Below are 56,066 nucleotides of genomic sequence, written 5' to 3'. Positions count from 1 at the left end.
GATGCATGGCCGCGTAGCCGCTGCGCCGGTGCCGCTTACCTGCCGCGTACCTGCCGCGTTGGTGCCGAGTGGGTGCGGCTTCAGCGCCGCGCGGACGCCGCGTCAGTGCCGCGTGGATGCAGCCTCGGCGCCGCGTAGATGCTGCGTCCCCGCCGCGTCCCTGCCGCTTCGCCCGGAATCACGCGTATCGAGTCAACCGCAGTCAACCGCCGCCCCGCCTCATTACATCTGCAGCGTCACCACCACCGGGAAATGGTCCGAAGCCCACACTTTCCCCGCATGGTCGGTCAGCGTCTCGGCCGATCGCGCCGTGAAGCCCTTCACGAAGATCGCGTCGATGCGTTTGCCCGGCGTGCCGGTGAAGCCGTGGAAGGTCGCCTCGGGCCCCTCGCTCTTCGGTGCCGCCGCGCGCGCATCGGCCAGCGCACCCGCCAGCCGCTTCCACGCCGCGCTCTCGGGCGTGGTGTTGAAGTCGCCGGTCAGCACCGTCGGCAGGTCGGCGCCGGGCAGCTTGTCGAGCTGCGCGACGATCAGCGCCGCGCCCTTCTCGCGCGCGGCATCGTCCTCGTCGCGGTACGGGAAATGCGTGTTGAGCAGGCGGAAGCGGCGGCCCTTGTCCTCGCCTTCGCCGATTCGCTCGAAGATCGCCCAGGTCACGTTGCGCGGCAGCGGATGGCCCCAGCTGATGCTCCCGGGCACTTCGGGCGTGTCGGAAAGCCAGAACTGGCCGTGCTGCACCACGCGCAGCCGCCTGGTGTCGTAGAGCACGCCCATATGCTCGTCGTCGTGCCCGCCGCGCCGGTCGATCCCGAACCAGGCATAGCCGGGCAGCCGCGCGATCAGCTCGTCGCCCTGGCGCTGGAACATCTCCTGCGTGCCGATCACGTCGGGCGCCGTGCGGCGGATCGCTTCGGCCGCCAGATCGCGCCGCGCTTCCCACACATTGGCGCCGTCGCCCTCGGCCGGATAGCGCACGTTGAAGCTCATCACCTTGAGCGGCTGCGCGATCGCGGGCGCCAGCGTCGAGAAGGCGAGCAGCAGCCCGGCGATCAGCCGGACGAGCGTCGAGGGGCGGAGCGGATGCGGGGAGCGAAGCGATTCCATGGCGCATCTGGTAAATCGCTGCGCCGCGAAGTCGACCCCGATCGTCGTCCCGACGGAAAAATCCGGCAGGCGCCGGCCTTGGGCAGGGCCGGAGAATACTCCGGAATGGCGGCAATCGGTTCCTTGCTTGTTCTTGCCGGATTACATGGCTGCGCTCTCGAGACCGCGGCGATACCGGGCCCCGGCCTTCGCCGGGGAACCGGTTCGGATCGAATGAATCCCGTTCTAGCCTTGGTCGGGAGCCGGTTCGGGGGTTGGTGCGGGGGAAGGCTCCGGTTCGGGTTGGGGGGCGGGCGCTGGCGGAGGCGCCGGCGCGGCAGCCGGCTTGCGCCGGGCCATGCTCGCCGCGACTTTCCATGCACCGATCACCACGCCCGCCACCAGCAGCACGTTGGCGCTCAGCAGCAGCACCAGCATCAGGATGATCGCCGAAGTGCTCTCTTGGTCGAGCAGCCGGCGCAGCTCCTCGCCGTGGCGGCCGGTATAGACTGCCTGGCGATAGTCGCCGCGGAACGGGCGGACGAGCTCCTGCACGCGCGCAGATGGATTGAGCGGAATGACGATCCGGTCGATCCTCTCGCCCTCCGCGGCCGGCATGTTGGTGCTCAGCACATGGTTTTCCGCGACCACCCAATAGCTGATCGCCGAAATGCTGCCGATCAGCACCGTGCCGATCACCAGCGCCGCGGCCATGGTGCGCTTCATCTTCTGGATCGACGGGCCCAGCATCACCACCGAAAGCAGCACGGCAAGGCTGACGAAGAAGCTGAGCGCCTTGACGATCTGGGACAGGCTCGGCGGAATGTCGACCAGCCCGAAGAGCAGCGCGATCGCCGGGAACAGGCTGAGCAGCGCGGCCAGCCCCTTGATGAGCCTGCCGGTGGCGTCGAGCTGGGCATCTACTGCGGGCATGCGAGCCTCACGGGATCGGAGGAAGTATCGACGAAGGTCCGGCTGACGCGCGACGCCAGGCGCAGGCTCCCTCCGCATTCCGGAATGAACACATAAGAGTCACCAAGTAGGACCGCGACATGCTCGTCGATCTGCCACGGACCATAAGCGCCCGAGCTCTGGATGAATTGCCGCTTGGCCGCGTCGGTCGTCCCGGCAGACGCATAGAAGTCGGAGCGCAGATAATGGAATTGCGAGACGCCCGTTCCCTGCACCAGCACCCGCAGCTGCGATCTTTCCGGCTCGGGGGCCGGTTCCGGCGGGGGTGCGGTCTCGGGCACCCACTCGGGCGGCGGTTCCGCGCCGGTTTCGACCGGGGCCTCGACCGCGGAACGTGCGCAGCCAGATATCGCCACGGCAGCAGCCAGAACGACGCCTATCACTATTGGCTTTGATCTCGGCGACACCTCAACCCCCTTTTTGAAGTCCGCGCTGGAGACTTTAGATTATTTATCAGCGGAAAATACAACCATTGCCCGTTTCACCTCTTTGACTTGTCCCGCTTCGAGAAAAGGACGGAATTACAAGGAGCGGAGCCGGCCCGATGAACCCATCCCTTCGCCTACGCATTCCGGTCTCGAAAGGAGCGCAGCCATGTTCGTCGCCGCCTATTGGTGGAAGGTTCATCCCGGCAAGGAGGCGCAGTTCCGCGCCGCCTGGCGCCGCGGCACCGAGCTGATCCGCCAGCGCTACGGCTCACTCGGCTCGCGCCTCCACCGCGACGCTGCCGCCGACGGGCTCACCCGCTTCATCGGCATCGCCGAATGGCCCGACCGCGCGACGTGGCAGCGCGCCTTCGACGCCAAAATGGCCTATGACGAGCCCGAAACCCGCGCCGCCTTCCTCGACGCGATCGCCGAAACTGCGCCCGAACCCATGCTCCTCCTCGAAGTCACCGACGACTTGCTGGACCGTGCGGAAGGAGCGGTCCCCTGAGCGCCCTGGCACGCACTTCCGCCGCCACCCGGAGAAGCCAGGCAGCGGCGGAAGCGCGCCGCGCCCCTAGCTGGTGATCGGGACCGCCGGGTTGATGTGGGTCTGCACGTCGAACGCCGCGGTGCCCTTGATCTTGCCGTTGAGCGTGCCCGAGGTCTTCGGCAGGATCGATCCGGCGTCGGCGAACCAGAAATAATGGCCGTTGACGCGATCCGGGAAGTTGGCGCCGAACATCCCCGCCACTTGGATCGGCGCCGAGAACTTCATCTTCTCGGTCTTCATCGTCGCCACCATGTCGACCTTCACCTGCGAATTGGGCGGCACGGTGACGGTCACGGTGGCGCTGGCGCCCTTGTTGACGGTGTTCGAGCCGGTCTGGCCCACGGTGGCGGAGACGTTGAACTGCATCCCCATCTGGAACACCCCCTCCAGCGTCACGCTCTCGCTGAACGTCATGCCTTCGGTCAGCGAGGTCGACCAGCCGGTGCTTTCGGACCAGCCGCCGTTGACGGTGAGCGAGATCGACGCGGGCTGGTCACCGTGGTTGTACGCGGTGTTGCTGCCCACGATCGCCTGGTCGGCTTCCTGACCGTCCTCGGTATAGGTGATCTCGCCCAGCGTCTTGTAGCAGAAATGGCCATATTGCTGGGTGATCGGCGGGTTCACCGCGTCATAATAGGTCGTGTCGTTGAGCGCGATCCCGTCGGGGTTCTTGTTGTAGATCGACTTGAACTTGTCGCGCACCGCGCTGGGGCTCGAATCCAGAGCCTGGAGATCGGACCAGACGAGATATTCCTGAGTAGCCATGCGATTTCCCTCCTGTCCGTGATGGACGCGCGGAGGAGAACAGCAGCGCCCCGCCGCGGCAATCGGGCCAGGGGTCAGTCGAATCCCTTTCGGTTGCGTCTGTGCCGACGCGCCCGAAACGGAGGTTTCCGGGGGAAGCGAGGGGCGCCGCGACGACGCCCCTCCCAAGGCTCACTGCACCGGAAAGCCGCGCCGCTTGAACAGCGCCTTCACGTCCGGATCGCGGCCGCGGAAGGCGCGGTAGGCCTCCTTGCGGTCGGTCTCGTTGCCGGTGGAGAGCAAAGTGGTGCGGAAGCGGTCGGCAGTCGCCTGGTCCCAGACGTTGCCGGTCTCCTCGAACGCCGCCCAGGTGTCCGCGTCCATCGTCTCGGACCAGAGGTACGAATAATAGCCGGCCGAGTAAGCATCGCTCGAGAAGAGGTGATTGAACTGCGGCAGCCGGTGCCGCATCACGATCTCCCGCGGCATGCCGATGCTCGCCAGTGTCTCGCGCTCAAATGCGTCGGGATCCGACACCGGCGTATCGCGGTCATGGAGCTTCATGTCGATAATCGCGGAGGAGAGATATTCCACCGTGTCGAAGCCCTGGTTGAACGTCTGGGCCTTCTCGATCTTGGCCACCAGCTCGGCCGGGATCGGCGCGCCGGTCTGGTAATGTTTGGCGAAGCGATTAAGCACCTCGGGCGTCAGCAGCCAGTTCTCATTCACCTGGCTCGGATATTCCACGAAGTCGCGCGGCGTGCCCGCCAGCCCCGGGTAGTAGACGTTCGAAAGCAGGCTGTGCAGCGCGTGGCCGAACTCATGGAAGAGCGTGGTCGCGTCGTCGAGACTGATCAGCGTCGGCTGCCCCGCGCCGCCCTTGGTGAAATTGTTGTTGTTGCTCGCAAGCACGATCCGCTCGCCGAGCAGGCCCGACCGGCCGCGGTAGCTGGTCGCCCAGGCGCCCGAGCGCTTCCCCGAGCGGGCGAAATTGTCGAGGTAGAAGATGCCGACGGTGCTTCCGTCCTTGCGGCTGGTGACCAGGAAGGTGCGCACATCGGGCTGGAAGACCGGGATCGTCCCCGTATTCTCCTTGAAGTCGAGCCCATAGAGCTGCCCCGCGGCCCAGAAGGCACCCTGCACGATCTGGTCGAGCTGCAGGTACGGCTTCACCTCGTTCTCGTCGAGGTCGTACTTCGCCTTGCGAACCTTCTCGGCATAGAAGCGATAGTCCCAGGGCTCGATCGTGATCTTGGCCCCTTCCCCCCTCTTTGCTTCGGCGTCGGCGAGCGCCTGCATGTCGGCCACTTCCTCGCGCACCCGCGCCACGGCCGCGGGCCACACCGCCATCATCAGTTTGGTGGCGTTCTCGGGCGTCTCCGCCATGGTGTCGTCCATCCGGTACCAGGCGTGGTTCCTGAACCCGAGCAGCTTGGCCCGCTCCTGCCGCAGCTTGAGGATGTCGGAGATCACGGCATTGGTATCGTTGGCGTCGCCATTGTCGCCGCGGTTGACGAACGCCTTGTAGACCTTCTCGCGCAGCGCCCGGTTGGTCGCATACATCAGGAAGGGCTGCACCGACGAACGGGTGTTCTTGATCGCCCATTTGCCCGCGGCACCGCGTGCCTTGGCTTCCTCGGCCAGGCTCGCCTTGAAGCTGTCGGAGAGCCCCGCAAGATCCGCCTCGCTGTCGAGGAGGATCGCGGTCTCTTCGTCTGCCAGCACGCGGCGGCTGAACTCGGTATAGGCCTGCGCCAGCGCCTGGTTGATCCGCTTGACCTCGGCCTTGCCCGCTTCGTCGAGCAACGCGCCCGAGGTCACATAATCGCGGTAGGTCCGCTCGAGCAGCCGCATCTGCTTGGCGTCGAGCCCCGCATTGGCGCGAGCGTCGTATACTGCTTTCACGCGGGCGAACATCTTGGGATCGAGGCTCATCTCGGTGAAGAAGGCCGAGAGTTTCGGGCTCCACTCCTTGGCGATCGCCTGCACTTCGGGCGTGGCGAGGTTGCTCTGGTAGACGCCCCAGATCGCGAACAGCCGGCTCATCTGCTCGCCCGAGCGCTGATCGGCCTCGATCGTATTGGCAAAGGTCGGCGCGGCGGGATTGTCGCGGATCGCGTGCATCTCGGCGCGCGCCTTCACCATCGCCGCTTCGAACGCCGCGGGGAACATCGCCGGCGTCACCTTGTCCCACGGCGGCACTCCGTCGAACGGCCCGGTCCATTCGGCGAGCAGCGGCGCGGGATCGACAGCCGGGGTTGCAGGGGCGGACGCGGGAACGGTCTGGGTCTGCGGCATTGCGGCTCCGAAGGCAGGTGCAGCGGCGAGCGCCGTGGTCGCGATCAACGCGAGGCGCAGCTTGTGGATCATCGAAAATTCCCCCGGGCGTGCTTTAGGATGCCAGCACACTAGGCAGGCTGCGCCGGAAGGCAAGCGTGTCAGAGAACGGATTGACTCTGGAGCGGATAGGAACAGAATAGGAACATTGTCGTTCCCGAGTCGTGAGTATCCGCTGCCGCCCTATGGCCGATCCTGCCGTCCTTGCCCAGCTTCGCGAGCAATTGCGCGCGGTGGAAACCAAGGGTTTCCGCCGCCGTCCGGCGCTGCCGTTCGGGCTGGAGGCGATCGATTCGCGGCTCGCCGACCGCGGCCTGCGGCTCGACGCGCTCCACGAAGTCGCGGCCGGCACGAGCGACATGGCCGATGATTGCGCGGCCACTTTGTTCCTCGCGGGGATCGCCGCGCGCGCCTGGGGCCCGGTGCTGTGGGTGGTCCGGCGGCGCGACCTGTTCGCGCCGGGGCTCGCCCAGGTCGGGCTCGACCACAAGAGGCTGATCTATGCCGAGGCGGCCGACGATGCCGAGCTGCTCGCGATCATGGAAGAGGGACTGCGCCACCGCGGACTCGGCGCGGTGATCGGCGAAGCCAAGCGCGCCGACATGACTGCAACGCGCCGGCTCCAGCTCGCTGCCGAGGGCGGGCGGACGATCGCACTGCTGCTGAAGCGCGCCGCGCGCGAGGGCAGCGATCCGATAGCCGCGCCTTCGGCGGCGGTGACGCGCTGGCGCGTGACCTCGGCACCGTCGACGCCGCTGCCGGTGGAGGGTGTCGGGCGGGCGCGCTGGCGGCTGGCATTGGCGCGGCAAAAGGGGGGCGAGGGTTTCGAGATCGAAGTGGAGGCATGCGATGCAACGGGTCGCTGCGCTCTTCCTGCCCCAATGGCCGATCGATCGGCTGCGGCGGGTCGAGCGGCGCGCGCACGCGCAGCCTGAGTCCTTTGCCCCCCTGCCCGTGCAGCTTCCCGCGCGGAGCGGCGGCTGGCGCCCCGGCGCGCGCTGGGCACAGGAGGACTTAACTGCGGGCCAGGCAAGTCTCTTATCCTCCCCCGCCAGGGGGAGGTGGCAGCCGCAGGCTGACGGAGGGGGCGGAAGCGCAACGATAGCTCGTCGCCACCCTCCCCCTCCGACGCGCTCCGCGCGCCACCTCCCCCTGGCGGGGGAGGATAGGCCGCCCCTCATCACCACGATCCGCAACGGCAACCGCATCGAGATCGCCGCCGCCTGCCCCGTCGCGCAGGCGCTGGGGCTCAGGCCGGGCATGGCAGTCACCCAGGCGCGCGCGCAGGTGCCGGGACTCGACATCCGTCCGGCTGATCCGGAAGGCGATCTCGCAGCACTCCACCGCCTCGCCATCCTCGCCGCCCGCCGATGGTCGCCGATCGTCGCGCTGACCGGCAGCGACGGGCTGTTCCTCGATCTCACCGGCACCGCGCATCTGTTCGGCGGCGAGGAAGCCATGGCACGGCGCATCGTTCGCCTGCTCGCCCGCGCCGGCTTCACTGCGCGGATCGCCATCGCCGACACCCCCGGCGCCGCCTGGGCGCTCGCGCGCCACGCGGGACGCCGGACAATGCTCTGCCCTCCCCGCGAACAGGCCCGGGCACTCGCAGACCTCCCCACACCCGCGCTGCGCATCGAAGAATCCGCAGTCGAGCTGCTCCGCCGCCTTGGCATCGAGCGGATCGGCCAGCTCGCCGCGATGCCGCGCGCCCCGCTCGTCCGCCGCTTCGGCGCGGAGACGGTGTTGCGCATCGACCAGGCGCTCGGCCGCATGCCCGAGCCGCTCGACCCGGTGATCCCGCCCGAGGCCATCGCCACGCACCAGCGCTTCGCCGAGCCGATCGCCACTGCCGAGGCGATCGCGCATTGGCTGGGCGTGCTCGTTCCCCGGCTCGCTGCCGCGCTGGAGGCCCAGGGGCTGGGCGTCCAGGCATTGGAGTGCATCGCCGAGCGAATCGACGGCCTTCCCCAGCGCATCCGCATCGGCCTCGCCCGCCCCAACCGCGATCCCACGCACCTGCTTCGCCTGCTCAAGCGCCGGATCGAAGATGTCGAGCCGGGCTATGGCATCGATGCGATCGCTCTCCACGTCCGCCGCGCCGCGCCCCTCGGGCCCCAGCCGGTGCTCGAACGGCTCGACGAGGAGGCGGCGCCCGACATCGCCACGCTGGTCGACACGCTCGCGACGCGGATCGGCCAGGCCGCCATGTGGCGGATGCGCCCGGTGGAGAGCGACGTGCCCGAGCGCAGCAGCGCCCGCGCGCCCGTGCTCGATCCGCCCGAACGCGGCGCGCTGCGCGGCAGGCGCGACGATGTCCGCCAGCTCGATCGCAATCCGCCTTTGCCGCCCTGGCACCCCGGCTGGCCGCGCCCGGCGCGGCTGCTCGCCCGGCCCGAACGCCTCGATCATGTCATGGCGGAGCTGCCCGATCACGCCCCGCGCCGCTTCACCTGGCGCGGACGGCCGCACCGCGTGGTGCGTGCCGACGGGCCCGAGCGCATCCATGGGGAATGGTGGAAGCGCGACGCCGAGCGCGCGAGCGTGCGCGACTATTTCCGCGTCGAGGACGAGGACGGCCGCCGCTACTGGCTCTTCCGCTCGGGCGACGGCGAACGCCCGGTGACCGGCGATCTCAGCTGGTATCTCCACGGGGTGTTCGGATGACCTGGTCCGAGCTTCAGGTGACGAGCCATTTCTCGTTCCTGCGCGGCGCGTCCTCGCCGCAGGAGCTGTTCGCCGCCGCGGCGGTGATGGGCATGCCCGCGCTCGCCATCACCGATCGCAACTCGGTGGCGGGCGTGGTGCGCGGGCTGGTCGCGGCGGAGGAGATCAGCGCGCAGGGCTATCCGATCCGGATGATCCCCGGTTGCCGGCTCGATCTCGTCGACGGAACCTCGCTGCTCGTCTGGCCCGAGGACCGGCCGGCGTGGAGCCGGCTCACGCGCCTCCTCACGCTCGGCAAGAGCCGCGCCGACGCGCAGCACGGCGAGAAGGGCAAATGCTTCCTCCATTGGGAGGATGTCGCCTGCCATGCCGAGGGGCTGGTCGGCGCGCTGGTGCCCGGACTCGACGATCCGGGCGACGATCTCGCGCTGCGCTGGATGGCGGACATCTTCGGCGAGCGCGGCCATGTCTGCCTCACCTGGCATCGCCGCCCGAACGATGCGCTGCGCATCCACGCGCTCGACGGCGCCGCGCGGCGCTTCGGCCTGACGCCGCTCGCCACCGGCGACGTGCTCTACCACCATCCCGACAACCGCATGCTCCAGGACGTGGTCACTGCGATCCGCGAGAAATGCACGATCGACGAATTGGGCTTCCGCCGCGAACGCAGCGCCGACCGGCACTTGAAGTCTCCGCAAGAAATGGCGCGCCGCTTCCGCGCCTATCCCGAAGCGCTGACCGCAGCGGAAGCGATCGTCGAGCGCTGTACCTTCTCGCTCAGGGAGCTGCGGCACCAATATCCCGATGAAGCCGTGTTCAACGGCAAGACCCCGCAGGAGGCGCTCGCCACGCTGGCCTGGAGCGGACTCAAGCAGAAGTTCGCCGGAAAACCCCCGCAGGCCTATCGCGATCTGCTCACGCACGAGCTCGGGCTCGTCGAGAAGATGGGCTATGCGCCCTATTTCCTCACCGTGAACTCGATCGTGCAGTTCGCGCGCAGCCAGCAGATCCTGTGTCAGGGGCGCGGCAGCGCAGCCAATTCGGTGATCTGCTTCGTGCTTGGCATCACCTCGATCGATCCGATCGAGCACCAGCTGCTGTTCGAGCGCTTCGTCTCGGAAGTACGCCACGAGCCGCCCGACATCGACGTCGATTTCGAACACGAGCGGCGCGAGGAAGTGATCCAGTGGATCTACGACAGCTATGGGCGCGACCATGCAGCGCTCACCGCAGTGGTCAGCCGTTACCGCAGCCGGGGTGCGCTGCGCGAAGTGGGCAAGGCGATGGGCCTGCCCGAAGACGTGACCGCGGCACTCTCCTCGCAGGTCTGGGGCTCGTCGAACCAGGTCGATGACGGCCATGCCGATTCGCTCAACCTCGACCGCAGCGATCACCGCCTGGCCCTGACGCTGGAGCTCGCACGCGCGCTGGTCGGCACGCCGCGCCACCTCTCGCAGCATCCCGGCGGCTTCGTGCTCACACGCGACGCGCTGCACGATCTGATCCCCGTCGAACCTGCCGCGATGGCCGAGCGCCATGTCGTCGAGTGGGAGAAGCTCGATATCGAGGAGCTGGGCTTCATGAAGGTCGATATTCTCGGCCTGGGCATGCTCGGCTGCCTGCGCCGCAGCTTCGATCTGCTCGCCGAGCACAAGGGCGTACACCTCACCCTGTCGTCCACCGTGCTGCAGAAGGACGACGGACCCACCTACGCGATGATCCAGCGTGCCGACACGCTGGGCACCTTCCAGATCGAAAGTCGCGCCCAGATGTCCATGCTGCCGCGGCTCAAGCCCGTCGACTTCTACGACATCACCATCCAGGTCGCGATCGTCCGCCCCGGGCCGATCCAGGGCAATATGGTGCACCCCTATCTCAAGCGCCGCGAGGTGCTGCGCGCCAATCCGGACGCGGACTTCGATTATCCTACCCCCGAGCTCAGGACGGTGCTCGCCAAGACGCTGGGCCTGCCACTGTTCCAGGAACAGGCGATGCAGGTTGCGATCGTCGGCGCCGGCTTCACCCCGACCGAAGCGGATGCGCTGCGCCGCGCGATGGCGACCTTCAAGGCGAACGGCACGATCGGCGAGTTCGAGCCCAAGCTGATCGCGGGCATGCTCGAGCGCGGCATCTCCGAGGAATTCGCCCGGCGCATGGTCGAACAGATCAAGGGCTTCAGCAACTACGGCTTCCCCGAAAGCCATGCCGCCAGCTTCGCCAAGATCGCCTGCGCCTCGTCGTGGCTCAAGTGCCGGCACCCGGACATATTCTGCGCGGCGCTGCTCAACTCGCAGCCGATGGGCTTCTACGCGCCCGCCCAGATCATCCGCGACGCGCGCGAACATGGTGTCGAAGCGCATCCGGTATGCATCAACGCCAGCGACTGGGATACTCGGATCGTCGCGGCCGGGCCCAACACCCGCCCCCGCCACGCCGGCTTCTGCGGCGAGGATGGCGATTGGGCGGCGCTGCTGCCGATCCGGCTCGGCATGCGCATCGTGCAGGGGCTGGCCGAGACCGATGCGATTGCGATCCTCGAGGCCCGGGCGGCGGGCGGGCCCTTCACTTCGGTCGAGCAACTCTGGCGCCGCTCCGGAGTGAAGCCGGCGGCGCTGGAGCGGCTGGCGCGTGCCGATGCCTTCCGGGCGCTCGGGCTCGACCGGCGCCAGGCCCTATGGGCCGTGAAAGCCTTGCGCGACACTCCCCTGCTCCTGCTGGCGGAAAGCGACACGCGCGCGGGAACTGTGCGCCCTGAAGCCGCCGAACCTCCGGTCGCGCTTCTCCCGCTCACTGCGGGACGGGAGGTGGTCGAGGATTATCGCGCCACGCAGCTCTCGCTGCGCAACCATCCCGTCCGCTTCCTGCGCGCGAGGCTGGCGGCGCGGCGGATCGTGCGATGCGGCGATCTTGTCCACCTGAAGGACGGCATGCCCGTCGAAGTGGCCGGGCTGATCCTCGTCCGCCAGCGGCCGGGCAGTGCCAAGGGCGTGGTGTTCGTGACGCTGGAGGATGAGACCGGCATCGCCAATGCCGTGCTCTGGAAGGACCGGTTCGAGGCGAACCGCCGCACCGTGATGTCCGCGACGATGCTCGCGATCCGCGGACGCGTGCAGCGCGAGGGGATCGTGATCCATGTCGTCGCCGATGCGATCACCGATTTGACGCCCTGGCTGCGGCAGGTGGGCGACCTGGAACTGCCCGATCCGGCAATGCCCGGCGACGGCGCCCACCACGGCAGCGAGATCGATCCACGCGATCGCCTCCCCGAACCCTGGCCGCCGCGGCGCAGCCTCAAGTCGCCCGATCTGATCCCGGTCCGCTCGCGCGATTTCCACTGAGGAGAACGACCATGATGTTTCCAACCGCAGGGGAATCGGTGGCCTGCCAGCAGATGCGCCGCGACGACCAGATGCTCTATTTCATGATCAAGCCCGATCCGGAGCAGGCCAAAGCGATCGACGGCCTACGGCGACAATATGATCTGGCGCGCAGATATGCCGCCGATCGTTTCCACATCACGCTCGTGCCCTTCGGAGACATCCGATTGATCTCGCCGGGAAATCTCGACCTCATCCGCCGCGCCGCCGCGTCGCTGCAGGCCGAGCCTTTCGACGTCGCGCTCAATCGGATCAGCGGCAACGCGCTCGTCGGCAGCAACATGCAGGCGCTGCGCGATTTTCAGCGCATGTTGGTGACCCGCCTCGACGCGGTCGGAATCGAGGCTCCGGATCGTGATTTCGATCCGCACCTGTCGCTGACCTATGAAGCGTGGCGGCAGCGCAATATTCGAGTCTCACCAGTCGTTTGGCGCGCGCAGGAACTCCTGCTCATCAACAGCATCCACGGCAAAGGTCATGAAACAGTGGACCGCTGGCCGCTGATCCCGCGCCAGCGCACGTTCGGCTTCTGACGGCGACCCGTTGGCGCTCGTGGCGTTTAGGCTCTAGGAGCCTCGCATGCTGCGCCTGTCCGGTCTGTCCCTGCCCCTCGATCACCCGCACGAAGCGATCCCCGAAGCCATTTGCCGCCGGCTCGGAATCGATCGCGCGGCGCTCAGGGACTGGACATTGTTCAAGCGCGGCAACGATGCACGCCGCCGCAACGCGATCCAGCTCGTCTACACCTTCGACATCGATCTCATCGACGAAGCCGAAGTGCTCGCGCGCTTCGAAGGCGACAAGGACGTCCGCCCGACGCCCGACATGACCTATCGCTTCCCGGTCCAGGCGCCTCAGGGCTGGTCGCGCCTGCGCCCGGTGGTGATCGGCGCCGGGCCATGCGGGCTGTTCGCCGGCCTGATCCTCGCGCAGATGGGGTTCCGCCCCATCATCCTCGATCGCGGCAAGATCGTGCGCGAGCGGACCAAGGACACCTGGGCCCTGTGGCGCCGCGGCCAGCTCGACCCCGATTCCAACGTCCAGTTCGGCGAGGGCGGCGCCGGCACCTTCTCAGACGGCAAGCTCTATTGCCGGGTCAAGGATCCGCGCTTCCTCGGCCGCAAGGTGCTCGAGGAGTTCGTCCGCGCCGGCGCACCCGACGACATTCTTTGGGAAGCGCACCCGCACATCGGCACCTTCCGCCTCGTCACCATGGTCGAGAGCCTGCGCGCGACGATCGAGGAACTAGGCGGCGAATATCGCTGGCAGACCCGCGTCGACGATATCGAGCTCGAGCGGCTCTCCGACCGCCGCCAGCAGGTGCGCGGGCTGCACCTCCACGATCTTGCCACGGGCGAAGCCAGCTTCCTCGAAGCCGACCATGTCGTGCTCGCGGTGGGCCACAGCGCCCGGCCCACCTTCGAGATGCTCCACCGCCGCGGCGTCCATATCGAGGCGAAGCCCTTCGCGATCGGCGTCCGCATCGAGCATCCGCAGAGCTGGATCGATCAGGCGCGCTTCGGCAAATGTGCGAAGCACCCGGATCTCGGCGCCGCCGCCTACAGCCTCGTCCACCACTGCGCGAACGGGCGGAGCGTCTACAGCTTCTGCATGTGCCCGGGCGGGCGCGTCGTCGCCGCGACTTCGGAGGAAGGCCGCGTCGTCACCAACGGCATGAGCCAATATTCGCGCGCCGAGTTCAACGCCAATTCGGGACTCGTCGTCGCGATCGATCCGGCGCGCGACTATCCGGGCGGGCCGCTCGCCGGGATCGAGCTCCAGCGCCATTGGGAAGATCTCGCCTTCGTCGCGGGCGGCTCCAACTATCACGCGCCGGGGCAAAAGGTGGGCGACCTGCTCGCCGGCCGCCCTTCGACGGCGCTCGGCGAAGTCATCCCCTCGTACAAGCCCGGCGTGACGATGACCGATCTGTCGCGCTGCCTGCCCGAGTTCGTGATCGAGGCGTTCCGCGAGGCGCTCCCCGTGTTCGGCCGCCAGATCCCGCGATATGATCATCCCGACGCCGTGATGACCGGCGTCGAGACGCGCACCTCCTCGCCGGTGCGCATCACCCGCGGCAAGGACCACCAGAGCCTCAACACCGAGCGGCTGTTCCCGGCCGGCGAGGGCGCAGGCTATGCCGGCGGCATCCTCTCCGCCGCGATCGACGGGATCAAGACCGCCGAGGCCGTGGCCCGGAGTATCGTGGAGCGTTGACGAGCCGATTTCGGCAAAGCTGAAACCTCCAAAGCCCCTCCCCTTCAGGAGCGTCAGGTCGGCCATGCCCCCGGCATGGCCTGAACAGCGCGGGGCGCTGTTCACCTGATGCTGGGTTGGGGTGGGGCCTGTCACAGATGACGGCCGGCAGGATGCGAGCGGGACGCTTGCAAAGTAGGATTTCGTTTGCTTCGCTCGTTCGGTGGCGTCAGGCCGCGCGCTCTTTGAAATTTGTCGAAACAAACGCGGTCTGCGCGTAAAACAATCTTACGAGATTGATCGCGTTTCCGTGAAAAGAGTCAAAACTGCGCGCCGAGCGGATGTCCCTTCCTCGATCCTCCCCCGCCAGGGGGAGGTGGCGCCGAAGGCGTCGGAGGGGGCGGATGCCAGGACGTGAGCGGCGTGATTCCTCCCCCTCCGCCATGCTTCGCATGCCACCTCCCCCTGGCGGGGGAGAATTGAAGGGATGCCCCGCCTCAGAGGCCGAACCTCTATCCCGCCTAGCCTCCCACCGTCTGCTCGATCACGCCGAAGATCGGGTGGTGCTTGTCATCCTCGGCCCAGATGCGCACGGTGTCGCCGGCTTTCAGGAACGGCGTCTGGGGTTTGCCGCCGCGGATCGTCTCGATCGTGCGGATCTCGGCGATGCACGAATAGCCCACGCCCCCCTGGCTCACCGGCTTGCCGGGTCCGCCGTCCGCGTCGCGGTTCGAGACGGTGCCCGATCCGATGATCGTCCCCGCCCCCAGCGCGCGCGTCTTGGCGGCATGGGCGATCAGCGTGCCGAAATCGAAGGTCATGTCCTCGCCGGCCTCGGCGCGACCGAAGGGTTCTCCGTTCAGGTCGACCATCAGCTTGCGGTGAAGCTTGCCGTCACGCCACCAATCGCCGAGTGCGTCGGGCGTCACGAACACCGGCGAGAAGGCGCTCGCCGGCTTGGACTGAAAGAAACCGAAACCCTTGGCGAGCTCGCCCGGGATCAGGTTGCGCAGGCTCACGTCGTTGGTGAGCCCCACCAGCCGGATGCTGGCAAGCCCCTGCTCGCGGCTCGCGCCCAGCGGCACGTCGCCGGTGACGACCACCACTTCGGCCTCCAGGTCGCAGCCCCAGGCCTCGTCCGCGAGCGGGATCGGATCGCGCGGCCCCAGGAAGCCATCGCTACCGCCCTGATACATCAGCGGATCGTGCCAGAAGCTCTCGGGCATCTCGGCGCCGCGCGCCTGCCGCACCAGCGCGACATGGTTCACATAAGCCGATCCGTCCGCCCATTGATAAGCGCGCGGCAGCGGCGCGGCGGCGAGCCGTTCGTGAAAGCGCTCGCGCGGGATCGCCTCATGATCGAGATCGGTCTGGAGGTTGCGCAGGTCGTTCTCGACTCGGTCCCAATCGTCGAGCGCCGCCTGCAGCGTCGGGGCGATCATGTCCGCGCTCGCATACCAGGCGAGGTCGTTCGACACGACCACGAGCTTGCCGTCGCGTCCCTGCTTCAGGCTGGCCAGTTTCATCTGCAACTTCTCCTCTCCTGCCATCCATAGCTGCCCCGGCGCGCGAGTCGAGTTGACTTCACTCCCTGCGCCACGCATCGCTGGCAGCGATGTTTTCCGGGCTCCGCTTCCTGGATCATTCCGGCGAAATGCCGCAGCGCATTCGTGAGCACGACTGGGCCTCCACTCTGCTCGGCCCGATCGAGCGATGGCCGCAGGCGCTGCGCTTCGCGCTCGACATCGCGCTCGGATCGAGCTTCCCCGCGGCGATCTACTGGGGACGCGATTTTCGCCTGCTCTACAACGATGCCTGGGCGCCGGTCCTCGCCGATCGCCACCCTTGGGCGCTCGGACGCCCCGGCCAGGAAATATGGGCAGACCTCTGGCACCCCGTCGGCCCGCAGATGGAGCGCGTGCTCCAGACCGGTGAAGCCTTCGCCTTCTACGGTGTAATGCTGCCGATGGTGCGGAACGGCGAACCGCAGGAAAGATGGTGGAACTACAGCTTAGCGCCTATCCGCGACGAGTACGGCGATGTCGCCGGCATCTTCGTCCTCGCCAACGACGTTACCGAACACGCCAGCGCCGAAGCTGCGCTTCGCTCGAGCGAGGAACGGCTTCAGCTCGCCCTCGAATCCACCGCGGGCGTCGGCGCCTGGCTCTGGGACATGGTCGAGGACCGGGTCACTGCCGATGAGCGTTTCCTCCGCCTGTTCGGCATCGAGGGCAGTGCGTCCGCGGGAACTATCCCGATCACGCGCTTCTTCGCGGCGATCCACCCCGACGACCTCCCAGCCGTGCGTGCGGCGATCGAACGGGCGGTCGATACCGGCGAGCATTATGTGCAGGAATATCGAGTGCTCCAGGCGGACGGAAACGTGCGCTGGATCACTGCACAAGGCCGGTGCAACTTCGGTTCCGACGGGAAGCCGCTGCGCTTTCCGGGCGTCGCCTTCGACATCACCAAGCGCAAGAATGCCGAGGAAGCCGCGCACCGGGCGGCCGAGGATCTGCGCCGCGCGACCGAGGCACAATCCTTCATCCATGCGCTCGCCGCACGCCAGCGCACGCTCGACACCCCCGAAGCCGTCATGCAGCACACCGCCGGCGCACTGGCGGAGCGGCTCGATGCCGAACGCGTCGGCTTCTACTGGGTGCATAGCGAGAGGACGATCCACTTCGGCCCCTCTGCCACTCGGGGCCGGCTGCCGCCGCTGACCGGGACCATGCTGGTCGAGGAGCTCGGCACACCCGCGGCCGACCATTATCGCACTGGCGAGACGCTGGTCTCGCATGACACGGCGCACGATCCGCGCCTGGCGGGCACGCCCTTTGCGCGCAGGACGCCATCGGTGGTCGGCGTGCCGCTGATGCGCGGCCGCCGGTGGGTGGGCACGCTGTACGTCAACGACAAGGGCCCGCGCGACTGGACCACCGAGGAAGTAACCTTCATCGAGTCGGTGGCCGAAATTTCGTGGGATGCCGTGGAGCGCGTCGCCGCCACGATGGCGTTGCGCGAAAGCGAAGAGAAATTCCGGGCGATCGCCAATTCGATCGATCAGATGGTGTGGTCGACGCTGCCCAACGGCTATCACGATTATTACAACGACCGCTGGTACGAATTCACCGGCGTCCCCCACGGGTCCACTGACGGCGAGGGCTGGCAGGAAGTCTTTCACCACGAAGACAGGCCGCGCGCCGCCGCGCTCTGGCAGCATTGCCTGGCAACCGGCGAGACCTATCACATCGAATATCGCCTGCGGCACCATTCGGGCGAATATCGCTGGGTGCTGGGCCGCGCGCAGCCGGTGCGCGACGAGGCCGGACGGATCACGCGCTGGTTCGGCACCTGCACCGATATCCAGGAAATCGTCGATGCGCGCGAAGTGCTCGCGCGCTCGCGTGAAGAGCTCGAGGCGGCGGTGCAGGAGCGCACCGAACGGCTGATGGCTGCGGAGGAGCGCCTTCGCCAGGCGCAGAAGATGGAGGCGGTCGGCCAGCTCACCGGTGGGATCGCGCATGACTTCAATAACATGCTCGCCGTCGTGATCGGTGCGCTCGACTTGCTCGAGCGCCGGCTCGGCCAGGGCCGAATCGATGTCGATCGCTATGTCGCGGCAGCGCGCGACGGCGCCATGCGCGCCGCCGCGCTCACCCAGCGGCTGCTCGTCTTCTCGCGCCGCCAGCCGCTCGCGCCGGTGCCGGTGAATGCCAATGCGCTGATCGCGGGAATGATCGAGCTGCTCGTCCGTACGCTGGGCGAAGACGTAACGGTCGAAACCCGCCTGTCTCCCGAGCTCTGGGCGGCGATGACCGATCCCAACCAGCTCGAGAACACGATCCTCAATCTTTCGGTCAACGCGCGCGATGCCATGTCGGAGGGCGGCAAGCTGGTGATCGAGACGGCCAATCTGTCGCTAGGCGCCGAGCGCGCCGCCTCGCTGGGTTTGGAGGCGGGCGATTATGTCGAAATAGCCGTCTCCGACACCGGGCTCGGCATGTCGTCCGAAGTCGCCGCACGCGCGTTCGATCCGTTCTTCACGACGAAGGGGGTCGGCAAGGGCACGGGATTGGGCCTCAGCCAGGTGTTCGGTTTCGTTCGCCAGTCCGGCGGCGCAGTCGCGATCGAATCCGAGCAGGGCAGCGGCACCACGGTGCGCGTCTATCTGCCCGCGCGGCACGACGTGGCACCCGCCGCCGAGCCGCTGCCCGACACCGTCACCGAGATGCCCCGCGCCCGCCCGGGCGAAACGGTGATGGTGGTCGAGGACGAGGAGCGGGTCCGCGCCTATTCGGTCGAGGCACTCCGCGAGCTCGGCTATGACGTGATCGACGCGCGCGACGGGCCCGAGGCGCTCCGCCTGATAGAGCTTGGAAAGCGCGCGACGCTGCTGTTCAGCGACGTGGTGATGCCCGAGATGACCGGCCGCGAGCTGGCCCGCCGCGCGCTGGAGCTGCTTCCCGATCTCAAGGTGCTGCTCACCAGCGGCTATTCGCCCGACAAGGCCGAACCCCATGAGCGAATCCTGACTAAGCCCTTCAGTCTCGAGGAACTGGCCCGGGCAGTGCGCGCCGCGCTCGATGCCGGAAGGACCGATTAGAGTCGTTTTCAGCTTCGCTGGATCGGCACCGGCCCGCTCCCCCACCCGGCCACCCAACGGCAGTATCATATGGGCGGCCGGGTGGGGGAGCGGGCCGGTGCCGCACTGTTTCAGCTTTGCTGAAACAGACTATAGGCACTTGACGCCGGGCGCCCATGCCGCCATTCGCGCCGCGGCTCGGGCCTTGCCCCGGCCGCCCGAACAGCCCGGCCGCCGAGTCCTGTCGAAGGGCGGCTTTGGGTCCGCCCCGGCAGGCGGAGACGTGTATCCATGGCAAATGTAGCAGTGATCGGCGCCCAATGGGGCGATGAAGGCAAGGGCAAGATCGTCGATTGGCTCGCCGAACGCGCCGACGTGGTCGTGCGCTTTCAGGGCGGGCACAATGCCGGCCACACGCTGGTGGTCGGCGAGAAAGTCTACAAGCTCTCGCTGCTTCCCTCGGGTGTCGTCCGCGGCACGCCCAGCATGATCGGCAATGGCGTGGTGCTCGATCCCTGGGCGCTGCGCGACGAAGTGGAGCGCATCCGCGCGCAGGGCATCGACATCACTCCCGACACGCTGATGGTCGCCGACACCTGCCCGCTGATCCTGCCGTTCCACCGCGATCTCGACGCGCTGCGCGAGGACGCGAGCGGCGCGGGCAAGATCGGCACTACGCGCCGCGGCATCGGCCCCGCCTATGAGGACAAGGTCGGTCGCCGCGCGATCCGCGTGTGCGATCTTGCGCATCTCGACGATCTCGGCCCCCAGCTCGATCGCCTCGCGGCACATCATGATGCGCTGCGCGCCGGTTTCGGCGAGCCGCCGATCGACCGCGCCGCGCTGGTCGAACAGCTACGCGAGATCGCCGGCTTCGTCCTTCCCTTCGCCCAGCCCGTCTGGCGATTGCTCAACGACGCGCGCGCGCGCGGCCGCCGCATCCTGTTCGAGGGCGCGCAGGGCGTGCTCCTCGACATCGATCACGGTACCTACCCGTTCGTGACCTCGTCGAACACGATCGCGGGCACCGCTGCGGGCGGGTCGGGCCTGGGCCCGAGCGCCGTGGGCTTCGTGCTCGGCATCGCCAAGGCCTATACGACGCGTGTCGGCTCCGGCCCCTTCCCCAGCGAGCAGGACAATGAAGTGGGCGAGCGGCTCGGCACGCGCGGCCGCGAGTTCGGCACCGTCACCGGCCGCAAGCGCCGCTGCGGCTGGCTCGACGCGGTGCTGCTGCGCCAATCGGTAGCGGTCTCCGGCATTACCGGCATCGCCCTCACCAAGCTCGACGTGCTCGACGGGTTCGAGGAGATCCGGGTGTGCACCGGCTATCGGCTGCACGGGGAAGCGCTCGACTATTACCCGGCGAACGCGGCCGACCAGGCCGCTGTCGAGGCGATCTACGAGACGATGCCCGGCTGGTCCGAATCGACCGCTGGCGCGCGCAGCTGGGCCGACCTGCCGGCCGCAGCGATCAAATATATCCGCCGGGTGGAGGAACTGATCCAGTGCCCGGTGGCGCTGGTCTCGACCAGTCCGGAGCGCGAAGACACGATCCTGGTCCGCGATCCTTTTGCGGACTGATCCTCAATAAAGCGGGAGCCCGGCAGCGATGCTGCCGGGCCCCAGATCTTCGACCCGCGATCCTCAGCGCTGCGGCGTCGGGGTCGCGCTGTCGCTCGTGCCGGTCGCGGCATCGGGCGGCGTAGTGGTCGTCGTCTGCTCAGAGGCCGGATCGGACGGCGGGCTGTTCGGGTCGGTAGCGGTGCCCGCACCCGTGGTCTCGCTGCCCGATTCCTTCTCTTTCTTCTTGTCCTTGTGCTCGTCGTGGCTGGCCGACGGATCGCTCTGCGTCGCCGAGCTCTGATCCTGCGCCGTCTGCGCGGTGTCGGAACCAGTCGTGCCCGTCGTCGATTGAGCGAGAGCAGCGGCCGGCAAGAGCAATGCACCGGCGGCGAGGATAGTAAGACTACGCATTCGTTGACTCCTGCAGTTGAATGTCTGCACTCCAACCAACTGCAGCCGGTCGCGAAAGTTTCGGTCTGCGCCAACGCTTTACCGACACCTCGGCTCTGACCGTGGGCGAGTCGTTTCGCTCGCGCGCCGACCCGACGCAGCCGTCAATCATCTTCGTCCTCGAAACCGACCAGATCGAGCGCCCGCGCCTTGATCTGATGCGTGCCGCACCAATGGACCAGCGCGTCCTCCCTCCCGTGCGTCACCCATACCTCGCGCGGCGCCAGTTCGCGGATCGTATCGGTGAGCTCGCACCAGTCGGCATGATCCGAAAGGATCAGCGGCAGTTCGACGTTTCGTTGGCGCGCACGCTGGCGCACGCGCATCCAGCCCGATGCCATCGCCGTGATCGGATCGGGCAGCCGGCGCGACCAGCGGTCGTTGAGCGCGCCCGGCGGGCAAAGGATGATCCGCCCCTGAAGCTCCGCCTTTGCAGCACCCGTCGCGGGCCGAAGATCGCCCAGATCGACGCCATGTTCGACATAGAGGTCGCACAGTCGCTGAAGCGCGCCATGGATGTAGATCGGATCGTCGAACCCCATCGCCCGCAGCTCGCGGATCACCCGCTGCGCCTTGCCGAGCGCATAGGCACCGACGAGCACGCAACGCGCCGGGTTCGCCCGCAAGGCCGTGAGCAGCTTGTCGAGCTCGTCATGCGTCTCGGGATGCTGGAATACCGGCAGGCCGAAGGTCGCCTCGGTGACGAATATGTCGCACGGCACCGGCTCGAACGGCGCGCAAGTCGGGTCCTCGCGGCGCTTGTAGTCGCCGGAGACGACGATCCGCTCGCCCTGATGTTCGAGCACGATCTGCGCCGATCCGAGCACATGGCCCGCGGGCACGAAGCCGATGTCGACGCCGCCCATCTCCAGCGTCTCCCCATAGGCAATCGCGCGGCCGTTCTGCGGGCCGTAGCGGCATTCCATGATCGCCAGCGTCTCGGCGGTGGCCCAGACCTCGCCGTGGCCGCCGCGGGCGTGATCGGCATGGCCATGGGTGATCAGCGCACGCGCCACCGGCTGTGCCGGATCGACCCATGCGTCGGCAGCCGGAATGTAGATCCCGGTCGGCCGCGGCTCGATCCAGCTTCCCAATGCCATGCTCTCCAATATGGCCCGCGAGGCCCGAGGTTCCAATTGGATCGAAAATCCGGCCGGCTTCGTTGAATGATCAGAGCCAGGAGGTGACGATGGATCTTTCGAGCTTGCAGGGGCTGATGGTCGTGGTCGGCCCGATCCTGCTGGCGATAGCGATTGCGTGGGCGATCCTGCACAACCGCGGATCGCGGCGCGACATCGCCCGTACCGAGGCCGCAACGCGCGAGCGCTACGAGCAGCAAGATAGGGAGGATAAGGCGCGCGACGCCGGCGAGATCGTCTGAAGGCTTGCATCGCGGCGTCCGCTCGGGCGAACGCTGGCGCGTGGCCGCCGATTCCCTCCTCCCTGCCCCGCTGACAAGCTGGTTCGCCGCGCGCGGCTGGACGCCGCGGCGCCACCAGCTCGAGATGCTCGCGGCCGCCCGCGCCGGGCGCCACGCGCTGCTGGTCGCGCCCACCGGCGCGGGCAAGACGCTCGCCGGCTTCCTCCCTTCGCTCGCCGAGCTGATCGAGGCGCCGGCCGATCGGCTCCACACGCTCTATATCTCGCCCCTGAAGGCGCTCGCGGTCGACGTGCAGCGCAACCTGCTGACGCCGATCGAGGAGATGGGGGTTCCGATCCGCGTCGAGACGCGCACCGGCGATACGCCGCACGAACGCAAGGTCCGTCAGCGCGCGCGCCCGCCCGAAATCTTGCTCACCACGCCCGAGTCGCTGAGCCTGCTCCTCTCCTATGAAGACAGCGCGACGATGTTCGCGGACCTGAAGACTGTGGTGATCGACGAGGTTCATGCCTTCGCAACCGGCAAGCGCGGGGATCTGCTTGCGCTGGCGCTCGCCCGGCTGCAGCGTTTCGCACCAAACGTGCGTCGCGTCGCGCTCTCGGCCACCGTCGCCGATCCGGACGGCTATCGCGCGTGGCTCGCGCCGTTCGGGGATATCGCCAACGTCGCGCTCGTTCAGGGCGAGAAGGGCGCCGATCCCGACATCGCGATCCTGCTCCCCGAAGGACATGTGCCTTGGGCCGGCCACTCCGGCATCTATGCGATTCCCCAGGTGATGGCGGAAATCGAGTCACACAAGACGACAATAGTCTTCTGCAACACCCGCGGCCTCGCCGAACTCGTCTTCCAGCAGCTCTGGAAGGTCAACGAGTTGAAGCTGCCGATTGGTGTGCACCACGGCAGCCTCAGCCTGGAGGCGCGGCGCCGGGCCGAGCAGGCGATGGCCGACGGCCGTCTGCGCGCGCTGGTCGCGACCGCCAGCCTGGACCTGGGGGTAGACTGGGGGGACGTCGATTGCGTGATCCAGATGGGTGCGCCGAAGGGGTCGTCGCGGCTGCTCCAACGGATCGGGCGCGCCAACCACCGGCTCGACGAGCCGTCCGAAGCCGTGCTCGTCCCGGGCAACCGCTTCGAATATCTCGAAGCCCGCGCAGCGCTGGACGCGGTCGAGCAAGGCGAGCTCGATCCCGACGTCTTCCGCCGCGGCGCACTCGACGTGCTCGCCCAGCACATCATGGCCTGCGCCTGCGCGGCGCCTTTCGAAGCGAGCGAGATGCTGCAGGAGATCCGTGCAGCATTACCCTATTCGGCGCTTCCCGAAGAGACTTTCGAGCGCGTGCTGAGCTTCATCGCCGACGGCGGTTACAGCCTGCGCGCCTATGACCGGTTCAAGCGACTGACGCGCGGCAAGGACGGGCTGTGGCGCGTCACCAGCCCGGCTTTTGTTGCGCAGCATCGGCTCAACGCCGGCATCATCGTCGAGGCGCCGATGCTGGAGGTCCGCTTCAAGAACGGGCGGAGGCTGGGCAAGATCGAGGAGGCATTCGGGACACAGCTCGCGCCCGGCGACACCTTCTTCTTCGCCGGCCTCAGCCTCGAGGTCGAACGTGTCGAGCTGACCGACCTCATCGTCCGCGCCAGCGCAAAGCAGGCGCGCTACGTCTCCTATATGGGGGCGCGGCTGGCGATCACTGCGACGCTTGCCGACCGCGTGCGCGCATTCCTGCACGACCGGACGCAATGGCAACGCTTTCCCGACGATGTTCGCGAGTGGCTGGAAGTGCAGGAGCGACGCTCGGCGCTGCCGGCACCGGAACAGTTGCTCGTCGAGACCTTCCCCCACGAGGGGCGCCACCACATGGTCGCCTACAGCTTCGAGGGGTGGAACGCGCACCAGTCGCTGGGCATGCTGATCACGCGGCGAATGGAAGCATTGGGGCTGAAGCCACTGGGCTTCGTCGCCAATGATTATGCCCTTGCGGTTTATGGGCTCGAGAAGATCACCGATCCCGCCGCGCTGTTCTCGCCGGACATATTGGAGCACGAGTTCGTCGACTGGGTGCAGCAGTCCGCCCTGCTCAAGCGCGCGTTCCGCGAAGTCGCGATCATCGGCGGGCTCGTCGAGCGCCAGCATCCAGGCAAGAAGAAGACGGGGCGCCAGGTCACCTTCTCCACCGATCTCATCTACGACGTGCTGCGCAAATACGAGCCCGACCATCTGCTGCTCCGCGCCGCGTGGGAGGATGCGCGGGCCCGGATGACCGATGTGGGCCGCTTGGCCCATCTGCTCGATACCGCCGCCGACACGATGCTGCACATGGATCTGGAGCGGGTGAGTCCGATGGCGGTGCCGGTGCTGATCATGATCGGCCGCGAGAGGGTGCCGCAGGGCAGCGGCGAGGAGGCGCTGCTGATCGAAGCGGAGAGCATCGCGGCGGAGGCGATGCGGCCCGACTGAAATTCAGCACGGAAAGTCGATTGCTGCGCAACATGCACAGGTATATTGTTGTGCACATGAAGGGACTCGCTCGCCCTTTCCTGCTCCTCCTGCTGCCGCTCAGCGCGGCGGCAGTCGCACGCGATCTTCCGCGCCAGGACCCCGAGCTGATCAAGGAAGAGACGCCTGTCGAAGGCACGCTGATCGACCTTGGCGAGCTCGACCAGCGCCTCACCGTCCCCGTAGCGCTGGGCGGCGCGCCGGGCCTCTATAATTTCATCATCGACACCGGCGCCGAGCGCACCGTGCTCTCGCGCCAGCTCGCCGGCTCGCTTCGGCTGAGCCCCGGCAACCCGGTGCTGCTCACATCGATGACCGGGACTCGCCAGGTGGATACCGTGCTCGTTCCCCACCTCATGATCCCCTCGGTGGGCGAGAAACACTCGATCGTCGCCCCGGCGCTCGAAGCGCACAACCTTGGCGCGGTCGGGCTGCTCGGCATCGACACGCTGCAGAACCACCAGGTGTCGATCGACTTCGACAAGGGCATCATGGCTGTGCGGCCGAGCGAGAAGCGCAAGCGCAGGACGAGCTATATGCGCGGCGAGATCGTCGTCTCGGCCAAGAGCCTGTTCGGGCAACTGATCGTGACCGACGCCTATTATGAGAATACGCGCATCCAGGTGGTGCTCGATACGGGTGCGCAGGTGAGCCTGGGCAATTCGGCGTTGCGCAAGCGGATCGGCAAGCGGCTCAAGACCCAGCCGATTGCGTTCACCAGCGTCACCGGCGAGACTGCGCATGCCGAATATACCAATGTCGGCGGGGTAAAGGTCGGCGGGGTGGTGTTCGGATCGATGCCGATCGCCTTTGCCGATGTCGCGCCGTTCGAGCGCTTCGGTCTCGACAAGCGCCCGGCGCTGCTGCTCGGCATGGACGCGCTGCGCAGCTTCCGCCGGGTCGAAATCGACTTTCCCAATCGCCAGGTCCGCTTCCTGATGCCGCGAAGCGCGCTGCGCGACTTGAAATCGACAGGCTCGCTCATTCCGGGCGGCGCTGGCAGCAATCCGGGCGTTCGCAGCTACTGAGCGGATTGACTTGCCCCGCCGGAGCCTGCTTGGGCTGTGGCCGATGACTCGCCTCTCCCGCTCCACGCTCGCTTCGCTTCCGCCCGCGATCGCTCGCCCTGGCCATGACCCCCAAGCGATCCGCACGGGCATCGTCCATTTCGGCCCCGGCGCCTTCCACCGGGCGCACCAGGCCCATTACATCGACCGGCTGCTCGACCGCGACCCGCGCTGGGGCATCGCCGCGGTGTCGCTGCGGAGCGGCGGCACCACCGATGCGCTCAAGGCGCAGGTCGGGCTCTACACGCTGGCGGTGATCGACCGTGAGCCGTCGATGCGGATCGTCGCCGCGCATTCCGATGCCGTGGGCCCTGGCGAAGGCGCCCGGCTGCGCAAGCTGCTCGCCGATCCTGGCGTGCGGATCGCGACGAGCACCGTGACCGAAAAGGGCTATTGCCTGGCCGGCGACGGCAGCCTCGACTTTGCGCATCCCGACATCGTCCACGACCTGAAGCGCCCCGCCGAGCCTGCGAGCGTGATCGGCTGGATCGTCGCGGGCCTCGCCGATCGCCGTGCCGCGGGCACCGCGCCCTTCGCGATGCTGTGCTGCGACAATATGACAGGCAACGGCGCCAAGCTCCGCGCCGCGTGCGCGGCCTTTGCGCGCACGCTCGATCCCGGCCTTGCCGACTGGATCGAAGCCGAAGCCGCCTTCCCCGATTCGATGGTCGATTCGATCACGCCGGCAAGCGACGCTACGTTCCTCGCCCAGATCCAGGACGCGCTCGGCGTCGAGGACAAGGCCGCGGTGCAGCGCGAAAGTTTCGCCCAATGGGTGCTCCAGCGCTTCGAGATGGCCGATGCGCCGGACCTCGCCGCCGCCGGCGTGACGCTCACCGGCGACGTGCGCGGCTATGAGCAGGCCAAGCTGCGTATCCTCAACGGTGCGCATTCGACGCTCGCCTATGTGGGTCTCGCGCGCGGGCACGAAACGGTGTTCGAAGCCATGTCAGATTCCGAGCTGGCGGGCTTCGTCACGCGCCTGGTCCATCAGGACATTGCCGCTTCGTTGAAGCCGGTCGAGGGGCTGGACGTCGTCGCCTATGCCGACGCGGTGCTCGATCGCTTCCGCAATCCCGCGATCCGCCATCTCCTGTCGCAGATCGCCTGGGACGGATCGCAGAAGCTGCCCTACCGCCTGCTCGACACCACGCGCGAGGCGCTGGATGCAGGTCGCGGCGTCGAGCGGCTGGCAGTGCCCACCGCTGCCTGGATCGCCTTCATCCGCGGCAAGGCACAGGCGGGGGAGAAGATCACCGATCCGCTCGCCGACACGCTCGCAGCGGCCGCCAGCGCTGCCGATCCGGTTGCGGCGATGCTGGCGATCGAGCCGGTCTTCGGCCCCCAGCTTGCCGCCGACGCACGCTTCGGCGCCGCGGTGCGCGAGGCGTTCGGGCATTTCGCCACAGCGAACATCGGGCCGCTGCTCGCGCGCTGAGGCTGAAGCGCGATTCGCCGCGCGCCAGTTTTGACTCTTTTCACGGAAACGCGCGCAATCTCGCAACTTTATTGCGCGGTCAGACGGTAAATCGCGATGTCAAAGAGCGGTCAGCGCAAGGCCGTCAGCCGAGCCAAGCAGGCGAAATCCTATTTTGCAAGCCTGCGCTGTTGCCGGTGAATGCACGCGGAACCCGTTCGCGCTGAGCTTGTCGAAGGGCGACCATCACGAGCGGATCGCATGGGTAAAGCGCCCTTCGACAAGCTCAGGGCGAACGGGAATGTGTGGGGCGCGATCCCTAAAGCGGATGCGCTGCGCCATCGCGCAGCACATGGCTGCACAGCTGCGCCTCCGGCGTGTCGTCCGCCTCGAGCGCTGCGACCGTCACCCAGCCCGCGGCACGCAGCTCCGCCCCGACTTCGGCTGGCGTACCGAAGGGCAGAAAAAGCCGCCGCCGCTCGTTCACGCCCAGTCCGGCATCGAGGATCGGGTCGGCAAAGAGCGAGAAGCCCACTGCCGGCTCCTCGCGCCCGTCCGGGTGAATGACCGTATAGCTGCCCCCGCGCCCGATCTCCCCCCGCGCGCCGCGCGCGAAGATCGAGAAGCCGAACCAGGTCTGATATTCGAAATTGTGCCGCTCGGTGGGGTCGAGCGTCAGCGCCGCCTGTCCGCCGAGGCCCGCGGCGATCTCGGCAAGCCCGTCGAGCCGGCTGGCGAGCGCCTTGCCTGCGTCGATCGCGCGCAGCCGTGCCATCGCCGCATCGAATGGCCCAGCCGCCTCGATCAGCGACAGATAGCGCGCGTCGATCGCCGCCACGCCGCCGGCGTCCTTGGCATCGAGCCGTTCGCGCAGTGCCGCGAGCTGGGACGGATCGAGCGCGTCGCCGGCAAGCGTGTCGACCAGATCGGGAAGCGTGAAATCGAGCGAGAGCCCGGCGACACCCGCCGCGCCCAGCGCCTCGATCGCGACGCCCACCACTTCGCGCGCCGCCGCGACGCTGTCGAGCCCGATCAGCTCGCAGCCGATCTGGCGCATCGCCCGCTGGGGATTGAGCTCCGATGCGCTGAGCTTGAGCACCGGCCCGGCATAGGAAAGCCGCACCGGGCGCGGATGGTGCCCCATCCGCGTCACGGCGATGCGGCCGACCTGCGTTGTAATATCGGGCCGGATCGCGAGCGTGCGCTGCGACACCGGATCGACGAACCGCACTGCATCGCGCAGGCTCCCGGCCTTGAGCCGCGCCGCCAGCTCATCGACGAACTCGGCGAGGGGCGGATCGACCTGCTCATAGCCATAGAGCCGCGCGACGCCGAGCACGCGCGCCTCGAGCCGCGAAGCCGCATCGGCTGCGGGGGGAAGGCGGTCGTGGAACCCTTCGGGAAGGAGGCCGGTCATACTCCTGCCCCTCTTCCCGACCCTCTCCCCGGAGGGGAGAGGGAGCTTGCGTGCTGATCGCGTGAGGCCGAGCGATAGCCCTCTCCCCTCTGGGAAGAGGGTTGGGAGAGGGGCAGTTCGGCAAGGGCGATGCCAATAGCTTGCGCCACACCGTCCAGATTGCTCCCGACCTCATAATTGGTGAACCGGATCACGCGATATCCCTGTCTTTCCAGCCATGCGGTGCGGCGAGCGTCCTTCGCCTCGCACAAGGCATGCGTGTCACCGTCGATCTCGACAATCAGCTTGTGCGATCGGGCGACGAAATCTGCGATATACGGCTCGATCACAACCTGGCGAGCGAATTTGACGCGCTCGAACTGCTTGGCGCGGAGCAGTGCCCATATCTTCGCTTCAGTGGGAGTCGGGTTGCTTCGCATTTGCCTAGCGCGGCCGAGCAGCACCTTATCGATCTTCGGCATTGCCGGGCTACCCCTCTCCCAACCCTCTCCCCGGAGGGGAGAGGGCTATAGCCTAGCTGCGCTGTATCAACACACAAGCTCCCTCTCCCCTCCGGGGAGAGGGTTAGGGAGAGGGGTCCGGGCTGCCCGTTAAAATTGGAGCGCCATCGCGGTTTTCACGCCGGGAAGCGCGCGGACCTTGCTGAGCAGTTCCTCGCCCACCTTCTCGTCGACCGAGAGCAGCAGCACTGCCTCGCCGCCCGCCTGGCGGCGGCCGAGGTGGAAGGTGCCGATGTTGACGCCCGCCTCACCCAGCGTGGTGCCGAGCCGGCCGATGAAGCCGGGTGCGTCCTCGTTGACGATGTAGAGCATGTAGCCAGCAAGGTCGGCCTCGACCTTGATGCCGAACAGCTCGACCAACCGCGGCGCCTGGTTGCCGAACAAGGTGCCCGCTACCGAGCGGTCGCCCCCCTGGGTGCCCACGGTCACGCGCACCAGCGTGTGATAGTCGCCCTCGCGATCGTGGCGCACTTCGCGCACGTCGAGCCCGCGCTCCTTGGCGAGGTACGGCGCGTTGACCATGTTCACCGTGTCCGAGTGGACGCGCATTAGCCCCGCGAGCACTGCGCCGGTGATCGGCTTCTGGTTGAGCTCGGCTGCGGCGCCCTCGACTTCGATCGAGATCTGCGAAAGCTCGCCGTGCGCGAGCTGGCCGACGAGCGAGCCCAGCTTCTCGGCCAGCGCCATGTAGGGCTTCAATCGCGGCGCTTCCTCGGCCGAGAGGCTCGGCATGTTGAGCGCGTTGGTGACTCCGCCCGAGACCAGGAAATCGGCCATCTGCTCGGCGACCTGGATCGCGACATTGACCTGCGCTTCGGTGGTGGAGGCGCCGAGGTGGGGGGTGGAGATAAAGTTGGGGGTGCCGAACAGCGGGTGTTCCTTGGCAGGCTCGGCCTGAAAGACGTCGAGCGCAGCGCCGGCGATGTGGCCGCTTTCGAGCCCTTCCTTGAGCGCCGCTTCGTCGATCAGCCCGCCGCGCGCGCAGTTGATGATCCGCACGCCCTTCTTGGTCTTGGCGAGATTTTCGCGGCTGAGGATGTTGCGCGTCTGATCGGTGAGCGGCGTGTGGAGCGTGATGAAATCGGCGCGCAGCAGCAGATCGTCGAGGTTCATCTTCTCGACGCCCATCTCGATCGCACGCTCCGGCGTGAGGAAGGGATCATAGGCGATCACCTTCATCTTCAGCCCCAGCGCGCGATCGGCGACGATCGAGCCGATGTTGCCCGCACCGATCAGCCCCAGCGTCTTGCCGGTGACTTCGACGCCCATGAAGCGGTTCTTCTCCCACTTGCCGGCCTGTGTCGACTTGTCGGCCTCGGGCAGGTCGCGGGCGAGCGCGAACATCAGCGCGATCGCGTGCTCGGCGGTGGTGATCGAATTGCCGAACGGCGTGTTCATGACGACCACGCCTTTTGCCGAGGCAGCGGGAATGTCGACATTGTCGACGCCGATCCCGGCGCGGCCGACCACCTTGAGGTTGGTCGCGGCGTCGAGGATATCCTTGGTCACTCGAGTCGAGCTGCGGATCGCAAGGCCGTCGTACTCGCCGATGATCGCCTTGAGCTCTTCGGGGGTCTTGCCGGTGATCTCGTCGACCTCGACGCCGCGCTCGCGGAAGATCTGCGCGGCCTTTGGGTCCATTTTGTCGCTGATGAGTACCTTGGGCATTTGGATGCTCCTGCTTCGCTCCCTCTCCCCTCCGGGGAGAGGGCTGGGGAGAGGGGAAGTGTGTCTTGAAACTTTAGCGGCGGGAGACGAGGCCGAGTCCTGCCCCTCTCCCAACCCTCTCCCCGGAAGGGGAGAGGGCTTTAAGTCAGCCGGCCTTCGCCGTGGCGTAGGCCCAGTCGAGCCAGGGGCCGAGCGCTTCGATGTCGGCGGTGTCGACGGTGGCGCCGCACCAGATGCGCAGCCCCGGCGGGGCGTCGCGATAACCGGCGACGTCGAACGCGGCCTCTTCCTTTTCGAGGAGCGAAGCCATCTTCTTGATGAAGACTTCGTCGGCGCCCTCGACGGTGAGGCACACGCTGGTCTTCGAGCGGACGCCGCGCAGCTCGGCGAGGTGGCCCAGCCAGTCGCGCTCGGCGACGATCTTGTCGAGCGCCGCAGCATTGGCGTCCGAACGCGCGATCAGCCCTTCGAGCCCTCCGAGCCCCTTGGCCCATTCGAGCGCGAAGATCGCGTCCTCGACCGCGAGCATCGAGGGCGTGTTGATCGTCTCGCCCTTGAAGATGCCCTCCGCAAGCGCGCCCTTGGCCATCAGGCGGAACACCTTGGGGAGCGGCCAGGCCGGGGTATATTCCTGCAGCCGCTCGACCGCGCGCGGGCCGAGGATCAGCACGCCGTGGCCGCCCTCGCCGCCCAGCACCTTCTGCCAGGAGAAGGTGGCGACATCGATCTTGTCCCAGGGCAGGTCGTAGGCGAACACTGCGCTGGTCGCGTCGGCGAAGCTCAGGCCCTCGCGGTCGGCGGGGATCCAGTCGCCGTTGGGCACGCGCACGCCCGAGGTGGTGCCGTTCCAGGTGAACAGCACGTCATCGCTCCAGTCGACCTTGTCGAGATCGGGGAGCTGGCCGTAATCGGCGCGGTGGATCTTCGGTTCGAGCTTGAGCTGCTTGACCGCGTCGGTCACCCAGCCTTCGCCGAAGCTCTCCCAGGCGAGCGTGGTGACGCCGCGCGCGCCGAGCATCGTCCACATCGCCATTTCGAAGGCGCCGGTGTCCGATCCGGGCACGATGCCGATGCGGTGCGTGTCGGGCAGGCGGAGCATCTCGCGCATCAGATCGATGCAATATTGGAGGCGGGTCTTGCCCAGCTTCGAGCGGTGCGAGCGGCCGAGGACTTCGGTGGCGAGCTTCTCGGGCGACCAGCCCGGGGGCTTGGCGCAGGGACCGGAGGAGAAATGGGGGCGAGCCGGCCTGGTGGCGGGCTTGGCAGGCGCAACTGTGGCGTCGGTAACGGTAATATCAGTCATTTAAGACTCTCCTTGCAGAGAGCACGCGCGGCGTTGGGACCGCGTGGCCCGCCGACGGCCCTAGCGGCGGCCGGGGGAAAGTCAATCGCAGTCTGGGCACGGCAGCGGTTGTATTGTGCGGCGGGTTCTGATTCTCTGGGGGCATGACGCGCCGTGCCCTTTCCGCCCTGCTCATCCCGCTGCTGCTCGGCGGCTGCGTATTCGGCGGCGGCGACGACGATCGGCCCGCGCGCCCGAAGAGCGCCAAGGCCAAGTCGACGACGCCCCGCCCCACCTCGCGCGAAACCCAGCAATGCTTCACCGAGCTGTCCCGGCGAAACATCCGCTACAGCGCGCTGGAGGACAAGGATTTCGGGGGCGGCTGCGAGCTGGTGGGGACGGTGGAGCTGATCGACATCGGCGTGCCGGTGACCAATTTGAAGGGCATGCGCTGCGGGCTCGCCGATGCCTTCACCGGCTGGGTGCGCTTCGCGGTCGCGCCGGCGGCGCACCAGCTGCTGGGGAGCGAGTTGGTCAAGGTGGAGAGCATGGGCACCTATGCGTGTCGTGGGATCGTGGGGGGTGGGGCGCGGACCGCGGGGCGCCTCTCCGAACATTCGATCGCCAACGCCGTCGACATCTCCGCCTTCGTGCTCGCCGACGGGCGACGAATCTCGATCCTGCCCGATTGGCGCTCGCAGGATCCGGCGGTGCGCGAGTTCATGTCGGTGATCCGCCGCTCGGCCTGCCGCCGCTTCAAGACCGTGCTGACCCCCGACTACAACGCCGCGCACCACGACCACCTGCACTTCGACATGGGCGGGCGCCCATTCTGCACCTGAGCGCGTTTTCTTGGCGGCACCGGCCCGCTCCCCCACCCGGCCACCTATAGAATACTGCCGTTGGGTGGCCGGGTGGGGGAGCGGGCCGGTGCCGCAATGCGCCGCAAGGCGCAGCTCAGAGCGCATTTGCAGCCGCGCCGCCATGCGCCTAAGCGGGACAAAATGAACGACACACGAGTTCCCAGCCGCGTCTTCCGCCCCGCCCAGCAGGAAGCGGAGAGCGCCAACACCGCCAGCGGCACGCCGCAGACCGAGCACCCCGCCTATCGGCTCGCCTTCCAGGACATGGACTTCCTGCTGCGCGAGGACCTGCGCCCGGTGCGCTTCCAGCTCGAGCTATTGAAGCCGCAGCTGATCCTCGACGCGGCGAACATCGCCTCGACGCTGGTGGTCTACGGCTCGGCGCGAATCCCCGAGCCCGCCAAGGCGCAGGCGCTGCTCGACCTGGCGGATACGCCTGAGCAGCAGCGCATCGCCGAGCGGCTGATCGCCAAGTCCAGATATTACGACGTCGCCCGCGAGCTGGGGCGCCTGGCGAGCAACTTCCCGCTCGATTCGGCGGGCAAGCGGCACTTCGTCGTCTGCTCGGGCGGCGGCCCCTCGATCATGGAAGCCGCCAACCGCGGCGCGCGCGACGTGGACGCGGAGACGATCGGGCTCAACATCGTCCTGCCGCACGAGCAGGCGCCCAACCCCTATGTCACGCCCTCGCTCTCGATGCAGTTCCACTATTTCGCGCTCAGGAAGATGCACTTCCTGCTCCACGCGCGCGCAGTGGCGGTGTTCCCCGGCGGGTTCGGCACCTTCGACGAGAGCTTCGAGCTGCTGACGCTGATCCAGACCGGCAAGATCGATCCGATCCCGGTGCTGTTCTACGGCAAGGAATTCTGGAGCCGCGTCGTCAACTTCGAGGCGCTGTGCGAGGAAGGGGTGATTTCCCCCCGCGACCTCAACCTGTTCCGCTTCGTCGAGACCGCCGAAGAAGGCTGGGAGATCGTCCAGGATTTCTGGAAGAAGCGCGAAAGCGAGGGCTGATCTTCCAGTAACTCCCCTCCCTGAAGGGAGGGGAAGATCAGCCTCAGTCGTTGCTCTTGGGGAGCGAGCCCTTTTCCTCGGCCTGCTGCGCGGCTTCGGGATCGGCGCTCGGCGCGCTCGGGGAAACGCCTGCCTGATCGGAGACATTCGCGGTGGCCGGGCCCTCGGCGACGTTCGCCTGCGCCTCGGTATCGGGCGCGGCGGCTTCGGCCGGGGCGGCGGGAAGCGGCAGGTTCGAGCCCTGGCTGTTGAGATAGGCGATCAGGTTCGCGCGGTCCTGCGGGTTGGCGATGCCCGCGAAGGTCATCTTGGTGCCCGGGGCATATTTGCGCGGCGAGGTCAGCCACGCGTCGAGCGCGTCGAAGGTCCAATTGCCCGGCACGCCCTTGAGCGCATCCGAATAGGCGAAGCCCGGGACATGGCCGTGCGGCTTGCCGACCGAGGCATAGAGGTTCGGGCCGATGCCCGAAGCGCCGCCCTGGTTGATCGTGTGGCAGGCGGTGCACTGCTTGAACATCTGCTCGCCCTTGGCCGGATCGGCCTGGGCGAGACGCACCGCGATCGGCTCGGCTGCGGCCGCGCCGCCTTCGCCGGCCTCCTCGACGCCCTCGATCGCATAGCCCATCTTCTCGGGGCGTTCGGAATGGAAGATCATGCCGCTCACGATCGAAAGGCCGAGCGCCGCAATGCCGCCCGCCAGCGCCCAACCTGCAACCGTATTGAACCGATCGTCCATCACATGCCCCTAAAGGTAAATCGCTCGCCCTTTAGGACGCGGTTTTCGCGACCGCAAGCGTGGCTTGCCCGTTCGCGCCGGGGCGGCTAGCGCGCGGCATAGATGGAGAATTTCGCCGCCCCCGCGCGTCCGATCGTGGCGCAGATGATCGCCGACGCCGCTGCCGATCCCGCGCGCGCGGTCGCCTTTCAGGGTGCGCCCGGCGCCAATTCGCACATCGCGGTGCGCGAGGCGCTGCCGCAGGGCCTGCCGCTGCCATGCTTCTCGTTCGAGGATGCGATCGACGCGGTGAAGGAAGGCCGCGCCGATCGCGCGATGATTCCGATCGAGAACTCGCTTCACGGCCGGGTGGCGGACATCCACTTCCTGCTCCCCGAATCGGGGCTGACGATCGTCGGCGAGCATTTCCTGCCGATCCGCTACGGGCTGATGGGCAAGGGTCCGCTCGCGGGCGTGCGCCAGGCGATGAGCCATCCGCAGGCGTTGGGTCAGTGCCGCCAGTGGCTCAAGGCGAACGGCATCGCGCCGCTCGCCTATCCCGACACTGCCGGCGCGGCCGCAGTGGTCGCGGAGATGGGCGACCCGGCCGTGGCAGCGCTCGCCCCTCCCGGGGCTGCCGCGCTCTATGGGCTCGACCTGCTCGAAAGCGACCTCGCCGACGCCGCGCACAACATGACGCGTTTCGTGATCCTGGCGCGCGAGCCCGAACCGCTGCCCGACCAGGGGCCGTTCATGACCACCTTCGTCTTCGAAGTGAAGAACGTCCCCGCCGCGCTCTACAAGGCGCTCGGCGGCTTCGCGACCAACGGCGTCAACATGACCAAGCTGGAAAGCTATCAGCGCGGCGGCAGCTTCGCCGCGACCGAATTCTATGCCGACATCGTCGGCGGCCCCGGCGAGCCGACGATCGACCGCGCGCTGGAGGAGCTCAAGTTCCACACCAAGTCGATGCGCGTGCTGGGCACCTACCCGCAGGCGCGCGAGCGGCCATAACCCTACTCTCTCCCGCAAAATCGCTTCCAATACAGGATTTCCGGTGCCACCATCGCCCGATGCACGTCTCGGGGGCATTCGAAGGCATGGATTGGGCAGCGCCGTGCGCGCCCGCGCCTAAGTGAACGAATGACTCGCGACTCCCTTCACTTTGCGTTCTGACGCCGGAGATTCCTGCCGATGGCAACCGCCGTTCCTGCCCGTGCCCCGCTCGAACTCACGCTACGCGGCGTGCTGCTCGGCGGCGCGATCACGCTGCTGTTCACGGCGGCGAACGTCTATCTCGGCCTCAAGATCGGCCTGACCTTCGCGACTTCGATTCCCGCGGCAGTGATCTCGATGGCGATCCTGCGATTCTTCCCAAGCTCGACGATCCTCGAGAACAACATCGTCCAGACAGTGGCGAGCGCCGCAGGAACGCTCGCGGCGATCATCTTCGTGCTGCCGGGGCTGGTGATGATCGGCTGGTGGAGCGGCTTCCCCTATCTGGAGACGGCCGCGATCACGATGCTCGGCGGCATCCTCGGCGTGATGTTCTCGGTGCCGCTACGGCGCGCGCTGATCGTCGATTCGCCCGAACTCCCCTATCCGGAGGGCCGCGCCGCCGCCGAAGTGCTCAAGGTGGGTGCCGAGAGCCGCGAGGGCGGCGAAGAGAGCGCCCGCGGGCTCAAGGTGATCGTGGTCAACGCGCTTGCCGCCGCCGGCTTCGCGCTGCTCACGCGCATGCGGATATTCACCGAGGAAGCCGCGACGTTCTTCAAGCTCGGCAGCGGGGCAACCGGCCTGATCGGCGGGCTCCAGTTCGCGCTGATCGGCGCGGGGCACCTCGTCGGGCTCACCGTGGGCATGGCGATCTTCGTCGGTGTCGCGATCGGCTGGTGGATCGCGCTGCCCATCCTGAGCGCAGGCGTGCCCGGCGCGGCAGAGGAAGTGGCGGGCGCAGTGTTCCGCAGCGACGTGCGGTTCCTGGGTGCCGGCACGATCGGCGTCGCGGCGATCTGGACGCTGCTCAAGATCATCGGGCCGGTGATCGGCGGCATCCGCTCGTCGCTCGCAGCCTCGCGCGCTGCACGCGGCGGCCAGGCAATCGCCGTGGGCGAGCGCGACTTGCCGATCGGCGTGATCGGCGGCGTCTGCCTGGTGACGCTGATCCCGATCGGCTGGCTGCTCTGGACCGTCCTCGCCGGCGGCCCGCTCGCAGGATCGGCCGGGCTGCTGATCTCGGGATCGCTCGTCTTCATCCTGGTGATCGGCCTCGTGATCGCATCGGTGTGCGGCTACATGGCCGGGCTGATCGGCGCGTCGAACAGCCCGGTCTCGGGCATCGGCATCCTCTCGATCGTCGCGGCGTCGCTGATGCTGGTCGGCCTGTTCGGGCGCGATCTCGATCCAGGCACCACCGAGGCGCTGGTCGCCTATGCATTGATCGTCACCGGCATCGTGTTCGGCGTGGCGACGATCTCGAACGACAACCTCCAGGATCTCAAGACCGGCCAGCTCGTCGGCGCGACGCCGTGGAAGCAGCAGCTCGCGCTCGTCTTCGGCGTGATCTTCGGCAGCCTGGTGATCCCGCCGGTGCTGAGCGTGCTCAACGCTTCGTTCGGATTCGCAGGCGTGCCCGGCGCCAGTGCCGACGCGCTCCCGGCGCCCCAGGCCGCGCTGATCTCCAGCCTTGCCAAGGGCGTGCTCGGCGGCGATCTGCGCTGGGATCTGATCGGCGTCGGCGCGCTGATCGGCGCGGGCGTGATCCTGGTCGACGAGCTGCTGGCCCGCACCTCCACCCGGCTGCGCCTGCCCCCGCTCGCAGTGGGCCTGGGCATCTATCTGCCGATGGGCGTGACCCTCACCGTGGTGATCGGCGCCGTGATCGGCTGGTTCTATGAGCGCGCCGCCGACAAGGCGCGCGATCCCGAGTTCGTCAAGCGCATGGGCGTGCTGATGGCCACCGGCATGATCGTCGGCGACAGCCTGTTCGGCGTGCTCTACGCAGGCATCGTCTACGAAACCGGCAGCGACGCACCGCTCGCGGTGATGGGCCCCGAGTTCGGCCGGATCGCGCTGGTGGGCGGCACCGTCGCCTTCCTCGCACTGACCGCGCTGCTCTATCGCTACACCAAGCGCATGGCGCGCTAGCGAGCCGTCTCAGTCCATCTGGTCGAGCAGCGCCTTCACCGGGGTGAAGGCGAAGGCGACCGAGCTGTCGGCCACGCCGTAGGGGATGAATAGCGTGTCGCCGTGCTTGATTGCGCCGCAGGTGTAAACGACGTTGGGAACATAGCCTTCGCGGTCCTGGTCGGCGGCGGCGAGCAGCGGCTCCTTCGAGCGCGCGAGCACCTTCGACGGGTCCTTCTTGTCGAGCAGCGCCGCGCCGATCGAATATTTGCGCATCGCCCCCACGCCGTGCGTGAGCACCAGCCAGCCCTCGTCGACTTCGATCGGCGGGCCGCAATTGCCCATCTGGACGAGCTCCCAGGGATATTGCGGCGTGATCAGCAGCTCGCCGCCTTCCCAGCGCGTGATGTCGTCGGAGGTGTGGAGGAAGATGTTCTCGCCGTCCTGCCGGCCGAGCATCATGTAGCGCCCCTCCACCTTGCGGGGGAACAGCGCCATGCCCTTGTTGCGCGAGGCGCCGCCGCTCATCGGCACCAGGTCGAAGCTGCGCCAGTCGCGGGTGCGCAGCAGCTCGGACTGGATCACCGATCCGTTGTAGGCGGTATAGGTGCCGATCCACTCGACGCTGCCGTCGTCGTGGGTGAAATGGCAGATGCGCAGATCCTCGAGCCCGTTGGACTGGGCCTTGGTGATCGGGAAGATCACCGTGCCCGACAGCGTCGAATCACGATGGCGATAGACCGTCACCGGCCCCTCGGGCACATGCGCCTCGTCCTCCTCGCGGGCGTCCGCCGCCGTGGCGAAGGGCGGCTCGGGCGCGAGCGAAAGCTCGTTCTGGTCGGTGATGATCCCCTCGCGGAACGACACCGACGAGATATGGCCTTCGCCCACCGCCCTGAGCGACATGAGGATGCGCAGGCTGCCCGGCGGCATGCCGGTCTGGTCGAAGTGCGGCACTGCGCTGGGGTTCATCAGCGCGGCCGCGGCATAGCTGTATTCGTGACAGAAATAGGCGCCGATCAGCTGGCGCTTCTCGTCGCCGATCAGGCTGCCGTCGAGCCCGAGCTGCGCCTCGATCTCGTCGTAGCGGGTCATGAACACGCGGCGCGTCTGCCAGTGGCGCGCCTCGAAATCCTTGAGCACGATCTCAAGCTGCGCCGCGGCCTCGCCCGGCGTCATCTTGAGCACTTCGCTCACCAGCCGCTCGGTGCGGCTCGGCCCCGATCCGTTGGAGACCCAGCCGATGTGAAAGGGACGGACCACCACGCGCGACGGGTCTGCGCGCAACCGAAGCGGGTGGTTGAACAAATTCAGCATGCGCCCCCTCGGACTCCCTTTCGCCGTCGCGAAGGGCCTTACGCGACGGCAGTACGGGGGCGTGTTTCCACGTTTTCCGCGCGCTTTGAAAGAGCGGAAATCGCACAATTGGCAAGTTGCAGCGCAAGGATCGACTCGGCGCCCTGGTTGCGGTTGAGCCCGGTGGGCATCAGCCCGTCGAAGCAGCCGCCGTCCTGCGCGGTCGCGAGCGGCAGCTCGAGATCGTTCGCGCCGAGGTACCAGCGATAGGCGCGCATCGCCTCCTCGCGCCAATGCGCGTCGCGCGTGGCCTCCCAGGCGGCAACGCAGGCATCGATCGTCGCCTGCGCTTCGAGCGGCTGCTGGTCGAACGGCAACGGCTCGGCATAGGCGCGGCCGAAGCTCTCCGTGCCCACGGCGCGGAAACGGCCCTCGGGCGAAGTCTGGCGCGCCGCGATCCACTCGAGCGTCTCGAGCCCGACGCTGACGAAATCCTGGCGGCCGAGCACCTTGCCGGCACGCAGCAGCGCCTCGGGCAGGCGGGCGTTGTCATAGGCGAGCACGATTTCGAACCATTGCCATTCGGGCCGCCGCGCGCCGTCCAGCAGCGTGATCAGCTCGTCACCGTAGCGCGTCAGGATCGTGCGCGAGAGTGCATGGCCCGGATGCGCCTCTATCATCGCGGCCGCACCCAGCATGGCGAAGGCATGCGCGCGCGGCGCTTCGAGTTCGAGCGCGATCGACGCGGTGTTGTCGAACAGCACCGAAGCCCAGTCGCGGTGCTTCTGCGCCCGCGCGTCGCGCGCAGTGACGCCCAGCGACCAGAGCGCACGGCCGTTCGAATCCTCCGAGCCGACGTCCTCGCACCAGCTCCGATCGAAGTTCATGAAGTTGCGGAAGCGCCGGGCATCCGGGTTCCACGCATGCTGGACGAAGCCGCCGTAGATGCTCGTCCATTTGTCGCGCACGCCCTCGTCGATTCCCTCGATCTTGCTCATCAGGATGAGCGCGCGGGCATTGTCATCGATGCAATAGCCGTGGCGGCGATCGGGCACCGAATAGATCGAATGCTGGAGCATGCCGGTCGAATCGCTCATCCGCTCGACGGCGGCGAGGTCGGGCGCAAGCGCGGCGAGTTCGGCGGGCGGCTTGCCGAGCTGGCGCGGCTTCTCGGCGATGATCGTGTTGATTTCGGCCATGGCGCTCTCCGCGAGCCGCGGCCAGATCATCGTCCGGCCCCGCGCATAGGCACGCTGCGCGAGTGCCTGCCGCGCCTCGGCATCGCCCAGCAGCCGCGCGATCTCGCGCGCGAAACCGGCGCTGTCGCCGAAATCGACGAGTACGCCATGATCGTCGGCCAGGATCTCGGTGGCATGGACATAGGGAGTCGAGATCACCGGCTTGCCCACGCCCACGGCATAGGAAAGCGTGCCCGAAGTGATCTGCGCGGGATTGGTATAGGGCGTGACGTAAAGGTCTGCCGCCTGAAGATAGTCGATCAGTTCGTCATATTCGACGAAGGCATCGATGAACTGGACGTGCGCCGCGACGCCCTTTTCCTCCGCCAGCGCCTTGAGCCGATCGCGATAGGCCTCGCCTTCGTGCGCGACGAGATTGGGATGCGTCGCACCCAGCACCACATAGAGCGCACGCGGATTCTCGGCGACGATGCCCGGCAATGCCGCGATCAGCGTCTCGATACCCTTGTTGGGCGCGAGCAGCCCGAAGGTGAGGATCACCTCGCGCCCTTCCCAACCGAACACGGGCTTGAGCGAATCGGGGTCCACGAACATCCGATCGGGCACCCCGTGCGGAATCGTCACGATCTTGCGCTCGTCGGCGCCATGGACGCGCTTCAATATGTCGCGGCCCTTGTCGGCCATCACGATCACCCGCGACGAGCGGCGGAGCAGCGCCTCCATCACCCGGCGCTCGTCGGCGCTCGGCTTTTCGAGCACGGTGTGGAGCGTGGTGATGATGGGGATCGACAGTCGGTCGGTCAGCGCCAGCAGGCATTCGCCCGCGGGACCGCCATAGATGCCATATTCGTGCTGGATCCAGAGCGCCTGCGCGCCGCTCGCCTCGATCGCCCGAGCGGCTTTCAGATAGTCACCGCGGTCGTCCTGCGCGATGGCCCGGGTGACCGCTTCGGGATAATCATAGCGGCCGGGATGGTCGTCCATCGCATAAACGTCGACCTTGAGCTCCGGATAGCGCTGTTTGAGTGCCTCGAAAGTGTCGGTGGTGTAGGTCGCCATGCCGCATTTGCGCGGCAAGAAGTTGCCGATGAGGGCGAGATGGCTGATTCCCGGAGCCGGCGTCGACGACGTCATCCCTGTTCCTTCGCTCATGCAATAAATCGGGCAGAATGAACCCGTTACACCCCTCCCAACTCACTCGAAGGAATATGGTTGCACAAATGTTGCAACGCAACATGATTCGTTGCGGCGAATCGTGCCGTAAATCTGGGGTTCAGCCTCGGCCGCGGTAGCCGGGCACGTCCTGCGGCGGAATCCATACGCCTGCGGGCAGCTCGCCCGACTGCCAGAAGACGTCGATCGGAATACCGCCGCGCGGATACCAATAGCCGCCGATCCGCAGCCATTCGGGCTGCATCTCGGCGAACAACCGCTCGCCGATGCCCACGGTGCAATCCTCGTGGAAAGCGCCATGGTTGCGGAAGCTGGCGAGGAACAGCTTGAGCGCCTTGGATTCGACGATCGTCGCGCGCGGGACATAGTCGATCACCAGATGCGCGAAATCGGGCTGGCCGGTGATCGGGCACAGCGACGTGAATTCGGGCGCGGCGAAGCGCACCAGATAACGGCTGCCGGGCCGCGGATTGGGGACATAGTCGAGCTCGGCCTCTTCGGGCGAGGCGGGAAGCGCAGAGGTCTGGCCTAGGTGCTTAGGAGTCATGGCGCGCCATGTAGGCGTTTGCGGAGCGCTTTGCATCCTTCTAGGACCAGTCGCATGGACGGACTCGTAACAACCGAATGGCTGGCGGATAATCTCGGGGCGGACGCCCTCGTGATCCTTGACGCTACCTACACATCGACGCTGCCGGGATCGACCAAGCAGGACCCGCGCGCCGAATATTCCGCAGGGCATATCCCCGGCGCGCTGCTGCTCGATCTCGACACGCTCGTGGACGCCAGCGATCCGCTTCCCTCGATGCTCCCGCCGCGCGACCTGTTCGAGGCGCGCATGGCCGAGCTGGGCATCACGCCCGAAAGCCGGATCGTGCTGTACGACAACAGCCCGCATCACACCGCCTGCCGCGCCTGGTGGGTGCTCGGCCGCTTCGGGCTGGAGGCGGCGCTGCTCGACGGCGGCATCGCCAAGTGGAAAGCGGAGGGCCGCGCGCTCGAAACCGGCGCCCCCTCGCCTGCGCGCAGCAGCTTCGAGGCCGGCATGCCGCGAACGCAGGTCCGCAGCCTCGCCGAAATGCAGGCGACCGACGAGCAGATCGTCGATGCCCGCTCGGCGGCACGCTTCACCGGCGAGGAGTCCGATCCGCGCAAGGAATGCGCCCCCGGTCATATCCCGGGGTCGAGGAACATCCCCCAGGGCCGCTTTTTCGAGACGGATGGCACATGGAAGTCGCCCGAAGCGATCCGCGCCACCTTCGAAGCCGCGGGAGTCGATCTCGACAGGCCACTGGCCGCCACGTGCGGATCGGGGATCACCGCCTGCGTGATTGCCTTTGCCGGGCATCTGATCGGGCGCGATGTGCCGGTCTATGACGGGAGCTGGTCCGAATGGGGCGCCGATCCCGCCACCCCCAAGGCACTGGGCCCGGCATGAGCGACAAGAAGGACGCGACACGGATCGTCTCGGCCGGACGCCGGCCCGAATGGACCCAGGGGATCGTCAACCCGCCGGTCTGGCGCGCATCGACCATCCTTTACGATTCGGTTGCCGAACTGCGCGGGCGTGGTGCCGCGGACACCCACCACAAGCTCTTCTACGGCCGCCGCGGCACCCCGACCCAATGGTCGCTGGCGGATGCGCTGACCGAGCTCGAGCCGGGCGCCGAGGCGACCCTGCTCTATCCCTCGGGTGTCGCGGCGATCGCTTCGGCGCTGCTCGCAGTGCTCGAGCCCGGCGACGAACTGCTGCTCGCGGACAGCGTCTACGATCCGACGCGCAACTTCGCGAACGGCCTGCTCGCGCGCTTCGGCGTGAAGACGACCTATTATGACCCGCTGATCGGCGCGGGCATCGCCGCGCTGTGCACCGAACGCACCCGGGCGATCTTCATGGAGAGCCCTGGCAGCCTCACTTTCGAGGTGCAGGACGTGCCGGCGATCGTCGCAGTCGCCAAGGCGCGCGGGATCACCACGCTGATCGACAACACCTGGGCCACACCGCTGCTGCTGCCGGTGATCGGCATGGGCGTCGATTACTCGATCCTCGCGTGCACTAAATATGTCGTCGGCCATTCGGACGTGATGCTGGGTTCGGTCACCGCCGCGCCGGGCCAGTATCAGCGGCTGCGCGCGGCGACCTACCAGCTTGGCCAGACCGCGAGTCCCGATGACGCATGGCTCGGCGCGCGCGGCCTCCGGACGATGGCAGTGCGGCTCGACCAGCACGGCCGATCGGCGCTGCGGATCGCCGAATGGCTCCAGACCCGACCCGAGGTGGCACGGGTTCTCCATCCGGCACTCCCCGGTTGCCCGGGCCACGACATCTTCCTGCGCGACTTCAAGGGCGCGGCGGGGCTCTTCTCGTTCGTGCTCGACGGCGGCTCGGAGGTGGCGCGCGCCGCGCTGATCGATGGACTCGAGCATTTCGGCATCGGCTATAGCTGGGGCGGCTACGAGAGCCTGGCGATCCCGGTCGACCCGCAGCACCACCGCAGCGTCACCCGCTGGGAGGCCGAGGGTCCACTGGTGCGGCTCCAGATCGGGCTCGAGGATCCCGCCGACCTGATCGCCGATCTCGAAGCCGGGCTCGCGCGGTTTGCGAGCATGCGCGGATGATGACGCGGCTCGGCGCCTGGCTGGCAGGGCACAACCTGCCGGGCACTGCCGAGCTCAGCGAGGCCGCCTTCGCCGCGGGATTTGCTGCCGCCGCCTTCGTGCTGGCCTGGGTCGCAGGGCGGCAGCTCGGCACTCGGCTGGCCGATTTCCTCGCCGAACGGTTCGACGGCCATGCTGAGGGCCTGCGGTTCCGCCTCTGCGCGATCGTGCGCTGGGGCACGGCAAGCGTGCTGCTCGCCATCCTGGCATCGAGCTGGGCGTGGCTGCCGCTCCCCCGGCTGGTCGTGGGCGTCGCCGAGGGCTTCGCCGTCGCGATGCTCGCTTCCTCGGTGCTGCGCGGGCTCAACATGCCGCGCTGGGCGGCGTGGACGCTCGGCGCGCTCGCCTTCGTCGCGATCCTGAGCCACGCGATCGGCGGTTTCGCCGCGGTCGAGGCGACGCTCGATCGCGTGGGCATCCAGATCGGCAAGCGCCGCCTATCGCTGCTCTCCGCATCCACCATAGCGATCACGATCCTGCTGCTCTTCGCAGGCGTGCGGCTGGTGAACCGCGTCATCACCCATTCGATCGCCCAAGCCCGCGGCTTCGACGCCACGCAGAAGCTTCTGTTCCAGAAGGTCGCGGCGATCGTGGTGGTGGTGCTCGCCTTCTTCGTCGGTGTCGACATGCTCGAGATCGACCTCACAGCCTTCGCCGTCTTCTCGGGCGCATTCGGCCTGGCAGTGGGCTTCGGCCTCCAGAAGACGATCGGCAACCTGATCGCGGGCATCATCCTGCTGATGGACCGCTCGATCAAGCCGGGCGACGTGATCGTCGTGGGCGACAGCTTCGGCTGGGTGAACAAGATCGGCGTGCGCGCGGTCTCGGTGGTGACGCGCGACGGCAAGGAGCATCTGATCCCCAACGAAAACCTGATGACGCAGGAGGTCGAGAACTGGTCCTATACCGATCGCAACGTACGGATCCGCATCCCGGTATCGGTGTCCTATGAGTCCGATCTGGACCTCGCGCAGGGGCTGATGCTGCGCGCAGCGACCGAAAGCTCGCGCGTGCTCGACCATCCCAGGCCCAATGTCTGGTTCACCGGCTTCGGCGAGAACGGATTGCAGCACGACATATTGGTGTGGATCAGCGACCCCGAGAGCGGCGTCGGCAATGTCCGCAGCGACGTGCTCAATCGGCTGTGGCGGCTGTTCCAGGAACATGGCATCGAAGTGCCCTATCCCCAGCGCGACATCCGCGTGCGGCGGTGGAGCCCACGCGCCAAATGATCGTCCCTGCTTGCGCCGCGACGCACGTGTATTATCTTTATCACACACTTGGATAGCTGCGCCGTTGCCCTTATTGGTGGCGGAGCAACTTTGGAGGGATGGATGGCGACCGAGACTGCAGTGGCCGAACAGGATCTGGTGCTCACACCTCCCGAGCCGGTGAAGCCGGTCGCGCCGGAGAAGGCTGCCGGGCTGGTGCCCGTCGACGAAGGCAAGAAGAGCGAGCTCGAGAAGCGGGTCCAGAGCTTCATCGACGATCTCGTTGCCCAGGACGTCAACTCGCCCGAATTCGGCAAGCGCGTCGATGCGATCGCCGGGATGGGGCAGAAGGAAATCCGCGACGCCGCCGGCCAGTCGAACCGCTTCCTCGATCGCCCGGTCAAGGCAATGGACTCCGACACCGGAGTCGGCGCCGACCTGCTGGCGCTGCGCCGCAAGGTCGAGGAGCTCGATCCGTCGAAGAACGCCAAGCTGGTCGGCGGCCGCGGCGGCTTCCTCGATCGGCTGTTCGGATCGGGCGGGCTCAAGAAATATTTCCAGAAATACCAGTCGTCGCAGAGCCACATCAACGCGATCCTGAAGGCGCTCAGCCGCGGCAAGGACGAGCTGCTGATGGACAATGCGGCGATCGACACCGAGCGCGCCAATCTGTGGAACGCGATGGGGCGCCTGGAGCAGATGATCTATCTCTCCAAGGCGATGGACGAAAAGCTCGAGGACAAGGCCAACGAGCTCGATCATGGCGACCCCGCCAAGGCCAAGGCGATCCGCGAGACCGCGCTCTTCTACGTCCGCCAGCGCACGCAGGATCTGCTGACCCAGATGGCGGTGACGGTGCAGGGCTATCTCGCGCTCGATCTGGTCAAGAAGAACAACGTCGAGCTGGTGAAGGGCGTCGACCGCGCGTCGACCACCACCGTCTCCGCTCTGCGCACCGCGGTCACCGTCGCCCAGGCGCTCACCAACCAGAAGCTGGTGCTCGATCAGATCACGGCGCTCAACGCCACCACTGCCGGGCTGATCGATTCGACGGGCCAGCTGCTCAAAAGCCAGTCGGCCGCGATCCACGAGCAGGCGGCGGCATCGACGATTCCGGTCGAGACGCTCCAGCGCGCCTTCCAGAACATCTACGACACCATGGACGCGATCGACACCTTCAAGCTCAAGGCGCTCGATTCGATGAAGGCGACAGTCAACACGCTTTCGACCGAGGTCGAGAAATCGAAGGGCTATATCGCCCGTGCCGAGGGCGCGGCGCAGAACCAGCTCGGCGGCCCGTCCGACGCATTCAAGCTGGAGGCGATGTAAGTCCCCATGCCCACCGACGTCGATCGCCAGCTAGCCTCGGCCGACGCGCTGCTCGAACGGACGCGCGAGCGCTATGGCTCGGTCTCGAAACGCACGCGTCAGCGTCGCGAGGCGGAAATCGTGCGCCGGGTCGCGCGCATCGCAGTCGCCGACGGGCTGATCATCGCTGCGGCGCTGGTGATCGGCTTCATCATGCCGCTGGGCATGTTCGGCGCGCTGGCAGTGATGGGGCTGCTCATTCTGGCAACCCTGTTCTTCGCGATCTTCCCGCTCTCGGCGCCGCCGCGCGTCGAGCAGCTCGCGCAGGTGCCGTTGAAGGCGCTGCCGCTCACCACCGAGCGCTGGCTCGAAGCACAGCGCCCGGCGCTTCCCTCGCCGGTGCGCGGGCTGGTCGACTCGATCGGCGTCAAGCTCGAGCTGCTCGCCCCCCAGCTCGCGCAGCTCGACGAGAATTCGCCCGCCGCGGGCGAGGTGCGCACGCTGGTGGGCGAGCAGCTTCCCGAGCTGATCAAGGGCTATTCGCGCGTTCCGGAGCCGCTCCGGCGCGTCGAGCGGCACGGGCTCACCCCCGATCAGCAGCTCGCCCAGGGCCTTCAGGTGATCGACGACGAGATCGCCCAGATGTCCGCCCAGCTCGCCCAGGGCGACCTCGATCTGCTCGCGACGCGCGGCCGCTACCTCCAGATCAAGTATCGCGACGAGGACCAGCTGGGCGGTTAGGGTCTATCTCGCTGAGATAAAGACGCCCGTTCGCCCTGAGCTTGTCGAAGGGCGGCCATCCGCGAGCGAACGGCGTTGGGAAGCGCCCTTCGACAAGCTCAGGGCGAACGGTGATGGTTCGACTTGACGAGGGCAGGCTCCAGCCCCCTCAGGTCTTGGTAATCGACGCACCGCCGTCGACCGCCATTGCCGAGCCGGTCACGAAGCTCGCGTCGTCGGAGAGCAGGAACGCCGCTGCGCGCGCGATTTCCTCGGGCTCGGCGATGCGGCGCAACGCGTGGAGGCGCTGGATGAATTCGAGCACTTCCGGGCCCGCTCCGGGACTCCGCGCGGTGTTCGCCGGCGTGTCGGTGCCGCCTGCGACCAGCGCGTTGACCCGGATGCCAGCCTCGCCATGCTCCACCGCAAGTGCCTGCACCAGGCCAAGCAGCGCTGCCTTGGTCGCCGCATAACCCGCCATTCCGGGCATTCCGGCGCCGACCCCGACGAAGCTCGACGTGAACAGCAGCGCTCCGCCACCCCGCCTGCGCAGCGCCGGAAGCTGGTACTTCGCGCCCAGGAAGGCCGCGGTGAGATTGGTATCGACCAGCGCGTGCCACGCCTCCAGCGACAGCTCCTCGATCGGTCCCATCTCGCCCACCACGCCGGCATTGTTGAACGCCATGTCGAGCCCGCCGAAACGCTCCTCGGCGCGCTGCACCAGCAGCTCGGCGACCTGCTCCTCGCGGATGTCGCCCGGCACCGGCTCCGCGTTCCCGCCCGCGGCTGCGATTTCGGCGCAGAGCGCGTCCAGCGCGGCGGCGTTGCGCCCCGATGCGATCACATTGGCGCCCTCGGAGGCGAGCAGTCGCGCCGTAGCCTTGCCTATTCCCGAGCTCGCGCCCGTTACGATGACGACCTTGTCTGAAAATCTGGGCATCGAACCATCCTTGCCTGTCCGCGCGGAACTGCGCGGAGGACCGGATGGCATCGGAGCGCAGGCGAGGCTTCCCGGTGCTTGCCGCCGAACAATGGGCTAGCCCGCTTTGGGAGCCGCCTCACAGCCCGCTCGCGCCGGGTAGCGTGCTTCGAACCCGCGTGCGAGCTCGGCGAGGCTCACTGCGCCCAGCCGCGCGATCAGCAGCGCCTCGGCTTCGCGCAGCGCGTCTTCGACTGCTTCGTTGACCACGCGCTCGACCAGACAATCGGGATTTTCGTGCTCGTTGCCGATCGCGAAGAGACGCGGTCCGCCGACGGCGTGGTGAACGTCGAGCAGCGACACGCGCGCAAGATCGCATGCGAGCACCCAGCCGCCGCCGTGCCCCTTCTCCGAGCGGACATAGCCTGCGTCGCGCAGCCCCGCCATCGTGCGGCGAACGACGACCGGATTGGTCCGCAGCATCGCCGCGATCGTCTCCGACGTCATCGGCCCGTCGTGCCGCGCCATGTGCAGCAGCACGTGCAGCATCCGGGAAAGGCGGCTATCGTTGCGCATCGCTCCATCCTCCGCACGCCGGCCGCGATTGGCAAGCATGCGCGTTCATGATACTTATGATGTTACATGATTCGCGAGGATATGAGAATGCGAGAATTCGAGAACCCCGATCACTGGAATACGGCCGCCGACCATTATGAGCGGACCGCACACCCCTTCACCGCACGCTTCGCCGAAGACGCGCTCGCGCTGGTGGAACTGACGCCCGCCAGCCGTGTGCTCGACGTGGCGGCCGGCACCGGAGCGCTCGCGCTGGCGGCGGCACGCACCGGGGCGCAGGTGCTCGCGACCGACTTCTCGCCCGGCATGGTGGCGCGCATCGCCGCTCGGGGGCTGCCCAATGTGGAAGCGCGCGTGATGGACGGTCAGGCGCTCGATCTGCCGGATGCCTCGTTCGACGCCGTCTTCTCGATCTTCGGGGTGATCATGTTCCCGGACTGGCGCAAGGGTCTTGCCGAGATGGCGCGGGTGACCCGCCCGGGCGGGACCGGCGTGGTCGCGACCTGGCAGAGCCGGGGCGCCGCCACCTTCCTGCTGCTGGGTCAGGTCCGGCAGAAGCTGTTTCCCGAACGCGCCGGAATGACGATGCCCGAGGCTGTGCAGGCGCTGAGCGACCCGGCGGACTTCGCGCGCGAACTAGTCGCGGCGGGCTATCGCGACCCGCGGATCGAAAGCGTGACGCACGACTATGCGCTCGAAGTCTCCGCGCTCGACGAACCCGACACGCTGTTCGGAATGTCGCCCGACTGGACCAGTCTGAGCGACGTCGAAAAGGACGCGGTGATCGAAGAGGTTCGCCGGATGGCCGGTAGCCGCGACGTCCTGCCGATCCCCTCGACTGCGCTGATCGCCGTCGCCCACCGCTAGCGCCGCGCGCCTACCGTCGCTTCGGCGCGTTCGGCGAGCCGCTCGACTGCCGCGGCGTGGATGCCGGGGACAGTCGCCAGCACGCCGAACGCCTCGGCAGTGGGGGTGTTGAAGCCGAGCGGGCGGCCGAAGGCATCGGAGACGGTCGCCCCCGCTTCGCGCGCGAGCAGCACCGCGGCAGCGATGTCCCACTCATTGCCCCAGCGGATCGTCGCCAGCAGGTCCGCCTCGCCCGCCGCGACCATCGCGATGCGGAGCGCGATCGAATTGGGCTTGGCGACCATCGCCAGGTCGCGGTCGACCTTCGGCAGCTGGTCGGCGGGAACGCGCGCGCCCGCCAGCCGGTCGCGGCTCGCCACATGGATGCGCTTGCCGTTGCGGAAGGCGCCGCCGCCCGCCGCCGCGGTCCAGACTTCGTTCCGCGCAGGCGCGTCGAGCACGCCGATCACCGGCTGGCCGCGCTGCACCAGCGCGACCGAAATTGCCCAGCCGTTGCGCCCACGCAGATAATCGCGCGTGCCGTCGATCGGATCGACCACCCAGATGCGCTCGGCGCCCAGCCGTGCGGCATCGTCGATCGTCTCCTCGGAAAGCCAGCCGGCGTCCGGCAGCAGCTCGCCGAGGCGATAGCGAAGCATCCCGTCGAGCTCGAGATCGACTGCGCAGACCGGATTGCCGGGGGACTTCTCCCAGCGCCGGAAATCGGTCTTCCACAGCTTCATCGCGAGCTTGCCCGCGTCGGAAGCGATTTTCGCGACTTCTGCAGCCAGCTCACGCACCGGCGATCGTCATCCCGTCGATGCGCAGCGTCGGCGCGTTGATCCCATAGCGGAACTCAAGATCGTTCGCGGGGGTGAGCGCGCGGAACATGTCCTTGAGGTTGCCCGCGATCGTGATCTCCGAAACCGGCCGGGTCACTTCACCCTTCTCGATCAGGAAGCCCGCCGCGCCGCGGCTATAGTCCCCGGTCACGCCGTTGACGCCCTGGCCGATCAGCTCGGTGACGAGCACGCCATGCTCGATCTCGCCGACCAGCGTCTCGGGCGGGATGCTTCCTGCCTGCATGTAGAGGTTGCTCGGCGATGCGCCCGGCGCCCCGGCCACGCCGCGCGCGGCATGGCCGGTGGGCTCCAGCCCGAGCTGGCGCGCCGATGCGCTGTCGAGCAGCCAGGTCTCCAGCACGCCCGCGTCGATCAGCTTGAGCGGCAGCACCGGCAAGCCTTCGCCGTCGAACGGCCGCGAACGCAGCCCGCGCGGGCGGTGCGGATCGTCGCAGATCGTCACACCCTTGGCGAACACCTGCTCGCCCATCGAATCGAGCAGGAAGCTTGTCTTGCGCGTGATCGCGGCGCCGTTGATCGCGCCGATGAAATGGCCGAGCAGGCTCGATGCGACGCGGCGATCGAACACCACCGGCATCGCGCCGCTGGCGATCTTCTGCGGGTGGAGCCGCGCCACGGCACGCTCTCCCGCCAGGCGGCCCACGCTCTCCGGCGATTCGAGCATCGCGGCGTAACGTGCACTGTGATGTGCATGGTCCCGCTCCATCGCCCCCCCGCTACCCGCGAGCACGCTCGCGGAGATGCCGTGGCTGGTCTGGGCATAGGCATTGGTGAAGCCGTGGCTGGTCGCGAGCGCCATTATCGAGCGGCTGGCGCCGGCGCTGCCCCCCTCACTGTTGGTCACCCCCGGCACCGCACGCGCAGCTTCCTCAGCGGCGAGCGCGCGCGCCTTGAGTGCCTGGGGCTCGACTTCGGCGCCGTCGTCGAGATCGAGCAGCGGCGGGCGGCCGTGCAGCAGCCGGGCTTCGGGTGCCAGTCCCGCCCATTTGTCCTCGGGTGCCTCGCGCGCCATCGCGAGCGCACGCTCGACCAGGATATCGAGCGCGCCTGAGCCGAGATCCGAAGTCGAGACGCTCGCCGAACGCGCGCCGACGAACACGCGCAGCCCCAGCTCCTCGCTCTCGGAGCGTTCGACATCCTCCAGCGCACCCATACGCACCGAAACGGAGAGAGAGCGATCTGCAGCGAATACGGCGTCTGCGGCATCGGCGCCTGCGGCACGCGCGCGCCGGACAATGTCGTGGGCGCGCTCGCAGGCTTGGGCTTCGGTCAGCATCTGCCGGACTTAGGTATGCATGTACTCAAGGTCAAAGCGTCTGACCCACAACGAAGCATGCCGCGAACATCAGCAGGCCTGCGTTACGGTTCGATCGGAAGCGCTGCAGCGCATTCGCCCCGTCCGCAGGCGCGAGCGTGGCCACCTGCCATCCAAGGTGCAACGCCATCGGCAGCAGCGCGGCAAGCGCCAGCACATCGGGCCGGAGCTGCCAGAAGGCCATGCCCCAGAGCAGCAGCGCAAGCGCATAGAAGCCCGCGACGCCGCCGCGCACGTGCCTCCCCAGCCGCCGCGCCGAGGAGCGTACCCCCACCAGCGCATCGTCCTCGACATCCTGGAGCGCATAGATCGTGTCGTAGCCTATCACCCAGCAGATGCAGCCGGCATAGAGCAGCAGCCCCGGCAGCCAGGGCATGTCCGGCGCCTCCGCCCAGCCAACCAGCGCAGCCCAGGAGAAGACCAGCCCCAGCCATGCCTGCGGCCACCAGGTGATCCGCTTCATGAAAGGGTAGCCCGCGACCAGCGCGAGGCTCGCGAGCGCCACGATCGCGCCGGTGGCGTGGAGCTGCACCAGCACGATGAGCCCCACCAGGCACAGCGCCAGCAGCCACGCCCAGGCGGCCTTCAGCGACACTGCCCCGCTCGCCACGGGGCGTGCGCGCGTGCGCGCCACCTGCCGGTCCAGATCGCGATCGACGATGTCGTTGTAGACGCATCCAGCGCCGCGCATCGCGATGCTGCCGAGCAGGAACCAGAGGATCAGGTCCCAGCGCGCGATCGCGTTGCCCGAAAGCGCGATCGCCCAGGCCCCCGGCCAGAACAGCAGCCACCAGCCGATCGGCCGATCGAAACGCGCGAGCAGCGCATAGGGCCGCGCCGGCGCGGGGAGCAGCCCCACCAGCCCGCGGTGCTCGGTATCGGGCACGATCTCGGTTGCCCCGGTCATTCGTCTGCGTCCCCTATCCTGCCGGCCGCCTTGTCGGCCTCCCAGGCATAGTCGCGTGCGGCCTGCTGCAGATCGGGATCCTTGAAGGCGACATCCGGATCGGGCGCGGCGCCGAGCGCGTGGAGCATTGCCCAGAGCGCGAAGCGCCGCCCCGGCTCCTGCTCGATAGCAAAGTCGGTTCCCAGCCGTTCGATCCCGCGCTCGAACGCCGCCGGGTCGAGTTCGTCGAGGTCGGCAGCGCCGAAATAATGGGCGAGCAGTGCATCGAAATCCATGACGCCAGCACTGGCCCCGTCCGCCGCCGCTTGCAAGCGCCCGCTCCTGTTGATGCGCCGCGGCAGATCGGCCACAGAGCTGCGATGCCTGCCACCCCCGCCTGGCCACCCCAATCGACTCCCCGGCTCTTCGTCGAGATCCCCCTCGCTGCCGGGCTCCGGGTGCCGCTCGATGGCGCGCCTGCCAATTATCTGATCGCCGTGATGCGGCTCAAGGACGGCGATCCGGTCAAGCTGTTCGACGGGGCTTCGGGCGAATGGCTCGCGCTTGCCCGCGACGTCCGCAAGCGGGATCTGGTGCTGGAGGTGACCGAGCAGCTTCGTCCGCTCGAGCCGGTTCCCGACCTCTGGCTCTGCGCCGCGCCGATCAAGAAGGGGCGGATCGACTGGGTGGCGGAGAAGGCATGCGAGCTGGGCGTCGCGCGCCTCATCCCGGTGCTCACGCGCCGCACCGTGGTCGACCGGCTCAACCTCGATCGATTGCGCACCCACATGATCGAAGCCGCGGAGCAATGCGGGCGCACTGCGCTTCCGGAGCTCGCCGAGCCGGTCAAGCTCGCGGCACTGCTCAAGGGCTGGCCGGCCGACCGCACGCTCTTCTTCGCCGACGAAACCGGCGGGGCGCCGGCTGTCGAGGCGATGCGCACACGGCCGGGCCCAGCGGCGATCCTGATTGGGCCGGAGGGCGGTTTCGATGCCGAGGAACGCGAGGCGATCCGGGCGCTTCCGCAGGCGGTTGGCATCGCGCTCGGCCCGCGCATCCTGCGCGCCGAAACAGCGGCCGCGGCCGCCGTAAGCCTTTGGATGGCCACCGCCGGCGACTGGTGACCGAACGGTACATATTTGCTCTGGCGCACGGCGCCGGGCGCGAGTAAACGCCCGCGGATGAGCACCAAGACCGTTTCGAACAGCAACGCAGCGGTCATCGAGGACCATGCTCAGCTCATCGAATATTTCGCGCGGGGCGAGAAGCCGAAGGACCGGTGGCGGATCGGCACCGAGCACGAGAAGTTCGTCTTTTCGACCAGGGATCACCACGCCCCGAGCTACGACGAGCCCGGCGGCATCCGCGATCTGCTGATGGCGCTGACCGAGTTCGGCTGGAAGCCGGTCGAGGAGAATGGCAACGTCATCGCGCTCTCCGGCCCCGACGGAACCGTGAGCCTCGAACCCGCCGGCCAGCTCGAACTCTCGGGCGCTCCGCTGGAGAATCTGCACGAGACCTGCGCCGAAACCGGCCGCCACCTCCAGCAGGTGAAGCACGTCGGCGCGAAGCTGGGCTTCGAGGTGCTGGGGTTGGGCATGTGGCACGACAAGGCGCGCGCCGACTTGGCCGTAATGCCCAAGGGCCGCTACGGCATCATGCTCCGCCACATGCCGCGGGTCGGCAGCCTGGGGCTCGACATGATGCTGCGCACCTGCACGATCCAGGTGAACCTCGACTATGCGAGCGAGGCGGACATGGCGCAGAAGTTCCGCGTCGGCCTCGCACTTCAGCCGCTCGCAACCGCGCTCTTCGCCAATTCGCCCTTCACCGAAGGCAAGCCCAACGGCTTTCTGAGCTTCCGCAGCCATATCTGGTCGGACACCGATCCCGCGCGCACCGGCATGCTGCCCTTCGTGTTCGAAGACGGCTTCGGCTATGAGCGCTATGCCGAGTACGCGCTCGATGTGCCGATGTATTTCGTCTACCGCGACGGCAAGTACATCGACGCCGCGGGCCAGAGCTTCCGCGATTTCCTGAGGGGCGAGCTCCCGGCCTATCCCGGCCACAAACCGACGATCGAGGACTGGGCGGACCATCTCTCGACTGCCTTCCCCGAAGTGCGGCTCAAGACCTTCCTGGAGATGCGCGGCGCAGACGGCGGGCGCTGGGGCCGGATCTGCGCCCTGCCTGCGCTCTGGGTTGGGCTGCTCTACGATCAGGCCGCGCTCGATGCGGCGTGGGATCTGGTCAAGGATTGGTCGATGGAGGACCGCGAGGCACTGCGCAACGCCGTTCCCAAACTCGCGCTAGACGCGCCGCTGCCGGGCGGCGGCAAGCTGCGCGACATCGCCGGCGAAGTGCTCGACATTGCGGCGGCAGGGCTCAACGCCCGCGGTCGCGTCAACGCCTCCGGCGACAACGAGAGCGGCTTTCTCGACCCGCTCCGCGAGATCGTCCGCACCGGCAAGGTCCCCGCGCAGGTGCTGCTCGACCGGTTCAACGGCGAGTGGGCAGGCGACATCACCCGCGTGTACGAAGAGGCGAAGTTCTGATTGCGAAAATCCTCCCCCCGCCAGGGGGAGGTGTCAGCCGCAGGCTGACGGAGGGGGCGGATGCCAGAACCTTCGCGGCGTGCTTCCTCCCCCTCCGTCGCGCTTTGCGCGCCACCTCCCCCTGGCGGGGGAGGATTGGGGCGACTAGCCTCCGCCCAGAAATCCCTCCGCAACATTGTTTCGGAAGAGACCAGTTTCAGCCCGTCCGGGTCTTGCCACTTCCCGGCGCATGGCCCTAGGCCAATGAAATTCCGAAACGAGGTCGCTCCAGAATGAAGTCTGCCCTTTCCTTCGCCGCCCTGCTTCTCGCCACTGTCGCAACGCCCGTGCTGGCGCAGAATTCGGCGCCGCAGCCGGTGCCGTTCGTCGACACGATTCCCGAGGCGCGCGACGTGGACTATCCGGGCACGCTCCAGCTCGACATCGACGCGACCGACACCCAGCGCGGCATCTTCCGCGTCAAGCAGACCATTCCAGTCGCGCAGGCGGGGCACATGGTGCTGCTCTACCCGAAGTGGCTGCCGGGCAAGCACGGCCCGCGCGGCGAGATCGAGAAGCTGGCGGGGCTCCAGATCCGCGCGAACGGCAAGCGCGTCGAATGGAAGCGTGACCCCGTCGATGTCTTCGCCTTCCATGTCGACGTGC

At 67.6% G+C, this 56,066-nt stretch carries 48 protein-coding genes (2 of these 48 running past the window's edge); 26 read left to right on the top strand and 22 right to left on the bottom strand.

Annotated features, from left to right (window positions below):
- Positions 1–2, top strand: a 2-nt sliver of a protein-coding gene (locus ACMGDH_RS05130) for a terminase small subunit (RefSeq protein WP_436826827.1). It extends 244 nt beyond the left edge of the window; just 2 of its 246 coding nucleotides fall inside the window; its start codon lies beyond the left edge, outside the window; the stop codon is cut by the window's left edge — 2 of its three bases fall inside, at positions 1–2.
- A 220-nt stretch (positions 3–222) separates the two neighbouring features.
- On the opposite strand, the gene ACMGDH_RS05125 is transcribed toward ACMGDH_RS05130, so the two are convergent.
- The 3 genes from ACMGDH_RS05125 to ACMGDH_RS05115 all read right to left on the bottom strand — a co-directional run bounded on the left by ACMGDH_RS05125 (position 223) and on the right by ACMGDH_RS05115 (position 2,411).
- Complete coding sequence (locus tag ACMGDH_RS05125) at positions 223–1,104, bottom strand: endonuclease/exonuclease/phosphatase family protein (protein ID WP_436826826.1); 882 nt, start codon at positions 1,102–1,104, stop codon at positions 223–225.
- A gap of 225 nt (positions 1,105–1,329) precedes the next feature.
- On the bottom strand, positions 1,330–2,016 hold the full coding sequence (locus ACMGDH_RS05120; RefSeq protein ID WP_436826825.1) for a hypothetical protein: 687 nt from the start codon (positions 2,014–2,016) through the stop codon (positions 1,330–1,332).
- Entirely contained in the window at positions 2,004–2,411 is a 408-nt protein-coding gene (locus ACMGDH_RS05115) for a hypothetical protein (protein WP_436826824.1), read from the bottom strand. Before ACMGDH_RS05115 ends, ACMGDH_RS05120 begins: the two co-directional genes overlap by 13 nt.
- A gap of 238 nt (positions 2,412–2,649) precedes the next feature.
- On the opposite strand from ACMGDH_RS05115, the gene ACMGDH_RS05110 reads away from it, so the two are divergent.
- The gene (locus ACMGDH_RS05110) at positions 2,650–2,991 is read left to right on the top strand and encodes an antibiotic biosynthesis monooxygenase family protein (RefSeq protein WP_436826823.1); all 342 of its coding nucleotides are present in this window, start codon (positions 2,650–2,652) and stop codon (positions 2,989–2,991) included.
- 66 nt (positions 2,992–3,057) lie between these two features.
- On the opposite strand, the gene ACMGDH_RS05105 is transcribed toward ACMGDH_RS05110, so the two are convergent.
- A complete protein-coding gene (locus ACMGDH_RS05105) occupies positions 3,058–3,798 on the bottom strand; it encodes a hypothetical protein (RefSeq protein WP_436826822.1) in 741 nt (246 codons plus the stop codon).
- A gap of 171 nt (positions 3,799–3,969) precedes the next feature.
- Positions 3,970–6,147: a M3 family metallopeptidase gene (locus tag ACMGDH_RS05100; RefSeq protein WP_436826821.1), complete on the bottom strand. Its 2,178-nt coding sequence runs from the start codon at positions 6,145–6,147 to the stop codon at positions 3,970–3,972.
- A 152-nt stretch (positions 6,148–6,299) separates the two neighbouring features.
- Between ACMGDH_RS05100 and ACMGDH_RS05095 the strand changes: the two genes are divergently transcribed.
- From ACMGDH_RS05095 to ACMGDH_RS05075, 5 genes are all read left to right on the top strand, one after another.
- Positions 6,300–7,049: an ImuA family protein gene (locus ACMGDH_RS05095; protein ID WP_436826820.1), complete on the top strand. Its 750-nt coding sequence runs from the start codon at positions 6,300–6,302 to the stop codon at positions 7,047–7,049.
- The gene (locus ACMGDH_RS05090) at positions 6,964–8,781 is read left to right on the top strand and encodes a Y-family DNA polymerase (RefSeq protein ID WP_436826819.1); all 1,818 of its coding nucleotides are present in this window, start codon (positions 6,964–6,966) and stop codon (positions 8,779–8,781) included. The genes ACMGDH_RS05095 and ACMGDH_RS05090 overlap by 86 nt, the downstream gene beginning before the upstream one ends.
- Complete coding sequence (locus ACMGDH_RS05085) at positions 8,778–12,119, top strand: error-prone DNA polymerase (RefSeq protein ID WP_436826818.1); 3,342 nt, start codon at positions 8,778–8,780, stop codon at positions 12,117–12,119. The genes ACMGDH_RS05090 and ACMGDH_RS05085 overlap by 4 nt, the downstream gene beginning before the upstream one ends.
- Before the next feature lie 83 nt (positions 12,120–12,202).
- Complete coding sequence (locus ACMGDH_RS05080) at positions 12,203–12,691, top strand: 2'-5' RNA ligase family protein (RefSeq protein WP_436826817.1); 489 nt, start codon at positions 12,203–12,205, stop codon at positions 12,689–12,691.
- 46 nt (positions 12,692–12,737) lie between these two features.
- Positions 12,738–14,375, top strand: a complete 1,638-nt coding sequence (locus tag ACMGDH_RS05075; protein ID WP_436826816.1) for an NAD(P)/FAD-dependent oxidoreductase — start codon at positions 12,738–12,740, stop codon at positions 14,373–14,375.
- Positions 14,376–14,875: 500 nt separating this feature from the next.
- Here the strand turns inward: ACMGDH_RS05075 and ACMGDH_RS05070 are convergent, their stop codons facing one another.
- Complete coding sequence (locus ACMGDH_RS05070) at positions 14,876–15,880, bottom strand: fumarylacetoacetate hydrolase family protein (RefSeq protein WP_436826815.1); 1,005 nt, start codon at positions 15,878–15,880, stop codon at positions 14,876–14,878.
- A 128-nt stretch (positions 15,881–16,008) separates the two neighbouring features.
- Between ACMGDH_RS05070 and ACMGDH_RS05065 the strand changes: the two genes are divergently transcribed.
- Positions 16,009–18,960, top strand: coding sequence for a PAS domain-containing protein (locus ACMGDH_RS05065; RefSeq protein WP_436826814.1), 2,952 nt, complete (start codon positions 16,009–16,011; stop codon positions 18,958–18,960).
- A 270-nt stretch (positions 18,961–19,230) separates the two neighbouring features.
- Positions 19,231–20,520, top strand: coding sequence for an adenylosuccinate synthase (locus ACMGDH_RS05060; protein ID WP_436826813.1), 1,290 nt, complete (start codon positions 19,231–19,233; stop codon positions 20,518–20,520).
- Positions 20,521–20,583: 63 nt separating this feature from the next.
- Here the strand turns inward: ACMGDH_RS05060 and ACMGDH_RS05055 are convergent, their stop codons facing one another.
- Together ACMGDH_RS05055 and ACMGDH_RS05050 are read right to left on the bottom strand one after the other, a co-directional pair.
- On the bottom strand, positions 20,584–20,913 hold the full coding sequence (locus tag ACMGDH_RS05055) for a hypothetical protein (RefSeq protein ID WP_436826812.1): 330 nt from the start codon (positions 20,911–20,913) through the stop codon (positions 20,584–20,586).
- A 143-nt stretch (positions 20,914–21,056) separates the two neighbouring features.
- Complete coding sequence (locus ACMGDH_RS05050) at positions 21,057–22,052, bottom strand: ligase-associated DNA damage response exonuclease (protein ID WP_436826811.1); 996 nt, start codon at positions 22,050–22,052, stop codon at positions 21,057–21,059.
- 89 nt (positions 22,053–22,141) lie between these two features.
- Between ACMGDH_RS05050 and ACMGDH_RS05045 the strand changes: the two genes are divergently transcribed.
- Genes ACMGDH_RS05045 through ACMGDH_RS05030 form a run of 4 tightly spaced genes read left to right on the top strand, consistent with a single transcriptional unit; the run spans position 22,142 to position 27,335 of the window.
- A complete protein-coding gene (locus tag ACMGDH_RS05045; protein ID WP_436826810.1) occupies positions 22,142–22,333 on the top strand; it encodes a hypothetical protein in 192 nt (63 codons plus the stop codon).
- A gap of 40 nt (positions 22,334–22,373) precedes the next feature.
- Entirely contained in the window at positions 22,374–24,791 is a 2,418-nt protein-coding gene (locus ACMGDH_RS05040) for a ligase-associated DNA damage response DEXH box helicase (RefSeq protein WP_436826809.1), read from the top strand.
- A gap of 56 nt (positions 24,792–24,847) precedes the next feature.
- Positions 24,848–25,858, top strand: a complete 1,011-nt coding sequence (locus tag ACMGDH_RS05035) for a retropepsin-like aspartic protease (RefSeq protein WP_436826808.1) — start codon at positions 24,848–24,850, stop codon at positions 25,856–25,858.
- 43 nt (positions 25,859–25,901) lie between these two features.
- On the top strand, positions 25,902–27,335 hold the full coding sequence (locus tag ACMGDH_RS05030) for a mannitol dehydrogenase family protein (RefSeq protein WP_436826807.1): 1,434 nt from the start codon (positions 25,902–25,904) through the stop codon (positions 27,333–27,335).
- A gap of 298 nt (positions 27,336–27,633) precedes the next feature.
- On the opposite strand, the gene ACMGDH_RS05025 is transcribed toward ACMGDH_RS05030, so the two are convergent.
- The 4 genes from ACMGDH_RS05025 to ACMGDH_RS05010 form a co-directional block, all read right to left on the bottom strand.
- Entirely contained in the window at positions 27,634–28,731 is a 1,098-nt protein-coding gene (locus ACMGDH_RS05025) for an ATP phosphoribosyltransferase regulatory subunit (RefSeq protein ID WP_436826806.1), read from the bottom strand.
- Positions 28,728–29,192, bottom strand: coding sequence for an endonuclease domain-containing protein (locus ACMGDH_RS05020; RefSeq protein ID WP_436826805.1), 465 nt, complete (start codon positions 29,190–29,192; stop codon positions 28,728–28,730). The genes ACMGDH_RS05025 and ACMGDH_RS05020 overlap by 4 nt, the downstream gene beginning before the upstream one ends.
- 129 nt (positions 29,193–29,321) lie before the next feature.
- On the bottom strand, positions 29,322–30,899 hold the full coding sequence (serA, locus tag ACMGDH_RS05015; protein ID WP_436826804.1) for a phosphoglycerate dehydrogenase: 1,578 nt from the start codon (positions 30,897–30,899) through the stop codon (positions 29,322–29,324).
- A gap of 145 nt (positions 30,900–31,044) precedes the next feature.
- On the bottom strand, positions 31,045–32,202 hold the full coding sequence (locus ACMGDH_RS05010) for a phosphoserine transaminase (protein WP_436826803.1): 1,158 nt from the start codon (positions 32,200–32,202) through the stop codon (positions 31,045–31,047).
- Between the two features lie 143 nt (positions 32,203–32,345).
- Between ACMGDH_RS05010 and ACMGDH_RS05005 the strand changes: the two genes are divergently transcribed.
- Both ACMGDH_RS05005 and ACMGDH_RS05000 read left to right on the top strand, forming a co-directional pair.
- Positions 32,346–33,023: an extensin family protein gene (locus tag ACMGDH_RS05005; protein ID WP_436826802.1), complete on the top strand. Its 678-nt coding sequence runs from the start codon at positions 32,346–32,348 to the stop codon at positions 33,021–33,023.
- A gap of 162 nt (positions 33,024–33,185) precedes the next feature.
- On the top strand, positions 33,186–34,058 hold the full coding sequence (locus ACMGDH_RS05000; protein ID WP_436826801.1) for an LOG family protein: 873 nt from the start codon (positions 33,186–33,188) through the stop codon (positions 34,056–34,058).
- Between the two features lie 43 nt (positions 34,059–34,101).
- On the opposite strand, the gene ACMGDH_RS04995 is transcribed toward ACMGDH_RS05000, so the two are convergent.
- Positions 34,102–34,794 carry a c-type cytochrome gene (locus ACMGDH_RS04995; protein ID WP_436826800.1) on the bottom strand — a complete coding sequence of 231 codons (693 nt, stop codon included), beginning with the start codon at positions 34,792–34,794 and terminating at the stop codon, positions 34,102–34,104.
- Between the two features lie 102 nt (positions 34,795–34,896).
- On the opposite strand from ACMGDH_RS04995, the gene ACMGDH_RS04990 reads away from it, so the two are divergent.
- Both ACMGDH_RS04990 and ACMGDH_RS04985 read left to right on the top strand, forming a co-directional pair.
- Entirely contained in the window at positions 34,897–35,787 is an 891-nt protein-coding gene (locus ACMGDH_RS04990; protein ID WP_436826799.1) for a prephenate dehydratase, read from the top strand.
- A gap of 180 nt (positions 35,788–35,967) precedes the next feature.
- On the top strand, positions 35,968–37,920 hold the full coding sequence (locus ACMGDH_RS04985) for an OPT family oligopeptide transporter (protein WP_436826798.1): 1,953 nt from the start codon (positions 35,968–35,970) through the stop codon (positions 37,918–37,920).
- Positions 37,921–37,929: 9 nt separating this feature from the next.
- On the opposite strand, the gene ACMGDH_RS04980 is transcribed toward ACMGDH_RS04985, so the two are convergent.
- The 3 genes from ACMGDH_RS04980 to queF all read right to left on the bottom strand — a co-directional run bounded on the left by ACMGDH_RS04980 (position 37,930) and on the right by queF (position 42,114).
- The gene (locus tag ACMGDH_RS04980) at positions 37,930–39,216 is read right to left on the bottom strand and encodes a glycoside hydrolase family 130 protein (RefSeq protein ID WP_436826797.1); all 1,287 of its coding nucleotides are present in this window, start codon (positions 39,214–39,216) and stop codon (positions 37,930–37,932) included.
- A gap of 38 nt (positions 39,217–39,254) precedes the next feature.
- Positions 39,255–41,528 (bottom strand): glycosyltransferase family 4 protein, encoded by a 2,274-nt coding sequence (locus ACMGDH_RS04975; protein WP_436826796.1) that lies wholly within the window; start codon positions 41,526–41,528, stop codon positions 39,255–39,257.
- Between the two features lie 139 nt (positions 41,529–41,667).
- Positions 41,668–42,114 carry a preQ(1) synthase gene (queF, locus tag ACMGDH_RS04970; protein WP_436826795.1) on the bottom strand — a complete coding sequence of 149 codons (447 nt, stop codon included), beginning with the start codon at positions 42,112–42,114 and terminating at the stop codon, positions 41,668–41,670.
- Between the two features lie 54 nt (positions 42,115–42,168).
- On the opposite strand from queF, the gene ACMGDH_RS04965 reads away from it, so the two are divergent.
- The 5 genes from ACMGDH_RS04965 to ACMGDH_RS04945 all read left to right on the top strand — a co-directional run bounded on the left by ACMGDH_RS04965 (position 42,169) and on the right by ACMGDH_RS04945 (position 47,482).
- Positions 42,169–43,002 (top strand): sulfurtransferase, encoded by an 834-nt coding sequence (locus ACMGDH_RS04965; RefSeq protein WP_436826794.1) that lies wholly within the window; start codon positions 42,169–42,171, stop codon positions 43,000–43,002.
- Positions 42,999–44,183, top strand: a complete 1,185-nt coding sequence (gene metC, locus ACMGDH_RS04960) for a cystathionine beta-lyase (RefSeq protein WP_436826793.1) — start codon at positions 42,999–43,001, stop codon at positions 44,181–44,183. Before ACMGDH_RS04965 ends, metC begins: the two co-directional genes overlap by 4 nt.
- Positions 44,180–45,454, top strand: a complete 1,275-nt coding sequence (locus ACMGDH_RS04955; RefSeq protein WP_436826792.1) for a mechanosensitive ion channel family protein — start codon at positions 44,180–44,182, stop codon at positions 45,452–45,454. Before metC ends, ACMGDH_RS04955 begins: the two co-directional genes overlap by 4 nt.
- A gap of 102 nt (positions 45,455–45,556) precedes the next feature.
- A complete protein-coding gene (locus ACMGDH_RS04950; protein WP_436826791.1) occupies positions 45,557–46,762 on the top strand; it encodes a toxic anion resistance protein in 1,206 nt (401 codons plus the stop codon).
- Between the two features lie 6 nt (positions 46,763–46,768).
- Complete coding sequence (locus ACMGDH_RS04945; RefSeq protein ID WP_436826790.1) at positions 46,769–47,482, top strand: hypothetical protein; 714 nt, start codon at positions 46,769–46,771, stop codon at positions 47,480–47,482.
- Between the two features lie 148 nt (positions 47,483–47,630).
- Here the strand turns inward: ACMGDH_RS04945 and ACMGDH_RS04940 are convergent, their stop codons facing one another.
- Together ACMGDH_RS04940 and ACMGDH_RS04935 are read right to left on the bottom strand one after the other, a co-directional pair.
- Positions 47,631–48,401 carry an SDR family oxidoreductase gene (locus ACMGDH_RS04940; RefSeq protein ID WP_436826789.1) on the bottom strand — a complete coding sequence of 257 codons (771 nt, stop codon included), beginning with the start codon at positions 48,399–48,401 and terminating at the stop codon, positions 47,631–47,633.
- Between the two features lie 96 nt (positions 48,402–48,497).
- Positions 48,498–48,956, bottom strand: a complete 459-nt coding sequence (locus ACMGDH_RS04935; RefSeq protein ID WP_436826788.1) for an Rrf2 family transcriptional regulator — start codon at positions 48,954–48,956, stop codon at positions 48,498–48,500.
- An 87-nt stretch (positions 48,957–49,043) separates the two neighbouring features.
- Here ACMGDH_RS04935 and ACMGDH_RS04930 point away from each other — a divergent pair, with 87 nt between their 5' ends.
- The gene (locus ACMGDH_RS04930) at positions 49,044–49,823 is read left to right on the top strand and encodes a class I SAM-dependent methyltransferase (protein ID WP_436826787.1); all 780 of its coding nucleotides are present in this window, start codon (positions 49,044–49,046) and stop codon (positions 49,821–49,823) included.
- Here the strand turns inward: ACMGDH_RS04930 and ACMGDH_RS04925 are convergent.
- From ACMGDH_RS04925 to ACMGDH_RS04910, 4 genes are read right to left on the bottom strand one after another with little or no spacing between them, the layout of a single operon-like run.
- Entirely contained in the window at positions 49,820–50,602 is a 783-nt protein-coding gene (locus ACMGDH_RS04925; protein WP_436826786.1) for a 3'(2'),5'-bisphosphate nucleotidase CysQ, read from the bottom strand. The genes ACMGDH_RS04930 and ACMGDH_RS04925 overlap by 4 nt on opposite strands.
- Positions 50,595–51,941, bottom strand: coding sequence for a TldD/PmbA family protein (locus tag ACMGDH_RS04920; RefSeq protein ID WP_436826785.1), 1,347 nt, complete (start codon positions 51,939–51,941; stop codon positions 50,595–50,597). Before ACMGDH_RS04920 ends, ACMGDH_RS04925 begins: the two co-directional genes overlap by 8 nt.
- A 31-nt stretch (positions 51,942–51,972) precedes the next feature.
- Entirely contained in the window at positions 51,973–52,887 is a 915-nt protein-coding gene (ubiA, locus tag ACMGDH_RS04915) for a 4-hydroxybenzoate octaprenyltransferase (protein WP_436826784.1), read from the bottom strand.
- A complete protein-coding gene (locus ACMGDH_RS04910; protein WP_436826783.1) occupies positions 52,884–53,162 on the bottom strand; it encodes a hypothetical protein in 279 nt (92 codons plus the stop codon). Before ACMGDH_RS04910 ends, ubiA begins: the two co-directional genes overlap by 4 nt.
- Positions 53,163–53,246: 84 nt before the next feature.
- Here ACMGDH_RS04910 and ACMGDH_RS04905 point away from each other — a divergent pair, with 84 nt between their 5' ends.
- The 3 genes from ACMGDH_RS04905 to ACMGDH_RS04895 all read left to right on the top strand — a co-directional run.
- A complete protein-coding gene (locus tag ACMGDH_RS04905; protein WP_436826782.1) occupies positions 53,247–53,990 on the top strand; it encodes a 16S rRNA (uracil(1498)-N(3))-methyltransferase in 744 nt (247 codons plus the stop codon).
- 57 nt (positions 53,991–54,047) lie between these two features.
- On the top strand, positions 54,048–55,421 hold the full coding sequence (locus tag ACMGDH_RS04900) for a glutamate--cysteine ligase (RefSeq protein WP_436826781.1): 1,374 nt from the start codon (positions 54,048–54,050) through the stop codon (positions 55,419–55,421).
- A 272-nt stretch (positions 55,422–55,693) separates the two neighbouring features.
- Positions 55,694–56,066: the beginning of a M61 family metallopeptidase gene (locus tag ACMGDH_RS04895; protein ID WP_436826780.1), read on the top strand. It continues 1,520 nt past the right edge of the window; the window shows 373 of its 1,893 coding nt (coding positions 1–373); its start codon is at positions 55,694–55,696; its stop codon lies beyond the right edge, outside the window.

The sequence above is a fragment of the Sphingomonas radicis genome (genome assembly GCF_051400635.1).
In the GTDB taxonomy this organism is placed as follows: Bacteria; Pseudomonadota; Alphaproteobacteria; order Sphingomonadales; family Sphingomonadaceae; genus Sphingomonas.
The sequence above is the reverse complement of the archived record's forward strand: the minus strand, read 5'-3'. Positions and strand labels throughout refer to the sequence as shown.

Excerpts from the sequence above, each read along its gene's own strand:
- ACMGDH_RS05125 (WP_436826826.1), bottom strand. The coding sequence starts at position 1,104 with ATGGAATCGCTTCGCTCCCCGCATCCGCTCCGCCCCTCGACGCTCGTC.
- ACMGDH_RS05120 (WP_436826825.1), bottom strand. The coding sequence starts at position 2,016 with ATGCCCGCAGTAGATGCCCAGCTCGACGCCACCGGCAGGCTCATCAAG.
- ACMGDH_RS05110 (WP_436826823.1), top strand. The coding sequence starts at position 2,650 with ATGTTCGTCGCCGCCTATTGGTGGAAGGTTCATCCCGGCAAGGAGGCG.
- ACMGDH_RS05105 (WP_436826822.1), bottom strand. The coding sequence starts at position 3,798 with ATGGCTACTCAGGAATATCTCGTCTGGTCCGATCTCCAGGCTCTGGAT.
- ACMGDH_RS05100 (WP_436826821.1), bottom strand. The coding sequence starts at position 6,147 with ATGATCCACAAGCTGCGCCTCGCGTTGATCGCGACCACGGCGCTCGCC.
- ACMGDH_RS05095 (WP_436826820.1), top strand. The coding sequence starts at position 6,300 with ATGGCCGATCCTGCCGTCCTTGCCCAGCTTCGCGAGCAATTGCGCGCG.
- ACMGDH_RS05090 (WP_436826819.1), top strand. The coding sequence starts at position 6,964 with ATGCAACGGGTCGCTGCGCTCTTCCTGCCCCAATGGCCGATCGATCGG.
- ACMGDH_RS05085 (WP_436826818.1), top strand. The coding sequence starts at position 8,778 with ATGACCTGGTCCGAGCTTCAGGTGACGAGCCATTTCTCGTTCCTGCGC.
- ACMGDH_RS05080 (WP_436826817.1), top strand. The coding sequence starts at position 12,203 with ATGATCAAGCCCGATCCGGAGCAGGCCAAAGCGATCGACGGCCTACGG.
- ACMGDH_RS05075 (WP_436826816.1), top strand. The coding sequence starts at position 12,738 with ATGCTGCGCCTGTCCGGTCTGTCCCTGCCCCTCGATCACCCGCACGAA.
- ACMGDH_RS05070 (WP_436826815.1), bottom strand. The coding sequence starts at position 15,880 with ATGAAACTGGCCAGCCTGAAGCAGGGACGCGACGGCAAGCTCGTGGTC.
- ACMGDH_RS05065 (WP_436826814.1), top strand. The coding sequence starts at position 16,009 with ATGCCGCAGCGCATTCGTGAGCACGACTGGGCCTCCACTCTGCTCGGC.
- ACMGDH_RS05060 (WP_436826813.1), top strand. The coding sequence starts at position 19,231 with ATGGCAAATGTAGCAGTGATCGGCGCCCAATGGGGCGATGAAGGCAAG.
- ACMGDH_RS05055 (WP_436826812.1), bottom strand. The coding sequence starts at position 20,913 with ATGCGTAGTCTTACTATCCTCGCCGCCGGTGCATTGCTCTTGCCGGCC.
- ACMGDH_RS05050 (WP_436826811.1), bottom strand. The coding sequence starts at position 22,052 with ATGGCATTGGGAAGCTGGATCGAGCCGCGGCCGACCGGGATCTACATT.
- ACMGDH_RS05045 (WP_436826810.1), top strand. The coding sequence starts at position 22,142 with ATGGATCTTTCGAGCTTGCAGGGGCTGATGGTCGTGGTCGGCCCGATC.
- ACMGDH_RS05035 (WP_436826808.1), top strand. The coding sequence starts at position 24,848 with ATGAAGGGACTCGCTCGCCCTTTCCTGCTCCTCCTGCTGCCGCTCAGC.
- ACMGDH_RS05030 (WP_436826807.1), top strand. The coding sequence starts at position 25,902 with ATGACTCGCCTCTCCCGCTCCACGCTCGCTTCGCTTCCGCCCGCGATC.
- ACMGDH_RS05025 (WP_436826806.1), bottom strand. The coding sequence starts at position 28,731 with ATGACCGGCCTCCTTCCCGAAGGGTTCCACGACCGCCTTCCCCCCGCA.
- ACMGDH_RS05020 (WP_436826805.1), bottom strand. The coding sequence starts at position 29,192 with ATGCCGAAGATCGATAAGGTGCTGCTCGGCCGCGCTAGGCAAATGCGA.
- serA (WP_436826804.1), bottom strand. The coding sequence starts at position 30,899 with ATGCCCAAGGTACTCATCAGCGACAAAATGGACCCAAAGGCCGCGCAG.
- ACMGDH_RS05010 (WP_436826803.1), bottom strand. The coding sequence starts at position 32,202 with ATGACTGATATTACCGTTACCGACGCCACAGTTGCGCCTGCCAAGCCC.
- ACMGDH_RS05005 (WP_436826802.1), top strand. The coding sequence starts at position 32,346 with ATGACGCGCCGTGCCCTTTCCGCCCTGCTCATCCCGCTGCTGCTCGGC.
- ACMGDH_RS05000 (WP_436826801.1), top strand. The coding sequence starts at position 33,186 with ATGAACGACACACGAGTTCCCAGCCGCGTCTTCCGCCCCGCCCAGCAG.
- ACMGDH_RS04995 (WP_436826800.1), bottom strand. The coding sequence starts at position 34,794 with ATGGACGATCGGTTCAATACGGTTGCAGGTTGGGCGCTGGCGGGCGGC.
- ACMGDH_RS04990 (WP_436826799.1), top strand. The coding sequence starts at position 34,897 with ATGGAGAATTTCGCCGCCCCCGCGCGTCCGATCGTGGCGCAGATGATC.
- ACMGDH_RS04985 (WP_436826798.1), top strand. The coding sequence starts at position 35,968 with ATGGCAACCGCCGTTCCTGCCCGTGCCCCGCTCGAACTCACGCTACGC.
- ACMGDH_RS04980 (WP_436826797.1), bottom strand. The coding sequence starts at position 39,216 with ATGCTGAATTTGTTCAACCACCCGCTTCGGTTGCGCGCAGACCCGTCG.
- ACMGDH_RS04975 (WP_436826796.1), bottom strand. The coding sequence starts at position 41,528 with ATGACGTCGTCGACGCCGGCTCCGGGAATCAGCCATCTCGCCCTCATC.
- queF (WP_436826795.1), bottom strand. The coding sequence starts at position 42,114 with ATGACTCCTAAGCACCTAGGCCAGACCTCTGCGCTTCCCGCCTCGCCC.
- ACMGDH_RS04965 (WP_436826794.1), top strand. The coding sequence starts at position 42,169 with ATGGACGGACTCGTAACAACCGAATGGCTGGCGGATAATCTCGGGGCG.
- metC (WP_436826793.1), top strand. The coding sequence starts at position 42,999 with ATGAGCGACAAGAAGGACGCGACACGGATCGTCTCGGCCGGACGCCGG.
- ACMGDH_RS04955 (WP_436826792.1), top strand. The coding sequence starts at position 44,180 with ATGATGACGCGGCTCGGCGCCTGGCTGGCAGGGCACAACCTGCCGGGC.
- ACMGDH_RS04950 (WP_436826791.1), top strand. The coding sequence starts at position 45,557 with ATGGCGACCGAGACTGCAGTGGCCGAACAGGATCTGGTGCTCACACCT.
- ACMGDH_RS04945 (WP_436826790.1), top strand. The coding sequence starts at position 46,769 with ATGCCCACCGACGTCGATCGCCAGCTAGCCTCGGCCGACGCGCTGCTC.
- ACMGDH_RS04940 (WP_436826789.1), bottom strand. The coding sequence starts at position 48,401 with ATGCCCAGATTTTCAGACAAGGTCGTCATCGTAACGGGCGCGAGCTCG.
- ACMGDH_RS04935 (WP_436826788.1), bottom strand. The coding sequence starts at position 48,956 with ATGCGCAACGATAGCCGCCTTTCCCGGATGCTGCACGTGCTGCTGCAC.
- ACMGDH_RS04930 (WP_436826787.1), top strand. The coding sequence starts at position 49,044 with ATGCGAGAATTCGAGAACCCCGATCACTGGAATACGGCCGCCGACCAT.
- ACMGDH_RS04920 (WP_436826785.1), bottom strand. The coding sequence starts at position 51,941 with ATGCTGACCGAAGCCCAAGCCTGCGAGCGCGCCCACGACATTGTCCGG.
- ubiA (WP_436826784.1), bottom strand. The coding sequence starts at position 52,887 with ATGACCGGGGCAACCGAGATCGTGCCCGATACCGAGCACCGCGGGCTG.
- ACMGDH_RS04910 (WP_436826783.1), bottom strand. The coding sequence starts at position 53,162 with ATGGATTTCGATGCACTGCTCGCCCATTATTTCGGCGCTGCCGACCTC.
- ACMGDH_RS04905 (WP_436826782.1), top strand. The coding sequence starts at position 53,247 with ATGCCTGCCACCCCCGCCTGGCCACCCCAATCGACTCCCCGGCTCTTC.
- ACMGDH_RS04900 (WP_436826781.1), top strand. The coding sequence starts at position 54,048 with ATGAGCACCAAGACCGTTTCGAACAGCAACGCAGCGGTCATCGAGGAC.